Source organism: Campylobacterota bacterium (assembly GCA_040752835.1).
Classification (GTDB): Bacteria; Campylobacterota; Campylobacteria; order Campylobacterales; family Sulfurimonadaceae; genus Sulfuricurvum.
In genome coordinates, this window is record JBFMGG010000007.1 from 624,286 (window position 1) to 677,585 (window position 53,300).

Sequence of the window (53,300 nt, forward strand, 5' to 3'; positions counted from 1 at the left end):
ACCGCCATTTTGTCCGATTGAATCCGCCATTTTGTCGGTTTCGATTTTTCAGTTACCGCCATTTTGTCCGATTGAATCCGCCATTTTGTCGGTTTCGATTTTTCAGTTACCGCCATTTTGTCGGTTTCGCTCCGCGCCCCATTTGCGCAAAATTTTCCCATATCATTACCCCATCCAACCTCTTCGATCAGAGCAGTGGAACCACCCTAAAAATTTTTAGAAATTTTTTGTGGGTATAGTGCATTTGCACTGATGGGATGCTGGGGCGGGTCGGGGCTGGGGGATTGACCCCCCTCGAATCTCGAAAAAACCCACCCCCCTGCCGAGAGCCAAACCGACTCGAATCGGTAGTAAACCCCCGTGAAAATTGACACATTTTGGCACACTTGGCACACACTCAACACCAAAAGCCCTATATTGCACGGTTACATTGTCTATCTCGTCGGGCTGTATACCCGTGCAGTACCGATTTTGGCACACTTGGTCTGATCCGATCCGCCGGCGGATTTGCTCCGATGATGGTGATCGGTACGTTTTGGAATTTTGGACGAGTCGAATTTTTGGTGACCGTAGTGCATTTTCGTCCAAAAAAAGCCAAAAATCGCCGGAGGCTCTCATTCAAAGAGAAAAATAACGCCCTAAAAGGTACTAAAATCAGGAAAAAAAATCGCAAATGGGGCGCGTTTCGGAGGAGGACGAGAGGGGCATGTGGGCAATTTTGCACAAATGGGGCGGCGGGATGAGCATGGGAAAGTGTGGTAAAATATATCAAACAACTGCGTGAGGGAATGATGCAATACCTACATACGCTCGCCGTAATGTCCGCTGCTGTGCTGTTGGCCGGATGCGCTGCAACAAAGCCAACTACCCCGATCGAACAAACGATCCCGATACGCACCGGCGACACCTCGGTAACGATCATCGCCCCGCAGGAGCAGTATCTCCCGGCTCAAGCATTCTCTACGTTCACCGATTACGAATACTTCCTCGACTGCCCGGATGAGCGCTGCAAAATCGGGCGCATGCACATGCTCCAGTACATCACGATCTCCCCTGCCGCCGGCAAACATACTCTCTGGGTCAAGCTTGCCCCCGAAGGCGTGGTCAACACCATCGCTATCACCGGCACCGATCCGCTCTCCGTTGTATTTGAAGCCGTGCCAGATAAGCGCATTTTCATATCCCACGCATTCGAGGCATCACTTAGCTCTCTCCTGATCCCTATCGCGGCGCCTACCTCTTCGCTGTCGATCGTTGACGATACCGCTGGTCACGCAAAGGTTCAAAAAGTCCTCGATACCACATCGATCTTCGGGGATAAAATGGCGGGATTCGGTGAAAAGGGGATCGTATACGACAAATGACCCGCATAGCGATCTGTATCCTCATCCTCACTCTATCGGCATCAGCATCCGACAAAACCTACGTCGATACGACCGGATGGGAGATCGATGAAAAAGCACCGAGCGATGCAGCACTCCGAGAGTTTGTCGATCATGCAAAAAAGGCCTGCTTCAAAGGTCACGCCATGAGCTGCCAACTCGTAGGCGAATCGTTCTCCGTCTCCGATCAGCCCAAAGACTACCATGAAGCTCTCAAATACTTCTCGCAAGGATGCACCCTAAAACTCCCGATCTCATGCCTGCACGCAGGGTACCTATATGAAAACGGCTACGGAGTCCGCCAAGACATCGCCGAAGCATGGGAACTCTACGGAAAATCATGCGACTACGGCATGCAAGAGGGATGCGATCAATACGCTCGGATCAATAGGAGATACCAAAAGTAACTCCTACTTTCTTCTCTTCCATCGAATCCATAAAAATTCTGTAGTGCATATCATACACCTCCAGACACGTAGATCATAGATATAATCAGTTAAATCGCTCTATAACGCTATAATTCTTTTTATCGAAAATGATATTTTTATTTATATTGCTGAAAATATCGCTATGCTTATCGCTAAATGGAGCTACCACCCATGCCAACCAATGAATTATACCTAAGCGACAACGGGTTCGTGAACACAAAAGCAGAGGCCGTACCCATCCGCAACTTGGAGATGGTAGAGATGGTCGAAGAGTGGCTAAAAGAGAACGCAGTCCCCTCGAAGCGCAAATATAAACACTCATCCTACAAGCTTAAACACGACGCAGAAGCGGATCTGCACACCTATGTCACCAACGGAGCATTTATCCAAGCATGTCTAAATCTTGGGTATCGAGTAGACCGCATCGAGGGTGGGCCAAACGGTCACGTATACGCCGACTTTATCGGCACCAACCCAATCAAAAAGATTTGCAAAGATCTCGGCATCGGGTACGAAGAGCTCTCCGAGCTGATCGGATACGGTATCGACGCGATCAAAAAGTCAGCGGCATCCGGAGAGATCAGCCGACAGATGGAAGTGGCCATCTCCCTACTCAGAGAAAATGTGGAGCTAAAATCGCGGGAAAACAGCGATGATCAGCTCCGCCAACTTCTCAAAGACTTCATTTTCAAAAAACAGCACTAACTCTTCCCCTGTCCTCTCCGTAGAGGATCCTCATACTTCATAAATCCTACACCTCTACTCATACTAAAGTGCAATATCTACACCTATTTTTTAACTCTTATGTATTTTATACACTTTTACTATTGACAAATGCATATAAAATAAACTAAAATTGCTTTTGAAGTGTACTAAATACACCAAAAGGAGTTCAAATGGCAGACTCACGCAAACGTATCGAACGCTCTCTCACGCTCGTCGAATTCGTAGCGACATCTCTAGCGAATTATCGTCGGGGGGATTTGTTGTGTACCGATGGGATGTACACGGTATTGGAAGAAGTGATCACAGAGATCAACGAGGCAATGGACGGACTTGTAGAGAAGCCCGTCTTCACACCGCTGAACAAAACAGCATAAAGGAGAAGTTATGACACTAGAACCAGTTGCGGACACTTACGGGGTCTCTCACCACCCCGTAAAAAAACGCTATCACACATACACACGTAACGACATCGTAAAATCCGTAGTCCACAGTATCATCCTCCCGCTCATCATCGGTATATTCGCATCGAAGATTGCAGGAGCCTTATACCTTGTCCTCGCGGCGATTGCGTATTCTACCGTATTCAGAGATCGAAGTGCTTATTTTTGGGCGATTATGAAGGTCACCGGTGCAGTCATGGCAGTGCTATTGGCATACGTCGGGGCGATACTCTCACTCGGTGCGATTGGAGCGATGCTCTCTACCGGAGTATTCGCATGAGAGGTTCCAAAGGATCACCGGTGACCGCAAAGACCCAGCAACGCTTTGAGGAGCTATATGATCTGCTCACCGAACACATGAGCGAACACCGCTTGGCCGTTCTGATCTCAGAACAGATCGACAAGGCCAAAAATACCGTACTCATGTATATCCGGGAACGGCACTACGGCGGCAGCGAAGAGGTAAAACGCCCCTATGTCACAGCGATGGAGATCATCGCAGCACCATACCTACCGAAAGAAGAGGAAGTAGCATGAAACAGCAAACCGACCTGAAAACACTGGCAGCATACGCAAAACGTCACGGCTACACCGTAGAGATCAAACACGATCATATCGTAGCGGCAAACAACAACGGAGTGATCCGAACCGGATCGTTGGCGACATTGAAAAAAGTTGCGGGGGGTGTGAAGTGAAAACCATCACCATCGCCCACTCCAAAGGCGGAGTATCCAAATCCACCCTTGCATGGAATCTCGCCATCGCATTGCAGATGAGCGGGTTGCGCGTAGCCCTTGCCGACATCGACGGCCAACAGCTCACGATCAGCAAAACAGCTCAGGCGCGTATCGCTTCGGGGTACGCTCCGATCCATGTTTATACCGCTGTTACCATCGAGGAACTCACCGCGATCACGCAGAGCACCGATCATGACATCACCATCATCGATGCGGGAGGGTATGACTACGACCTCGGACGGGTTGCGATCAGCATCGCCGATCGCGTCGTTGTACCAATCTCCGAAGATCCCACGGAGCTGCTCGGATTCGCATCGTTTCTCGGTGCATTGCGCGACGTATCCGAATACGCCCCTATCCCTCCGGTGATGATCGTGATTACCCGCGCTCATGCTCGGTCGAAATCGTTTATCGGGATCCGACAGGTAGCATCACTTTGGCCATCAGCGATTATCGCCGATACGGTTATGAGACGGCGCGCGGTGTACTCCGCATCGATGGGGCACGGATTCGGAGTGACCGAACTCTCCGAACGACATCCGGATGCAGCAGATGAGATGTATCGACTCGCACGGGAGATTGTGGGTGGGGAGGTGGAGAGATGAAAACATCTTCACCCGATTATAAAAAGCTTTTTTACGAAGCTTGCAAAATACATACAGAGTTTTGGGTGCATCGGTATCTAATGTCTAATGCAGAGGGCAGATGGGATGGATCAGAGAAAGCGGAAAAACATATCGCACTATGTGAATTTTATTTATCTTGTTTCGGGATCGACAAAGTTGAGGAATACGAAATTTTTGAGGCGGTGCATGACGCTACTCAGGAGCTAACAGATAGCCTTGATGAGCAAATCGGATTTCCGCTTAAAGGTCGTCCCGATTACGACACCTTAGCGCCTAAGTTTTTCGATATTTTCCATGAGATAGCCATTAAAACTTTATTAAATATCAACACTGAGGAGCCACAATCATGAGCGATCCCAAAATCATCGAACGGATAAAAAAGTTACTGGCTCTCAGCCTGAGCGATAACCCCTATGAGGCTAAATTAGCAGCACAAAAAGCGGTAGAGTTGATGGCATCATACGGTATCTCTGAAACGGATCTCGATAATAACCCGTTTGTCAGCGAGACATTCTGCTCACGACACTACTATAAACTCCCCGTATGGGTATCGACTCTTTGGGGGCAGTTAGGATGGGCGAGTGGATGTTTCGTTGTATATCAGCACGGAGCCAAATGTCGGGGCAAAAAAGCATCCGTAACCGTTGCCGGAAGAAAAGCAGATGTGGAGATTATGCGATACATGGGCGAGTACTTCGAGGATGAAATATACAAAAAAAGCGAAGAGTTCAAAAAGCAGTATAAGCGGCTAAAACCATCCGTCTATAATGAATACAAGCAAGGGCTTGGTATTGGCATATCACATCTAATCAAAAAGAGTCAGGACGAATTTTTCAAACATCACTCTGAAACAATGGGTAAAAGTCTTGTGCCTGTTGACACAAAACATGAAGAGGCACGAGAATATTTTGAAGAGTCAAATATGAAACCCCGCACGATCAAAAGGGATATGGATTCTCCAGCTCTATTAAAAGGGGTGATCGATGCAAGTGAGATCAGCATCAATAAAGGCGTTACCGGATCAAACCATAATACTCTCGCGTTAGAGCATAAGGAGCCACAACCATGAACCTAAATCTAAACAACGCAAACAAAAAAATGCTATCAACGCTTAACTATCTAAAAATGGATATTCAATCTCTCAATGACATCGAGGATCTCAGCGAAAACGATCGCGAATCGATTACCCGAATTTTAGAGAACGTCGATTCCATTATCGATACGGCAACAGAGCAAAGAGTATTCACTAAAAGAGAGGTCGTAGAGATCCTCGTGGCGAATAATAACAAGGTATTGAAATTGGTAGATCCTGATAAATATTTTGTCATTGAAGAGGAAAATGTACTCTGCAAACGTAAAAGTTTATTTACACGGGACAAAGTTATCAACGAATATACCTTTGATTACGTGATAGAGGAGGCGATGTCATGAAAAAACCACCCATCAACCCCGACCTCCTCGCTTCCATAGCATCAGGAGCGGCACTGAAAACATCCGGTACTCAGTCCGGATCTTCTGATATCTCTTTAGATATCATTGATCCCAACCCGCATCAGCCCCGCATGGATTACGATCCTGAAAAGCTCAGAGCACTGGCCGACTCTATCGAACAGCATGGGCTGCTCCAGCCTATTGCTCTGCGACGAAACGGTGATCGATACACCATCATCGCCGGTCATACCCGCTTTGAGGCGCACAAGCTCCTCGGACGCGATACGATCCGCGCCAACATCATCGAAGCCTCCGACGATGATCTCGCCATCCTTGCCATGATCGAGAACGTACAGCGTACCGATCTTCACCCTATCGAGATCCAGATCGCTATATCGCGCGAACCGTTCACATCGATGAGTGACGAAGAGATCGCGCAGATCCTCGGATACTCCAACGTAACAAAGGTGCGGAATATCCGCTCCATCAGCCGACTCATTCCGGAGGTACGTGAGCACCTGATCGCCAACCGCCCAAAGATCGGAGTGGATCTCCTCGTCGAACTCCAAAAGTACCCTGAGCGGTTCCAGCTCGAAGTGTACCATGAGGTATTACGTGGGGAGAAAAACCGCTCCGATCTGCGTTCTACACTTTCGCAGTGGAATAAAATACAGCGGGATAAAGAGGCGCGGGAGCAATCCCAAAAACCGATCATGCCATTCAAGCGCGACGATGAGGGCTACCATATCGAATGCGGTAAACTGCCCAAAAAAACCGTTAATGCTTTTGAGAAAGACCTCCTTGATCTTATGGTGCGTCACGGTATCCGTCCCGCTAAAAACCCACCCTAAATTCGATTACGCATGTGCCGGTGATATTTTAGGGTTTACCTTTGCATCACCTCCGGAGATTCAGGAGATCCCATATCATTTTGATTGCGGAGCGGTGATGTGTCCGGGTGATTTTCTTTTAGAAATACGCTCTATAAATACATCGGCTATGTACTCTTTTGGGTACAAGATATATGCACCATCTGATCTTTGCTATCTCGGTATTGTAGAGATAGAAGGCAAACGGATCATACTGTTTGAAGCATACGTTGACGGAGTTAAAAAAGAACTCCCTTACCTTTGGTACTATGGTTATATCATCCATTCGTATGACGATGGAGATGAGTTTTTCTATCTTCTTGATAACCATACACCACGGGTAATTCGACATGACAAATCGGTGGTTATCCGCCGAAAAGATGAAAATACGTTAAAATAGCCGGTAGATAAAATCCGCCGGCGGATCGGAGACAAAATGACCCAAGATCAAAAAGACGAAGAACTCTACAAAGCATCACTGGAAGCTTTTTTCAATAATGAACTGGAAGCAGACAAAACGATCCTTGGACTATCGGTTGCGGCCATCGGATTCTTTATGGCACTCTTTCTTAATAAAGATTTTCAGATCACAGAAATCATGTTCATCACTATCATCATAGCACTCATCTCTTTCCTTGCCGTTTCTTCCATGATTATGTTGATTTTTATCCGAAATAAAAAGCAGATTCTACATATCATAGAAACCACAGGAGGGCTCAAAGAAGATCTTTTTCTTGACTTCTTGGATAAATGGAAATACTTGCCGTTTATCATAGGAATTATATGCAGTATAATTTTTACGCTATCATTGATATATGGAAAAATCAGCACAAAAGAGACCCCCATGGCAAAAGAAAAGATAGAGAGACCTTCTCCAAAAGTTGAACGTGTGATATCAAAAGCACAGGAAAACAATAGCAGCGCCGGCATAAGCGGCCTTCAAGAAGCGAACAAAACGCCTCCTCCACCAACAGACTCAAATAAATCAGGAGAAACCGATGGCAAGTGACAACAGTAATAAACCGACCAATATAAATGAAGGAGTAAGCGGTATCGGTAAATCCAACCGCCCTGATCCGCAAACAGGGTTTAGCGGCGTTGGAAGTGCTAACAAAGGCGGATCAGGCCAACAAACGACTAATCAATCAGGATCTAAAGATGGCAAATGATAACAGCAAAAAAGGCACAAATACCAATGACGGGATGAGTGGAATCACTAAAGCCAACCTCGAACGCGGTATGAGCGGAGTAACCAAATCAAACCAATCCGGAAATCAAAACCATTCCGGAGAAAAACCAAAATCATAGGAACCGGCATGAGCAGAGTCATCAGAACCATACGCTATCATAACGAGCTTGTTGTGGCCTATATTGTATCGATGATTACGGCTGTAAGCACATCCGCCTACTATGGTCTATTCCCTATCGACATTGATACGGTTACAGGGGTAATGAAAACATTTATGATTGGCGGAGTTTTTTTTATCCCGTTTATCATAACCGCTATTATTTCATCAGAAATGAGATCCCGAAATAGTCTTACCGACTATATGCAGGCATGGGCTGATATCTCGATGTTTTGGATTTTATTCTTGGGGCTCACCCAGACGATCCTGAGCAAGTCCCCCAATTTTTTTGCCATGCTGTCGTAGCCTATACGCTACGACTTTAATTATATGTCTAACAATTCAACACTTTGCCCTACAAGCTCATGAGAACAATCATGCAAAAATTCTACTTTGCCATCATTTACAAATGAATGGCATCTATGTATGGTTCGATCCTCCCCCCATGGAAACTCGGTTAGTATGCTTGGTTTAAGAGTCGGTTTTTCTGTATCTCCATTCCATGACCAATTATTCGTGTTTTGTCGTGATCCTGATAATTGAACAGGGATATACCGATCTTGTAACGCCTTAAATTCCAATGGAAATTTTAATCGCACATGGGTTGCATCATGGACTTCGCATTGAATAAACCCGATATCATTGGGATTTTTTTTAAGAGGTATTGCCTTCATGCTACGACCTCCCCCTGCACCGCCTGCCCCATCTCATCCCCTTGCTCCACAGCATTCCCATACTGCCCTAGGATGTTCTGAGTCTTAGCTGCGTTGATCATCGCTTTGGACTCCAGCTCTTTGATCTTCGCTTGCATCTGCTGCATCTGTAGCTGTACCGTCTGCTCTTGCATCTGCGCCTGAGGGCTATCCCCCATCCCTTCCAGATGCTTCGCCACCAGCTCCCGCATCTTCTCGGCACTCGGAGCATCCACATCGGCGAGCAGCTCAGGGAGAAACTCCAGCCCGATACGCCCAGTCGGATCGAGAGCACGCACCTCTTTCATCAGCTCGACGTTTTGTTTGTACCGCTCGGCGATTGCACCCTGATTGCGCGGAACCATCGTGAGCGTGATATCATAGCGCCCCGTTTGGAGGATGTTCTTGCGCTTCATCGACCCATCGCTATTTCGCACCGCCGCCGTATACTCGTCCCGCTCGATCTCGTTGATCGTCACGAGCCGGTCTTTCTCGTTCGGCTCCACGATCCGCAGCACCTGTTCCGCATCGAAAAAATCCTGAGCGATAGAGATCGCCATCTTGTAAAAATCTTTCTCCCCGTCCATCGACGCATCGAGATACTGAGCCAACCCGATCATCCCGACGTTTTGACGCTGCTCGATCGCATAGCCGCTGAGACGGTTGACCGCCGCACCCATCGCCTCATCATTCAGCCCGGCGATCTCTTTGGCACGACGGCGCGCATCGACGATCTGCTGCATCAGATACTGGATCTCCGCACCGTGTTTGATCTCTTTGATCTTGCCCCCGCTGATCGCTCCGGGGCGTACACCCACGACCGCGTCATCTTTGCTGTACTCATCCGCAAACGCATCGGGATCATCCACCGCATCAGATTCATAGAGGATCTTGACCGAACCGAGGAGATTCGCGATACGGAGCAGTTTAAAATTGATACTGTCTTGGATCGGCTTGATGTCATGGAACAGCCCGCGAAGTACCCCGTCTTTGTAGTAGAGCCGTCGCACGACAAACGGGATCCGCTTGAAACTGTACGGACTGTCCCCGTGACTGAGGATCGTATCGCCGCTCCAAATGTACCATCGGATCTTCATCTCCCGCTTCTCTTTGTCCCACTCACGCACCCATGAGACGGTGACAAGCACCCGATCGCGTCCGGGATCTTTCATCCCCGCTTTTTGACGGTACTCGTTGAGATTCCACGCATTCGTGTAGTTGTAATTCGCGGTGAGCCGATCGACTAATGCCGCATCAAAATACTGATACAGATCCTCCCGATCCATCCAGCGCGGACGGTGAAAATACCGTGCATCGCTATAATCGGGTGCTTTGGCATACGGATCGGTGAACGACTCTTCAAACGGTACATGATAGCCGAGGATCTCTTTCTCGGCTCTCCCCTCCAAATCTCTACCTTCGAGGACGTTGAGAGTGATCTCCATCACCCCCTGCCCCGTGATCATCAGGTCCTCATCACACAGCTTTTTGTGCGAATCGTATTCGGTACTGTCAGGGATACTCAGACAGATATCGGTGAGGAGGCGGGCGATGTCCGCATCGTTGCGCTGACGGCCTCCCACTTTGAGCTGTTTGCGCGCCGTCGCCTTGTATCCGAGGATCTTATTCCCGATCTCTTTGTAGGTGTTCTCCCACTGGATCGGCTGAGATCGCGATTGCAGTACCGCGAGCACATCGGGTGGGAGCTGATCCCCCTCATAGTATCGGCGATGCTCTGCGGCTTCGCGTCGGGCTTGGATTGATAGCTCATAGCTCTCTTGGAGCATCAGCCGTAATTCGTGGGGTGTTTTCATTGAAAGATCCTTTCCATTTTTCTCATTGCTTCATCCGTCTTTTTGTCCCATTTTTTATCGTTGCGCTTAGAGGTGGCCTTATCCTTTCGCATCCGCTCCCGATTATTGCTCACGTCATACGTTTGCAGATTGACGAAAAACGATGCCGCCTCCTGAGCGGGAGTGCGCGGCTCAAACACACGATCCCGTCTACGCGTCTCTTTGTCGAGGAGCTTGCTCTCCGCGAGGTTGTACGCCTTGTCGATCACGTCGGGGGATGGGAGGGCATTTTGCACCGCATCTTTCACCCGATGATACGCGCCCTCTCCCCCCTCTTTCGTCGTGATCGGTTTGCGGAAGTAGAAGTTATAGTTTGTCGCCTCCCCCAGCATCGTCTGAGGGATCCCGCTCGTGAGCGGTTCGAGAAACGTATTGGCAGGGTTTACGAGCTGGATATGCGGGATCATAGAACTGACCCGCAGCCCAGTCACCTTGTCCCCCTCTCTGCCTACCGCTACCCGTTGCTCCGCGAATCCTTTTGGCATACTCTCATCATCATACGGATCGACCCCGAACAACCGATCCAGCCCATACCACGCAGCCGCGATAGCCATGACCCGCGTCGGGTGCTCAGATAGCTGTTTGATGAGGATCGGAGTGGAGTAATACGTCCATGACATAAACGGCACCACCCCGCTATCGCGCAGCGTGAGGGCGAGCTGTGACATCGGCTTGGAGTAATCGGGTACGATGGTGTCGTTCACATGCTTCATCGCCTCTTCGATCTCCATCCGACGTTTTAGTATCTTGCCCTCAGCACTCTCCCATATCCCGTCGTTCATGAGCTGTTTCACCGCCGCGAACCGCATCACGTCATCTTCGGCCTGATAGAGCGCCTTTGCCCCATCTGCTACCTTATGCACCGCAGATCCCGCCGTTGTATCGACATGAGGAGACATATAGGTGCGGAGCATCTCATTGAGCTGTGAACGCCCGTGTGAGGGGTAGGATGAAATGACAGTGATCCAAAAAGAGCGCGAATCCCTAAAATAGGGAGTTTTAAGCGCGAATCACTGATGTTTCATTATCAAAACCACTCGCTCATTCTGCACTATTGCGCTTTTTTGCGAAAACTGCCGTCTATTTAACGAAAAAACCGCCGAAACGATACACGGTATTCCAATGACTAAAACTCGACGGTATAGGCGTTTATGGCCTGAATAACGCCATGAAAATTTACGCGAAAGCGCGATGCCGCACCCGACCTCATCACGTGTGGTCGAAAGTGTGGTAAAAGTGCGACTTAGGGACACGACAAAGGGACACTTAGGGACACAGACAAAGGGACAAAATAAAAGGACAAACTTTTATTTTAAAATCAAAAATCTATTTTGTGCCGTTTGTTTCATCTGCTTTCCATTCTCCATCTTTAAAAGAGAGTTTGTATGCTGATGCAACTGCCATTATTTGACCTACGGCTCCAATAATCGTCGATTGGGCGTTATTCGATTTTTCTTCCGCTTCTACTACTAATGATGGCTTTTGAGTATCTATGAATTCTTGTACGGTTTCACAATACCCTTTTTTAATATAGTAACCAAGAGATAAATCTTGAATAGCCTTTTCCAATTTATCAGTATTTTCCTCATTGTTAAGCTCGATTGGTTTTAGCTGATCTTTACTTGATAGATCAAGCTGAACAACATTGGCGGCATCAATACATTTTGACGCAGAGCTTGAAGCCAAATATACATCACCGTTCGTCAAATGGCGTCCCAAATCCTGGATAATAGAATCAACATATCCGGTTTCTCTGTTTACCGCGTTGAGATAAGTTTTTAATGCATTACGATCAGCTTCAAATTGCTGGGCTGGATTCACTTCTGCTTCTGTGGTTATTTCAGCAGATGAAGCAGTATTTTGATTAGGCTCAAATATCGCTACACCAATCAGCATAGCAAAAAACCAAACAGCGAATCCAGCTATAATCCCTGCCCCATGGGATACGTATTTATTATGACCCTTTTCAATATAGTTTTTTGAAAGCTTTTTCCATGCAAAAAAAGCTCCTACTAACCCAAGAATGAAAAACAATGCAACCATCTGAAACCCCTTTACTTTAAATTTAAATCAAAACGGCCTGATCTTCGCCCGGACGATCCCGATGATCGTGACGTGTTCCAGGTCTTTTCCTTTTAGCTCGATCTCGTCGTATTCGTTGTTGTCGCTGAGGAATTTTACCCATCGGTTGAGGGGGTCTTTTTTGATCCTCTTTATATAAATATCGCCGTTGATGTTTGCGATGACCGTCTCACCGTTGCGGGCGTCGTCGGTCCGTTCCAGGATAACCGTTTCGCCATTACTGACGAACGGCTCCATCGAATTTCCGAATACGGCGCTGATCGCCGAAACGGTTCTGGTCGTGATCATCGGGACGAACAACGTCTATACGACGAATGCGAACCGTGATCTGGAAAAACAGGCAGACACCAAAGAGGCCAAGGCCAAATACTGGGAAGGACGCTATCGGGACCTGACCGAAAGTGGGACGTGCCTGGAGCGTGATCCCGCGATGGAAACAACATGACAAAGGAGGAAATGTGAAGCCGATCAATATGAAATCAGAACCCATAAAGGAGGACAGCTGGGTATATGTGGGGCTGTTCAAAGGACGTGTGGTAAGGGTGCGGGAATTTCAGGGGGAGACGTGGTACGACGTCGAAATATCCGGAGTGATCAACCCATACAGGAGGTGCGAATTAGAAATCTGCGAATTCGAACCGGAGTGAGTGTTTCTCAAGATCGCCGACGGGCGGTCTGATGGAGGACTCCAATAACTTTTAGGTGGTTCCGATGGGACTTAGAATCAAGAAAAAAGCGCGTGTCGCGGTAGCTACGCGGTACGGCTTTGTATATTGGGAGAAATGCATGGCAAAACGAAGCAAACCTCAAACCGAAATCCAGAAAATCACGTCGCTTTCAGACGCGGACAGCGTACTGCACCAGATCGCCGACCTCAAAGCAAATGTCCGGAAAGCCCAGGCCGATGCCGATATCGAGGTCAATGCGGTCAAGGAGAAGCTTGCCGATCAGGTCCGTCCGATGCTGGAGCAGATCGAATCGCTCGAAAAATCGCTCAACGTCTACAGCGAGTACAACCGCTCCGAGCTCTTCGGAGACAAGAAGACGATCGAGCTTCAGTTCGGACTATTCGGGTATCGCCAAAGCACGAGCGTATCGGTGAAGAAAACGACGCTCGAGCTGCTGCAGAAACATGGATTCGATGAAGCGATATCGATCAAACCGACGGTCAACAAAGAGATCATGCGAAGCTGGAGCGCTGAACGTCTCGCACTGGTCGATGCGACGTTGGTGGTCGAGGACAAATTCTGGATCGAGACGAAAGAGAACGATCTCGAAGGGAGTGCGGCATGAGTGCCGTACCAGCCTATGCGCCGATCATCCGGCGGGTAAAAGATGGCGGCATCGAGTTCAATGGACAACGCTATACCCATGAATCACTGGATCGATACAGCGGAAGTGATGTGTTCTGCGATATGGAGGTGGATGTCGATACAGAAAAGAGCTGCTATCGCATTTATGATGCATGGGAAAACGAAATCTGCGTGATCGAGCTGGATCATGTCGAAACTATCGGGGAGGCGTCCAATGGCAAAGGATGAGAAAATCTGGATACCAGACAACTATTACAACGGGTTCCTCAAGGGATGCATGCCCAACGAAGCGATCGAGACGACCCCGTCGAAAACCGCACTCGAAAATGCCGGTTGTGAGATCAGCGCGCTGTGCTATCTGATCCTTCCAAACGGTGACCAGCATAATCCTCGCTTCATGAAACCGAACGAGTTTCCGTCATCGATCCGGGCGTTGTTCGAGATTGCTCCTGATGAGGGTGACCCGGATGAAGAACCAGCTCCTGTAGATACGGTCGGGCAAGAGATCAAAGACATGCTCCATGAGGCGACGTACCAGGTCTGTGATACGTGCGGCGAAAACAAGCCGATGGAGGCGTTCAAGAAAAAACCGGGTCGCGGAGTGCTGCGGAAAAGCACCTGCATCGAATGCGAAGCGAAGGCCAAAGAGCAGATGCCTCAGTTCAAAAAGGACGCCCCCCCTGCTCCGGAGCCTGATACAGTTCCAAAATCGGAAGCAGTAGAGGGTACCGTGGTGGTACCTTCACGACCGCCAGTTACGGTAACACTCGATTATCTGAAACGAATCGCAACCGAAGCGTTCGAGCGCGGTCGGGAGTACGAGCGTAACAACGTCGAAACGGTAGAGCTGTCGCTCGATGAGCTGCTGGGGATCGGGGCATGAGTACCTTTGAACGTATCGACGCGATCGTGCGTCAGAAACGGCATGAGGGCAGATGCATGATGAGGCTGGAGCGGGTGAAGTCGGACGAGAACATCCGGAAACTTCGCGAAGCAAGAGCGATCATTGAAGAGAAGATGAAAGGAGTGCTCGCGCTATGAAAATTACAGAACCAACACTGCGCGTGAGACATAAGGAGAAAAACATGGGATTTGACCCAAGAACCGTATCTGCCGGAGCGATTCGAATGTTCGGAGCAAAGCAAAGTCATCCGAACCTAAAAGAGCATAACGGCCAAGAGGTACTCGTCGATGCCACCCGCGATGAAAACGGACGAACCGTGATCGTCGTCATGACACAGTACTGTGGGAAACCGGAACGGCTGATCTGTGCGATGAGCCAAAGATGACGTGGATTTAACAGCCTCCAGTGAGCTGGGGGCGATTGAATCAACTTACATTTTATTTTCAAAAAGGTGATTACTATGAATCCGTTCAGAGGCAAAGGGCTCAAACCCGAACACTTCAACCATGACGTCCGCTACATCATCGACAACTTTCTGGTCGAGCAGGCGATCACAATCTACTTTGCGCCTCCAAAACACGGAAAGAGCCGGTTCAGTCTCGGTCTCACAAAGTACTTGCATGATAACACCGACAAGATCGTCCAGTATTTCGACTTCGACAACCCACTCTCTGCCCTGAAAGAGCGCGGGGCATCGGACGTGATCGAGCAACTGATCGATCGGCTCGATTACGTTCACCCGGAGACGGTGGCCATGATGTCGCACGAAGCGCTCAAACTGCTCGCAGACGGTGCGGTAGGCAATGCTTATCGCGATTACGTCATGATCTTCGACTCGATCACCGACTTTGTGCGCGACGTTCAGAACGAGGCGATGGCCAAAGGTTTCATGAACGTCATGAAGCGGCTGCGTAACGCCGGAGCGACGATCATACTACTGCATCACACCAATAAGAACGAGAAGAACTATCAGGGGTCAGGGGTGTTCAAGAGCGCAGCAGACAATATCTACTTCATGCGCTCCGGAAACGGTACTGAACAGCACGATATCTTTTTGCTCGACGTTGAAGCTGGACGGTTCCATGTGGATAACACAGCGTTCCGCCTGGACAAGATCAGCTACGACCTTCAGATCGTCGCCTACGATCAGGCGGTGATCCGACCGGAAGAGCAGAGTTTCATCGATGCGATCAAGGAAGTGCTCAAGAAGAACCCGGACGGGATCGGGCAAAGCCAGCTGCTCTCCGAGATCGGCAAAGCCAAGGACGATAAGCTCGCCCGCAATAACCTCGCCAAATATACGGGGCGGTTTTGGGAGATCAAAGATGGGAAAGGTAAACTAAAGCTCTACTTTCTCCTATAACCTACCACACGCACCACACGACCACTTACCACTTAAAAAGCCCATGAATGCGAACTTTATGAGATGTATGTGTGTGGTCGAGTGGTTAAGTGGTTTATGTGGTACATACCTGAAAAAAGGACCATACCATGACCAAAAAACAACGAGAAGCACACGCTTCGCTCGTCAAACAGGTGCATACGTCGATCCGATACCAGAACTACTACCGCGACAACCGGGAAGAGTACGTGAGGATGATCGAGGATGCGTTCGGCAAAAAATCATCGCGCGACCTGAGCGTGTCGGACCTGATCGCCCTGGTCGATTATCTGAATATGCGCAGGGACTGGCTCCCGACGTTCAAGCCCAGACAGGCGACGCCCGCGCAGGTATGGAAGATCATGCAAACGTGGGACGCCAAAGCGCGGGACAAAAGCGATACGGCGCTGCTGAATTTTTGCAGGCGGATCATCAAAAAAGAGTACGAATCTCCGGATCAGATGACGTTTAACGAAGCTCAGAAGGTGATTTTGGCGCTGGAGAACATGAAGTGAGAGTCGCGCCCCCTGCGAGAGAGAGACGCATAATTCGACCTAAGCAACCGAATTATACATCATCGCAGAGGGGTTTGCAATGGCTGTTACCAATTTTGATATTTTTACCGAGTTCTGCCGACGCATTCGCGAAGACGGAGCCACCAACGAAGAGCTGATGCAAGAGTACGGCGGGATGCCGATATATGTCCCGTCGTGGCAGCTCAACGGACGCAACGACGTCATCATCCACGACTACACCGAAAAAGGACTCTCGCCCAAAGAGCTGGCGATGAAGTACTCCCTCAGCCTGAGCCGGATCTACGAGATCATCGGCGACGTGCGCAACCCCTCCCTATTCTCCTAAAAACTCCATAATAATCTCCAGCACTTCCTCCCTCGCCCCATCAATCAACTCGCCATCATGCGTGATCGGAAAGAACGGTCGCGCCTTCAATCTTCCATCTTCGGTTCCAAACTGATGTGCGATCGGGTACGGGTACCCCTTTGCACTGTAGGCGTTTACTCCCACGATAACGCTCGCATCGGTAGCATCGTGCGTGATGCTCTCCCGCAGATTCCGGTCTTTTGACTGGAGGATTTTATGGCCTCCGTATTTGGCCTTATATGCCCGTGTGGACTCGGCCAGCGGATGCCATGCGTCGCCCTCTGGAGATCGCTCGTTATCGAAACTCTCCTCGGTGATGTTGGTCAGATATATCCCTATCCGTTCCATCGGCTGGGACATATCGCCGATCTTTCGGTGCAGCTGCTCGATCGCACCGAGGACGTCGGCGCTCTGAATCTCGATTTGTATCATCATTCGCTCCGTTTTATGGTATGATTTTGGAAAGAAGGGATTGGCCGACATAATAAGGTGAGCAGGCTCCACCCCGGTAAAAAGAAGGCTTCACTCCTGCCCCTTCTTGTAAATCAGTTTTTCGATCCGCTTTTTCTCAACTCCCCCCGAACTATCGATCACATGGGCACTGACCCCCTGAGTTTTATCCGGCAGATACTCGAACAGCACGATGATCGCACGCTTAGACCCCCCGTCCCCCTTGAAATACCGCAGCATTTTTTTAACGAGGCGCTTGGCCTTGTCGTCGAATTCGAGATAGATTTCGTCCGGATCGGATACGGTAGCGGCGATTTCGTCGATATAGTAATGCCGATCTCGTTTGGTCAGCTTGCTGTGACCGCTTCCGGCGGTGAAGAGGCTGTCATCGACGACCATCGGGTCGCCCACCCTGTCCACGTAGGTATCACCGGCTTTAACCCCCAGCGCTCCGTAGAACCGTTTTTTGAGCTGCTCTTCGCTGAGACCGGCGAATTCTTTGCGCCGGGCATCGGAGAGTTTCGGAAGCGACGACAGGCTTGCGTTCAGATCGATCTTCGAGAGTTTGGAGACGCGATTCCCGGCTCCGGGATTGTAGGACCAGTCCGGGGTCGCGATGTTGTCGCCCGGAGGTTCGGAGACTTTCCAGCCCCGACGCTCGATCTGGGCGCGGCTCCAGGCCCGTGCCTGGCATTGACACCCCCATGCGTTCGGCGGGTAGTTGGTCTGCCACCACGGATCGGTACGGGGCAATACGGTGCCGTTTTTGGCCAGATGGTTCATGCGCGGGTGTTCCGACAGTCCTCCGACGTACTGCAGATATTCCAGACCGCTGCGCGTCTGCTGCTCATAACGGGCGGTAGCATGGGCGACACGGGTATTGGTTTTGAAGATCGTTCGGAGCCGGTTGCCGTCGATGATCGTCTCCTTGACCTCTCCGGTTTTCGGATTGACGATCTCCTGACGTCCCCACCACCCTTTTTTCTCCAGTGTCGGGATGATCTGCTTCTTCCAGTCCTCAAAGCGGGTCCCGTTCGCCATCGCTTCGGTGATCGATGAGTGGATGTCGCTGAGCAGATCGAGACGGGTGACTTTGGCCACTGTGAAGGCTTTGTGGTGCGCGTCATGCATCATCTCGTTATAATCGAACGAGAGCTTGTACCCTTTGGAACGGAGGTACTCGATCGCTTCGCGCGGTTTCAGGCCGAATGCGAACGATGGTTTGGGGAGGCTCATTCCTCTTCCTCTTCAAACTCCGCTTCGGCGGTGCCGAGGATATAGGAGCTTTGGAGCGCAATGTCCATCGTCTCCTGGAGCTCGGAGATATCCATCTGCGGATAGGCGGCATGGAGGCGGTCGATAGCCTCTTCGAAACTTTCCGCGCCGTCTATGATTTCGGCGATTTGAGTTTGAAATGACAGTGCGATCGTTTTGAGATCGATCAGACCGGAAAGCGTATCGGTATCGGAGATCGGCCGGGTAGCACTGAGCGAGATCAGCTTTTGCGCGAATGACCGGTTGGCGAGCGGTGCAGGAGACGAAGCCTCTTCGACAGTGATGTTGTAGGTCTTTTCGATGTACTCTTTGGTCGGGCGGTATCCCATGTTCGCTATCTTCTCGTCGCGCTCGGCCAGCTTGTAATTCGGGTCGTCCTTGTCCTTGAGCGATACCTCTACGGTGTCAGGGAGGTGGTTTATCTCGACGAACATCTGAACGACTTTTTCGATCAGGGAGATGGTCATGTTTTCGTCCGCCATCGCAATGTCCTCGCGCACATCGTTATGCACCTCTGCGGCGGCGTAGCTCCCGCCTTTGACGTTGCCGGTCAGATTCCCGCCGAGGACCGCTTCGCGGATCTGGTCATCGAGGTATGCCGTGATCTTGTCGAAATCCCCCGTTTTATCCGCAGTCTTTATCTCGATCTCTTCGTCATGATCGATCACCGCAGCGTCTCCGGAAAGCATCGCGTAGATCTCGTCCGCCATCGTGTCCTTGTCACCGTCGGTCTTACCGATCGCCCAGGGGACGCCGTATTTTTCGAGAAATTTGACCCAGAACTCCAGCGAAGCGTTTTTGAACTTGACGTACCAGAAGAGCGATTCGGCCAAAGGTTTCCCCATCGGTCGATGGTATTTGTCCTCGTAGAGCGCCGCGACTGCTTTATACGGTGGAATATTCTCCGGGGCTCCGTGTGGGGCGAAGTAAAGGATCTGATTCTTAACAACGAACTGCTCGTAAGGGCGTTCAATGAGCCGTGGCAACAGTAGCGAGTCCTTCTCGATCCAGTTGATCTCGAAAACGCTTGCACCCTGGAACGGGGCATCGAGGATCTTTCTCATCGTACCGTGGTCGAACGTATCGTAAAGCAGATCGGCTTTCCCCTGATCCTTGCCTGTGAAAAAAATCTCCTTCTTCAGAGTAGCCGCCTTACGGCTTCCGAGCGCACTTATCACGGTGGCATCGCGTTCGATCCGGTCAAGCTCTTCGCGCTCCAGCCACTCCTTGCGAACCGGAAGATCATCCATGACGCTTTGGAGTAGGTCCACGGCCGGAGCGGCGGCGGAGGCTCTGGGCTTTGTCTGTTTTGCTGCAAAGAGGTTCTTAAATAGTCGTTTCATTATCATCTCCTTCGGGGTGCGTGCCGTGCCGCATGGTTGCGCCGGTTGGTTCGAGGCGCGGACACTTTCTGTTTTTTGGCGAGTTTGCTGAGACGGTAGGCTCCGATCAGTCCATCTGGCGCGTCATCGTTATTCCCTTCCGGGAACTCCTCGAGCTGGTCAATCAGCGTCACCTGATCCTCGTGCAGCAGGATCTGTCCGTTTTCGATCGGGAGTTCCAACTCCTCGATGCGAAGCTCCTTGTTGTCGCTGTTGTGAATACCGCGCAGCGGCATGTGGACCCCCTGCTCGAACGCCTCCTTGAGAATGAACGCCTTGAGGTGGAACTGTCCTCCGTTGGTTTCCACGCCGAACACGGCACATCGGTAGCGCTGCTGGTACTCGACGATTTTACGGACGATATCGAGCGATCCGATCACCTCGTTATACGACTCGATGACGTACCCTTTCATCGCTTGCTCGTCGACGCCGAAGATCGTGATATTCGTGAAATCGCTTTTTTTGCCGTTTCCGGCCGGATCGCACCATCCGAAAATACGCAGCTTTCTATGCGATGGCAGCGACCGGTAAAAGTGGATGGACTCGCGTTTGAATTTCTGGGTTTCCGAACTGGGGTTGTTTTGGAATTCTTTGGAAAACGATCTCGGCGCTTCGGAGCGCTTGCGCATCAGCGTCTCGATCGGCACCGCATCGGGCCACAGTACGCGTGCTCCGGCGTCCATATCGGGCTTGTTGGCCAGATAGTGGTCGTGCGCCGCTTCGAGGCCGTGGCGCTTGTAGATCACAGCGTACTGATCCCATAGATCCATCCGCTCTGGGAATGTGACGATCGCCCGGAACGTTTTGGGGTTCCAGAACCCCATTTTCAGTTTGCGCGCGAGAACCGAATCGCGATGGAGAACGGTGCCGATGTAGAGGATATCAAGGCTACCGTCGACCGCGCCCAGGTTGGCGACCGCCTCGTCCAGCCACGCTTCGAGCTTGTCCCGCTGATCCCGGCTTCGGACGTTTTCATCGTTTTCGAGATCGTCGATGATCGATAGATCCGGACGCCATACGCCGTGCTTGATACCCCGCACCCGTTTACCGGATCCGAAACCCTTGACCCGGATTCCGTTACAGGTAACGATATCTCCGACGCGCCATACCCGCCCTATTCCGGTCGCGTGCGGGAAGTCGGCTTTGAGGTTGTCGTTTTCGGTGAGCTCGGCCTTGATCGCTTCGATCAACGTCTCGGTCAGCTCGATCGCATCGGAGAAGATCGTGATGAAGTGCTTGAGGTCGTTGACGATACACCAGATAACGAATACAACGGAGACATCGGTCGATTTACCGTGACCGCGCGGTGCGGCAATGGCGAACTTTTCTCCGACCAGCGTACCGCCTCCGTTTGCAAGCGGAATGTCGACCGAAGCGGTGAGCCGTTTGTCACAAATACGGTGGTAGACTGATTCGAGCTGCTCCTGGAGCTCGGATTTGCCCGGAAGGTAGTAATAATGCGGAAAGTAGGTCGTCCGGAAATAGTGGAAGTCGCAGCGCTGACGCTGGATCCGCTCATCGCGCTGCTCGACCGGGAGAGTCGAGTTGGATCGTATCGTATCGCGCAGATCCTCGGTAAAACCGTTTAGCCATTTGATGTATTCACGGCGAGTAAGGCGCTGCGCCATCCGCTCGCTGTGGCCATCATCCAACAGCTCCGCCTTGGTATCGGCTAAGAGGCGGCGGAGTTCTTCTTTGTCAAATAGCGACATCGAGGCGCTCCCCTATCCGCTCGATAATCTCGATGAAACGCTCCAGCATCGCTTTATCCCCCGACGCCTTTACCTCTTCGGCAATGGTGTGGATAACATGTTTGATGATACCGTGCTTGTAGGCGATAGGGTCCTCGTGCCGGACGATCGCTTTCATCTTGGCGAACGCATCGGCGAGCTTGACGATCTTGTCTGCCTTCTCCTCCGGTTTGAGCGATTCGGAATCGCGCACTTCTTTGAGGGTGTCATGCATATAGCCTACGAAGTCGCTGTAAAGGTGCTCCCGGCGCGGCGAATCGGCGGCGATATGCTTTTCGGCGCGCAGAACGTCCCAGTCGTACCCGGCCCCGCCGTCGGCGGATTTGTAATTCTGGACGGTCCGTTTGGAGACCTCCATGATCGCGGCGATCTCCTCCTCGTTACGTCCGGCGATATAGAGGGCGCGGGCGATCTCGACTTTTTGTTCTTTAGTGGCCATCGCTGAATCCTTCGAAGCTGATGCGGCGTCTTCCGTGCCGGAACGATGCGGCCGAGGCATTTTGTTTTTGGGACGTATCGGTCGTGGTCGGGATCGAACCCTTGGCCATGCGTACCAGTTTGGCTTCCAGCTCCTTCATCACCTCCCGATCGTGGAGATCGTGCAATTTTCGCAGCTCGTATACCGCGATCTCCACGGCGATGCTTTTGAGGTAGGGAGTCGGATTGATCGGGATAGGGATGAATGAGGAGACGAATGCCAGCGCGTCGTCGATCGCGTCCTGGACGATGACGTTATCGATCGCTCCTGTGGCGTTCAGATCGCTTAGCTGTCTGAGCTCCGCGACGCTGAGTTCGTTTTCGATATCTGCGATTGTAATCATTGACCGTCCTGTGATAGTGTTTAATTGGTGTTTAAAATCGCGTAAAAACGATTTAAAACTTTTCCGCGATAAATGAGTAGGATTAAGTCTTAAATCGTTTTTAGAGCTGTTTTCGTGCCGTCCCCGAAAAGGGGAGCGGAATCAGGCGATAGCCTGAGCCTTGACCATCGCTTTGACAACTGGGATCGGAAGCGGCTTGGATTGCCCCATGATCTTCCAACCGGATGGATCGTCCACCTTTTTGGGATTGATGAAAATCGGCATCGCCTGAAGGCCGGCATCGAGATCGTCGATCGCAAGATATTTGAACCCGAACGCGGCGTCTTTGCCCACCGCCTGGACGAACTTGTCGTCGATCGCTTTTTTGTAGGTTTTCGTTTTCGGATCGTAGTACGTCGCTGCCATGCGGGTGATGGTGTATCCTCCCAGCTTGATGACGTTGCCGTCGACTTTGGCCTCGATTCGGGTGTCGTTGCCCAGGGCAATTACCAGCGCAGCTACTTTGGAAAACGCCGTTTTACCCGCATAGAACTCGACGTTGCTGCCGAATCCTGCCGTCTCGATCGTTTCGGCCATATCCATCAGGTGGGTCAAAATGTGATCAAGTTTTGTCGTACTGGCATCCCACTTCTCCGTAATCGTTGCGGTTGCGACGGCTCCGAAATCGACCTCATAGGTGTCCATCCCCGCTTCGGTTTTCATCGCGTAGCTGATCTTTCCGCTGAGCGACTGGGCACAGAGCGCTTCGCTTGTAGCGCGGACCGTTTTGCGGATGAAGTCGATTTTTGCATTGACATAGGCCTGTTGCCCAGCACTGTCGAGCAGCTTGAGATCGTTCAGGTCTTTGGCCCCTGCGAAACTGTTGACGTCGATCGGCTGCGGCTCGATATAGCTTTGGGAGCGTGATCCGCCCCCGACGCTGATACTGGCCGTTCCGCGTCGGACGACCGGCACCGCTTTGACCGTCTCGGAGATCTCGTCGATCCCGATCATCGAAAACGGGTGCGTCGTGCGCGACGCCGCCGGATAGAATGTGTCCATGACCGGGGACTTGATCTCCGGCAATGTTTTGATCGCATGGGCGATCGCCGTCTGGGTAAAAAGTTTTTTCAGCATGTTGCCCCCTTAAATGGCATAGATCGTGATGTCGGCAAGCGCCGAGATATCTGCAGCGGCGGCCGCAGCAGTGGCAGTGGCATCACCTACGAGAAGGTTTTCGGCCACGACGGTTCCATGCCGAACGACACCGGCGACGGTGGTTTCGGCGGTATCGATCTCCTCAACCAGAACCCCTTTGGGAACTTTGGTCGTATCCGTTGCGGCTGGATCATATGGAACATACGCCCCCGCGCCGTCAAGCGCTACGATTAGCCCCTTGGGAAGTAGGCCCTGAGCTGCGGCAAACGATCCCGCCACGACGACACCCGGATGGGTGCGGTCGATGATCGGTTTGTCGTCGAAAGTGTTGGTACCGAGATTTGCTTTGAACATCTCCTATCCTTTTTTTAGAATTTTGTCGGATCGATATAGGTATCGTTTCCGTTTGAACCGTGCTGCTTGTTATCGAACATGTCGTCTTCGGGCTTCTGGATCATCGGCTTTGCCGAAGCGATAAACGCGTCAAACCCCTCCGGGTCGCTTTTGCACATTTTCAGCGCGTGATCCTTTTGATCCGGGTGCAGTTTTTTGGCGGCGATCGCCGCTTCCACTTTTCCTTCCGCCTGAGCGTCAGCATGTTTTTCGTTTTCGGCTTTGAGCGCTTCGTTGTCGGCCTTGAGCTTTTCGTTCTCCGCCTTGAGCGCCTCCTCTTCTTCTTTTGTCATGGTCCCTTCCTCCTTTTCGTGGTTGGTCTGTGTGAGTTTGTTGAGCCGCACCTCTCCGAGCTCTTCGAGAAACGGCTTGTTCGTCAGCGCGATCGAATGGAGCGTCCACCCGATGTTGCTGCCGTCCGTCTGCGCGAGCGTGTTCGGAGCGAACACCGGGGAGAGGTAGCGGTATTCCTTGGCCGCGATGTGTGCGGCCGCTTTTTCGGTCCACTCGATCTTTGCCCAGAGCTCTCCGTTCTCGGCCTTGAGCGATACGGGGTCTTTTTTGACCCATCCGGATGCCGGAGCGGTAACGCCACAGAGGGTCTGGTGTTCGTAGTCGACGACGATATCGATCGCCGCACGTTCGTAGTTGGAGACCATCTGCTCGAAAATGTTCTGGTTCATCTCGAACGTTCCGCTGCTGTGGCCGTCCCATTTTCCGGTCACGCCGATTTTAATCCACGGCGAATCGGAGGTAATTTCCAGTGATTTTTTCAGGACGACCAGGTTTTCGGTCGGACCCGACAGTACGATCAGCACGGGGGTGTTCATGCAATCTCCTCGTTTATGGTTTGGTTGTACAGGGTGGCGGTGATCGTCATGAGGTAGACGTTCAGGTAGGCGGAATCTTTGGCGGCATCGAATATTTTTTTGTACTTGATCACGTTAATGGGATCGGAGCCCCCTACCGACACGCGCATCAGCGACTGGCGGATCCCGAAGATGTAGTCCAGGAGCGAGACGTTCGTTTCGCTGCGCAGCTGCTCCTGCGCCGAATAGGTGACGTGCGCTATATATAAAGAAAAAGTGACGTTTTCGCGGTAAAGCTCATCGGGTTTGGCCTCGACGAAATCGACCATGACTCCGGGCAGGAACGTTTTGAATATCTTGGCCTGTTCGGGACGGTCGAATTCTCCGAAGTACTCTTTGACATTAAGACCGGTGGCCTGCAGATGTTCAATCAGTGCCGACTGGAACGTAGCGATCACGTGCGCCCTTTTTCTGAAATGATGGCGTATCGTACCTCCTGTGCGTCACGCTGCGCGACTCACGTACCGGAGCACGGTTCCTGAAAAAAGGAGTTGAATAGAAAAGCGGAAAGGTTTAGGGGCATCATTGCAGCGACCATAAAAAAAGGTGCGTGAATGGAACTCCTGAGTCAGATGATGCCGTTGCTCAATTTCGCGATGGTATTCATCGTGATCCCTCTTTATAAAACGATCCGAAATCAGGAGACCCAGATCGGGCAGCTCAAGACGATCATCACTGACCAGCAAAAACAGATCGAGCTGCTCGAAGCGATCGTATTCGAATCGGCCAGCGCCGAAGTCGTCCGGAAGCACCTGCTCAGACGGGGGAACCATGTCCAACGAGACTGAAAACCTGATCCAATACGGAACCATCGTATCGGTAGATCCGCAAGGCCGTGCGCTTGTACGTGTCGAGATCGACGAGCGCATTACCGACTGGATCCCTTACAAGATGAAGGCATCGTCTTACATCAAAATATGGATCCCGCCGCAGATCGGCGAGCAGGTCGAGGTCGTTTCTCCTTTCGGTGAGGGAGACAGCGGCCATGCCGAGGGATCGATCTACAACAAATCGTGCAAAGAACCCGACGGTGCCAACTCCCATACGACGATCATCGAGTGGCACAACGGAGCACGGGTGGCGGTCGATACCCAAGCAGGGACGATGGACATATCGAACCCGGGGGATGTTTCGATCACGGCTCCTATTGTAAAAATTAACGGCAACCTCGCCGTCAGCGGCATGATCACCGACTCCAGAGGTGATTTGACCAACTTCACTACAACAGATGGGGCGGCACGAGCATGAATCTCGCACAGCGCATCACCCGTATTTTGACGACACGGCTCGGCGAACGGGTAGGTATGCCGACGTATGGATCGGAACTCTACCGGCTGCGCGATCGCGGTCTCACTCAGGAAACGCGGCTGCTGTTTGCAAAATACTGCAAAGAGGCGATCGAGAAGTGGGAAAACGTCAAAGTTACGAAAGCAGAGCTGACATCTCTCGATGCGGTCAACGGGGTATTCGGATTTACACTGACGCTATCAAACGGTGACGCGCTCACCGGGGAGGCTGTGGCATGAACATCCCTCCGATGTGTGAGATCAAAACTTTCGATCAGATCAAAAGCGAGCTGGTGGCAATCCACCAGACAAACGTGCCAGAGTACATTCCGAACGAATCGGATGACACGATGCCGCTCATCGGTACGTTCAGCTACCGGGAACTGCAGCTTCGCACCCATGTAAACGAACTGGTGCGCCAGAGTTTCTGGCAGACGGCGACGGGAGAGTACCTGGACTTCCACGCTGCCGAATTTTTTATTAAGCGGGACAAAGGGGCCAAGCCTACCGCTACGGTCAAGTTCACGCTGAACACGACGCTTCCATCCGCCTATGTGTTCGAAGCCGGTCTTGTCCTGGTCAATACCGACGGGTCCACGGCCGAACTACTCGCGGATGTCACGATCGGCGCCGGGATGACTGAGGCAGACGGGATTGTCGAACTGCAGATCTATACGGCAGGATCGGATGCGACCGTGGTGTCTACGATGGTGCCGAAGGCGTATTTGTCATCGACCACACAGCTCACCCCCTACGCCAACGGTTCAAACCCTATGGAAGATGAAGCGCTAAGAGCCCTGATCGCCCTGGCGGACGAGCAGTTTACTACGGCAGGAAGCATTCAGAGCTACAAGTACTGGGCGCGCCAGTCCGATGCGCGAATCGACGACGTCCATGTCTACCGGATCACGCCCGGAGAGGTCGAAGTCGTAGTCCATAGTCTTGTCGGTGTGGATGCGGCGATGCTCAGTAGGGTCGAATCGTCAGTTTCTGCAGAAATCCACAGACCGCTGAACGATACGGTCAATGTCCGTGCGGCTACGATCATCAACTACACGGTGGCTGTGGTGATTTCCGTATCGCCGGATGTCGACGCCGCAACAACTCTGGCCGAGGCGAAATCCAGACTCGAAGAGCGGCTATCGGCGATCGGGATCGGCAAGAGTGTCACGATCGGGATGATTATCGCGGCCCTTTCGGTGGACGGGGTCGAGGATGTCAGCGTAAGCTCACCGGCGGCAACCGTCGGATGCGGAGAGGACGAGGTCGCCATCCCGACCACCGTGGAGGTGTCCGTTGGCTAATCTGATCCCCCAACACTACACCGACCGGGAGAGAAAGCTCGACCTGATATGCGAGGCGGTATTTGAGCGGATCATGGGCAGTCTATGGACCGGACGTCTGCACGATCCCATGACATGCGACGCTCGGTTCTTGTTTGCGGTCGGGAAATACTACGGCGTAGAGTACTGGTGGCAGAACATCACCGAAGAAGAACACCGAGCGATCATCGCGGCATTCCCGATGATCAAACGCAGACGCGGAACGCTGTGGTCTGTCAAGCAGGCACTCAACGTTATCGACAAATATGGCCGTATCACAGAAGGGGATTTCCAATATAAACATGACGGTATTGTATTCAGAGACGGGAGTGTGCAGCGCGGCTATGCTTCACACTGGGCCGAGTTTGTCATTGTTGCAAGCCGGGCAATATCCAATGCCCAGGGGCTTCAGCTTCGCAAACTGATGGAGAGTGTAGCCCCTGCCAGATCGAGATTGATCCGTATCGACTATACGATCGCAGCGCTTACACGCAACGGAACTTTTTTCCGTAATGGAACTTATAACAGAGGAGCTGCATAAATGGCCTATTTAGATGAAGCAGAAGTATGGGAAGAAGGCATTTACCAATGGGAAACAACCGATCCGCTAATCGGAGGCCCGAATGGTATCGATAACGTTCCGACGAAACAACTGGCAAATCGTACCGCATGGCTGAAAAAACTATTCACAGACCTGTTCAACGGGGAGGTATCTGCCTTGAAGGCAGACACGCTTACCACAGCGCGGAAGATCAATGGGGTCAACTTCGACGGATCATCTGATATTACGATCACAGCTGAACCAACTGAGCATACTCACAATGAGATTGTGCCTGCCGGTACTGTTTGCTATTTTGCTCAGAGCACTCCTCCTGGCGGTTGGATCAAAGCCAATGGAGCGTTGGTATCGAGAACTGCTTATGCGGCTTTGTTTGCTGCTATCGGTACTACATTCGGTGCTGGAGATGGGTCGACTACATTCAAACTGCCTGATTTGCGTGGAGAGTTTCTGCGCGGATGGGATGATGGCAGAGGCGTGGATAGCGGTCGTGCATTTGGTAGTTCACAATCAGGAGATATCCAGTCGCACTCACACAACCTTGGGCTATACGGTAACGTACCAGCTGTTACCAGTGTAGCTGCTTCATCTGGATCATCATTGGGTGCGTGGGCTACAACTACATCATCAGGCGGTTCAGAAACGCGCCCACGCAATATCGCCATGCTTGCATGCATCAAATATTAAGGAGTTCCTATGGAAATCTACAATTATGAAGAAAACGGAAAATTCGCAGGGATCTCAAAAGCTGATCCATCCCCACTCGAACCAGATACGTACCTGATCCCGGCCCTAGCGACGGATAAGGCACCGCCTATCGCCAAGGACGGCTTTGAAATCTACTGGAACGGAACAGCATGGGAGTACCGTGAGGCTCCCAAAGAAAAACCGGAACAGCCAAACGAATACAGCTTATGGAATGAAGCTTCGTGGGTGTGGGTCGAGGATGCCGAACTGAAAGCCGCATTTGATCGGAATGTGTTTAAATCCGCCCGTCAGGCATTGGTTGATGCGATCAAAGTCACTACGGCATCCGGCAACACGTTCGATGGCGACGAAACCAGCCAGACACGGATGAGCCGTGCGATCCTTGGCATGACAGACACCGATACGATCCCGTGGATACTCGCCGACAATAGCGTCATCGAGGCCACCCGCGCAGAACTGACTGAAGCGATGCGGCTTGCCGGGATGGAGCAGGCCCGGATCTGGGTGATGCCGTCATGATCCGCCCACTTTTTCTGATGTTGTTGTCACTGTCCGTCGTAGGGATTGTAACTCTGCCCGCGATCGCGGCCAACACGGTCCGGAAACTCTACCGCCGCGAATCCATCCGGGAGTACTTCCATACGATCGCGATCGGGTTTGACCAGGCGGGAGGATCGATACTGTACGCTAAAGAAGACTGGACCGTGAGCAGCTGGACGTATGTATTGCACACGACCGGCAACCGGCACGCCACGGTGTTCATGCGATTTATCGATCTTTTGTTCGGGAAGAACCACTGCAAACAAAGCTGGGAGTGGGAATCGCAAAAACACCGATCGGAAGCATGTGAAGAAAAAAATTACCAAATCAAAGGGGGTAACAAACAATGAGTCTCAACTATGGAATTAACGGGGATATCAGCGTCGCTGCGGCACGTGCGATCACGGTCGCTTCGTCGACTCCGATCGCGATCGTAGCGACTACCGATTCCGGACCGCAGGGGATGAACTTTTACGGCTCTGCCGAAACGGCCATTACGGCGTATGCGGGTGCAACGGAGGGAACGCTTCTGGACGCCCTCAAAGATATCGATGCGCAGGCTACCACCTGCCCGATCATCGTCTACGCGATCGATTCGGTGACGGCTGATGCCGCTGCCATGATCGCTGGGGTGGATGCACTCAGAAATGCCTACAGTGTGACGGGATACCGCCCCGATCTGATCGTATGCCCGGAATGGTCCGGCACCCTCACCGTTGCGACGGCTATGGATGCGATGGCTACTCGCCTTTGGGCGACGGCGATCGTGGATGTAACTGCGGCCAACGAAACCGAAGCTTTGGCGTTCAAGGCCAACTTCGGGACCCGGTTCGTGTTGCTGGTCGGTCCCGAAGAGGTCACCATCAACGGCAGATCGGTGGCAGGTTCTGCCGGATGGGCCGGTCTGATCGCCTACTATGACGGCGCGAGTGCTTTCGGGTGGGCAGAGTCGCATTCAAACCGCGTCATGAAAGGGGTCAGCTCCACGACCCGCCTGATCGATTACGCGGACGGACAGGATTGTGAGGCTCGCCGGTTGCGCCAAGCGGGTATCGCCTCGGTCGTGCGCGACGAGGGATGGCGAACCTACGGATTCGAAACGACCGATATCGACCCAATCTGGCAGCCGCTCAACCGCGTCCGGACGTTCTACAAAATGCTCCGGGCCATGATGCAGGCTGCCAAATGGGCACGCGACCGTCAGGCTGACGAGCTGCTGTATGTCAAAAAATCGATCGAAGAGTTCATGCGCGGCCTCAAAGGTGCAGGTGTCGCTCTGGGATTCGAGGTTTTCTTCGATACCGAGAAGAACACGAAAGCCACCGTTACAAACGGTCAGTTTTTTCTCACGGTCCGGTTCCAGGATATGCCAACGATCCGCGAACTCAACATCGAGCTGGTCTACGTCGACGATTACAGCGACGTCCTGCTCACCATCATCAACGGGTAAGGAGTAAAGTATGGCATCAGTCAAAGAGCGCCAGGTATGGCGTGACATGAACATCCTGATCGAAGGGATCGGGAATCTCGGAGTCAGCAAAACGATGGAAGAACCAAAAATCGAGTTTCTGACCAATGAACGCGACGGAGCGATCGCTATGGAAGAAGTCGTTCCGCTGATCAAGGCGATGAGCTCGAAAATTACGCTGAACGAGTACAACTCCGAAGCGTATGCCGCCGCCGCGAAACAGTTCGGGAGTGCCCCGACATTCTTTTGCAAAGGTTCCATCGTACAGGGCTCGGAAAAGATCCCTGTGCTGATCACCATCAAAGGCAAAGTCAAAGTCCTGGAGGACAAGATCCCCGATCGCGGCAAAGAGGTGGAGCAAACGCTCGAAATCGCAGTCGAAGCCTACAGCAAAGAAATCGGCGGCAAAAAAGTGGTTGATATCGATGTCAAAAACCTGATGTGCGAAATCGACGGAGTAGATCTTTTCGCAGAGCTTCGCGCTCATATTCAGTAAAGGGGTGATCAATGTTTAATGAAGAGCATTTCAAAAAATACGATGAGTTTATCGAAACGCTTCCGGACGGGGGCAAAGAGGTAACTCTTTCAGGCGGAGAAAAAGTAGTCATGCGTGAGCCGACGGTTCAGGATCAAATCACTGCAAGCAAGATGGGTAGTGCTGCCGAGAACGAGATCACGTTCATTGCGAATCTGAGCATGAAAACGCCTGCCGAAATCAAAGGGATGAAGCTCAAAGATTACAGTCGACTGCAGGCGGCGCTGAACCATTTTTTGTTCTAAGCCGGGAAGAGTGCATCTCTGGCATGGCGACACTTGGCCATTGGCTTCATTTTGGCTATGCAGATATGCTTGGGATGGACATGACGACGTTCATGTCTTTTCTGGAAGAAACCGAACGTTTATCGAAACATAGCCTGTAAATAAACAGAAAGGAGAATATATCATGGAAAGAATGCTGTCACTGGGGCTGGTCCTTACTGCAAAAGATATGTTCTCCCCCATGTTCTCGAAATTAAATTCGGGTGTTGGACAAGTCACTTCGAAGCTCGAATCATTCAATACAACTACCTCTAAATGGGGAACAGGGCTAACTGCGATCAGTGCCTCCACGCGTGGAATGAGTGAAACCGTCATCAGCTCGTTTGCCGATCTCGAAAACGCTCGGACGCAGCTCGAAAACACCCTTATGAAATCAGACGGGAGCGTCGGCTCCTATTTCAAACAGATCGATGCACAGGCCATGCAACTCGGAAATGCACTTCCCGGAACCACTGCCGATTTCTATCAGATGGCTTCCTCGCTTAAAGCGCTCGGAGTCGAAGAAAAAAGTATCATCGGGGGTGCCTTGCAATCAGCAGCATATCTCGGTGTCGTTCTGAAAATCCCCTATGAAGAAGCCGCAACAGCAACCGCAAAATTCAAAGAGGCCCTAGGTATCGCCGATCAGGAGTTGCTCCCTTTTATCGATGATATCCAGCGCCTCTCGCACATGGGAGTTCAGGTAGGCGAAATGAGCTTCGCATTCTCGAAGATCGGGGCCACGATGAAAGGGCTCGGGATGACAGGGCTCAAAGCGGCTCGCGACGTCGAGCCTCTGATCGGGATGCTGATCAAGTCCGGTTTCTCTGGAGAGACGGTAGGTACCAACCTGGGGAACATCATCAAAAGCGCCGTTTCCTACGAAGGAAATAAAGATCTCGATGCATTGGGCATAAAACTCAATTTTACCGATGCATCCGGAAATTTCAAAGGGACGGCCAATATGATCAAAGAGCTCGAGAAACTCAAAGCAATCAAAAGCGATACTGCTCGGCTGAACATTATCGAATCCATTTTCGGTAAAGGTGAAGCATCAGGGATGGCCAATGTTCTTATCCAAAACGGAACATCGGGGTTGCAGGCATTCAATAAAAAGATGCAGGAGCAGGCAGACCTAAATACGCGTGTAGCCAATTCGTCAAAAACGCTCGGGAATATGTGGGAAGCGTTCCAAGGTACGATGAGCAACCTCTTTGCAATCATGGGAGAGAGCGTTGCTCCAGGCTTAAAGAGTATGACCGGTTGGCTCAATAACGCCACCTCATCAATATCCGACTTTTCAAAAGAACACCCCATATTGACACAGGGTCTGTCATGGATCGTCGTAGGGCTTACTGCAGTTACATTCGCAGCAGGTAGTACGCTGATCGCGGTAAGCGTTTTGGGTAGATCCTTTGCCATGACAAAAGCATTGTTTCTTACTACAGCTGGTGAAGCGACCCTGTTGAGTAAAGCGATTTTATTTGTAGGAGGAGCCGTAAAAACAGTAGGGCTTTTTTTGCTCACTAACCCAATAGGCTTGGCAATCACCGGGATTGCAACGGCAGCATTCCTGATTTACAAATACTGGGGCCCTATCAAAGCGTTCTTTGCGGATATGATCAACTCGATCGGAAGTTGGTTCAATAATCTGTTTGCGTGGTTTGACAAAAAGATCCAAACCGTCGGATCAACGATTCAAAAAGTTAAAAGTTTTTTCGGAGAAAATGACGCTGCCCCCATTCAAAGAACACCGAATCCAAGGGTAGCAGCGGTGCGTGGAGTGGCACAAAAAGCCGGAACAAGCAACACGGTGAACGTCAATATCACAAACCCGAATTTTACTTCCAAAGAACACGCCGCAGCCACCCAGAAGCAGATCGATGAGCAGGTGCGCAAAGCGATGGCCCGACAAGCGAATGACAAAAAAGACCGGAGCTACTCATGATGGCAATGATCGGCGATTTCGCCTTTGATATCCGGACGAATGATTTCGACCGGCTGAGCCGCTCTCTCAGCTATAGCTTCGCGGAGATCCCGAAGGCGCAGAACTATGAAGGATCGCAGAGCGTCGGTAAGGATACGGAGGAGATCAGCCTATCGGGAAGCCATATCACCCTCCGAAGCGGACTCAAGCCGCTGGCCGCTCTCGAAGCGATCGCCAATAAAAAACAGGCGGTTCCCTTTATCATGGGGTACGGCGACGTTCTTGGAGACTTCAAGATCACAAAGATCAGCGAAGACCGATCGGTATTCCTCGAAGACGGAAAATCTCTGCGCGTCGAATTTTCGATCGATCTCAAAAGGGTCCGGTCATGAAACACACCGTAGCGACTCATGGCGACCGTCTCGACCGCATCATTTACGCTTACTACGGTACTTTGGATGTGATGAACGAAGTGATGATGGCCAATGTACATCTCATGAAAAAAACGATCCTGGATGATGGAGACAAAGTCTATCTGCCGGATATCGAAACGGCCACCCCGGAAGAGAAAGGGGTAAGTCTATGGTAAAAATCCCCGATTTTCGCATTACGGCCAACGGCAAAGATGTGACCGAACAGCTGAGGAAGTATCTGATCGGTATCGACTATACCGATGACATCGACAACGAGGCAGACGGATTTTCGATCAAATTCCAGGGAGAAAGTTTCACCCCCCCATCATTCAAAGACGTGCTGAAGGTGTGGCTCGGGTATGCCCACGACCTCTGGTATATCGGGTCATTCAGCGTCCTCAAGTCCCGCCTCGATTACGAGACGATGGAGATAGAGGTGACGGCGACTCCGGTCGATTTCGGAAGCGATATCAAAGAGAAACGCACGACCGCATACGACAACGCCACGCTCCAGCAGATACTCGGGAAAATCGCGGCCAGACACGGCCTGAGCGTAAAGAACAGCTTCCCGAAACACACCTATACCCACAAGGCTCAGACGAACGAAAGCGATCTGGTATTCATGCGCCGCCTTGCACGTGAGCTGGGGGCAACGTTCGCGATCAAAAACAACACGATTCTCTTCCGACCGAAAAAAGGGGGAGATCAGGAATCGGAGCTTCCGGTGCTCACTATCGATGCCAAACAGACCAAAGGGCTCTGGCTCGAGACGCTGGACAAGACCGTTTACCGATCGGCGGTAGCGTCGTGGCACAGTACGAAGGAAAACAAGACCAAGCGGGTCACTGTGGGCTCCGGGAAACCGGTATTGAAGGTTCGGGGGTCGTTCAAAGATGAGGCGGATGCACGGATTAAGGCAAAAGCCAAACTCGAAGGTTCCAACCGTGGCAACGTTCGCGGGGGGTTCGAGCATGAAGGGATCAACGTGATCGCCGGGGCGAAGATCGATCTGCCCAACCTGCCACCGGGGTGGCCGACGTCGTTCGGGGTCAAGCAGGTGCGCCACTCATGGGGGGATGGCGGGTACACGGTCAACGTGGAATTTGAAAATTAAGGAGAAACAATGAAACAAATCAAACGAATCGCCCCGGAGATACTGATCTCGATCGCACTGCTCTGGGTATTTTTCAGCGGGGTCTATATGGCCATGCCTCCGGCGATGCAGCTGCTCGGAGTAAAAATCGTCCTGGTATCTGTCGGTATCCTGCACGCGCATGCCGCCGGAAAGATCCTTTTTAAACCGGTGGACTGGAAAGATCCGTTTCGTCCGGAACACATCGTGAGAATCGTCCTCTATGCGGTCATTCCTCTTTGTTACGCTTTTGGCGGTTGAGCTGTTCGCCGGGGGTTCGATCTCTCGGTGCCAGTCCTACGTCCAGGAAGTGCGCCGGGCGCACTGGACTCAGTTCGGAGTCGACTACCCGTACCAGTACGGCGTCGGCCAACTGGTGCAGGAGTCCGGGTGCCGCAACGTCCTGAGCTATGACGGGGTTGGGTCGCATGGTCTGCCCCAGATCACATGGCGGTGGCATAAGGCCACCCTGCAAAAGCACGGCATCCGCTCACTCGATGCAATCGGCGATCAGCTCAAAGCGCAGGCGATCCTGATGCGGCAGATGTGGGTTCCGAAGTATGGGCTGTGGGTGACATACCAGGTCTACAACGGCGGCGGTCTGGTGCTCAAAGAGATTAACCGCGCCGGGGGCGAGAACTGGGAAAAAGCAAAGGCAAGTTGCAAACGCGGCCAGAGCTGCTTCACCTATCCGTCCGGTAAAAAAGAATGTGTCTCGAACTGCGAGATCAACTACGACTATTCGGTCAAAATTTGGAAATACGGAGGACAATATGGGGGCGTTAAATCAGCTGGCCGGTACCGCTATTGGTAAAGCCGTTTTATGGCTATGTGCGTTTCTGGCGATCGCCGTGGCGGTCATGGCGGTGTTGGTGTTTCTGCTCAAAGCGGAACTGCGTCTGAAGGATGCGGAGATGGCCACGGAGGTGGAGACCCGCAAAGGGATCGAAACGGCCCTGTCGTTTCAGTCTCAAATGATCGATACAAACCGTGTCGACCATGAAAACAATCTCAAGATCGCCCAGGACAAAAACAGCCGGGTGCAGATCCGGTACCACGACCGGGTGATGGCGATCTACCAATGGAAACAAGGAGAAAGCAATGTTACGTGTGACGATCTTGTCGATGCTCTTGATAGCTATCAGTATTAGCGGGTGTGCCGATCCAAAGCCGATCGTTCCAGTTCCGCAGCGGTGCGTACCTCCCTATACACCGGAGCCGGTGATGGACAACGCCCCATGCCCGAAAGACGATAAAGCAAAGCGGTACAAATGCGTACATAACAAGGTACTCAAAAACATCGAAGCGAAAAACAAGTATGCGGAAGAGCTGAAGAATAACGGCGAAGTCTGCAGATAAAAAAGACCGCCCCTACCCCCTCAAGATAGCTGCGGTACCGGAATTATGTCCGGTATCTTAGATTGGCCGTGAAAATATGACACGGCGCAAAGGAATCTTATGCAGCGTCTCAAAGCCCCGTTCGCTTGGATTGGGGGCAAATCCAAACTTGCCGACGATATCGTGGCCATGTTCCCAGAGCATCGCCTCTACGTCGAAGTGTTCGGAGGAGCCCTCAACGTCCTCTACCGAAAACCCTCCCCCGCCTCATCCCGCATAGCCGAAGTGGTCAACGACATCAACGGCGAGCTGATCAATCTCCATCGGATCATACGGACAAATCCGCAATCCTTGTCGACGTGTCTCAACCGGCTGCTGATCAGCCGAGAGGTCTTCGCCGATATTCTCTCCGGGCGCATGAAACCGACCAACAACATCGAGCGCGCAGCATTCTACTATTACCTGCTCACCCAGAGCTTCGGAGCCAAAGGGACGACGTTCGCCATGAGCGCCAAGAGCAGACGTCCCAAAGACATCTACAAGGACTTCGGCCAATGGTCGCGCCGGTTGAAATTTGTCACGATCGAGCACATGAGCTTCGACCGGCTGGTCCGGACGTATGATGCCGATGATGCCTTCTTCTACTGCGACCCTCCCTACGTGTCGACCGAGAGCTACTATCAGCATACCGGAGGGTTCGGCGAAGCGGAACACCGGCAACTGTCCGAGCTGCTTCACGGTATCAAAGGTAAGTTTCTCTTGAGCTACAACGACTGCGATCTGGTGCTGGGACTCTATGCTGACATGAACATCCGATCGAGCAAGCCGATCGATTACACCCTTCGAGGAGCACATCAGAAGAAAGAGGTTCGGGAGGTGTTTATTTCGAATTATTAGGGGGAACGCCCTCTAATAATTTACGATTTGAATTTGAAATGAAAGTGTTTTGATCTCAAAAGGCTGTCATTATAGTTTTTGTTATTTGAATTTGAAATGACAGTAAAAATAGTCTAAAAAGCGGTTTTATGTGCGCGTACTTTCATTTTAAATTCAAATTACTATCATTTTAAAATCGGTTGTACAGGTTGTACAAAAAATCGAGGAAAAATATGATCCGTTTGGGCTCGATTTGGGCACAAGGAAAAAAGAAGTTGTTCGGGAAGCCCACAAAATAGGCTGAATCAGTGGTACCAGTGGGCGGACTCGAACCGCCACGACATCGCTGCCAACGGATTTTGAATCCGTCGTGTCTACCATTTCACCACACTGGCATGCTGTGAAGAGGTGGAATTATAGGTTTGCTTTGCTTAAACCTGAGTAAAAAACTATTTGGGACACTCCCTAATCCGATTTGCGTTTTTGCCGATATTGGTAAATGGAACTTTTGTTGCTTAAGGGCAGAAGCAGATCCAATCAAGGAGTATTCAAATGCGCGTTACATCTTCTTCGTTCTACAATAATATTTACGGTGAGCACAATAAAGCCAATCGTCAGATGTTCGATGTAACGAAACAGATTTCCTCCGGTCTGAAAATTCAATACGCGCATGAAGATCCTACGATATTCGTCGATACATTACGTCTGGACAGTGAAATCACGACGTTGGTCCAGGTTCAAAAGAGTGTCGATAACGGTTATAAATTTTCGAGCCAGACCGACTCGACGATCGGGCAGATCGTCGAAAAACTCGAACAAGTAAAAGTAAAGATGCTTCACGCGGCCAATGAAATCCATTCCGACATCAGTTTGCAGGCTATTGCCAAAGAGCTTCGGGGGCTCCAGACCAATCTGATTTCGCTGGCGAACAGTTCTATCGGTGGTCAGTTTCTCTTTTCCGGAAGCGCGACGACGACTCAGCCTATCAGTCAGGACGGAACGTATCAGGGTAATGACGAGAATCTTGAATCGTTTATGGGAACCGGTTTGACACAAAAATACAACTTGACCGGGGCACAGCTGTTTCTCGGAGAAGAGAAATACGTCAACCGGACGGTTGTGACCAACATGGAACAGCTGCTCGCCGCGGATCAAAGTGCGATCACTCCTTCCAGTACCATTGCCGATTTAATGGGAGATACCACCGGGGCGATGAGCCAACCCTCTTATTTTTACATCAACGGAACACGAAGCGACGGAACCGCATTCAAGTCGGCGATCGAAATGGATGCGAACGAAACGGTCGATGACCTGCTGAAACGAATTGCTCTCGCATACGATCCCAATCAGACCAACCCGCAGGGTGACCAGGTAGAGATAACTCTCAATTCCGGTGGACAGATCCAAATCGTCGACCGTTTCAAAGGTTCCAGCCAACTCGATTTTCACATGGTCGGGGCGGTCGATTTAAGCGGAAGCGGTGCCGCCGATGTTACCGATATCGACGCATTGCAGCTTGGAACGACCGATTTCGCTGCTGCGGCAGCCGCAGGTGGACCGCCAAACAGTATTTTTGTAAAAGAATTTACCCGCAGCGGTTTTTCCACCCCTACCGGAACGGCCAACACCATCGAAGGGATTAATTACGACCGTACCAACTTTGTCAAAGACGGTGCGAGCCTGATTTCCAACGTCCCGCAAATCGTCAAATCGGATAATTCCGTAGCGCAGCCGACGACCAAGCTACTCGATGTCGCCGGGGTCGATTCCGCTACGAATACGCTTATCGGAACGACGCTGAACCTGCAGGGGAAAAATATCTACGGCGTAGCATACGACCTTCAAATCAATCTAACCGCCGCCTCTTCGGTAAGCGGAACGGTTGGAGGGGTTCCCATCACCGGATTCAATATTTACAACGCGGATACGGCACGAACGGCGGCAGACGCCGATACGATGAGTTATCAGCAGCTTCTCGATGTTGTCAATATGGCCGTCAGCGGCTCGTTACCCGCTGCCAATACCGCAGCAGCCTACGATGCGGCGATCACTACCGCAAACTTACGATCATCGACCACTCTCGACTATGCCGGACGGATGGTGGTCAAGGATAAAATCTATACCGATACGCAGGCGGCAGTTTCGCTGTACGACAATACTTCCGACACCTATCCCGCCACCGACACCACAACCAACAGTGGTTCTTCTTTGGTTTTTAACGCCAACAGCGCCCTGACGGTACGTGATCCGAGAACCGATTTTTTTGCCCGCTTAGAAGAGATCATCCAGTCTGTCGAACAGGGCAAATACCGATCGGACGGCACGGACGGCCTTGATCCCCGAAACGTAGGGATCGAGGAAGCGATCGCCATGCTTGATGACATTACCGAACATACGACCCGGATGCAAACGGAGGCAGGAACTTACTCGCAAACCTTGCTCGGAGCGTCTGAACGGACCGAAATTCTGATCATGAGCGCGACAACGCTCCGTTCCGATGTCATCGATACCGACATCGCCGAAGCGCATCTGCGGATGCAACAGTTGCAGCTCAATTACCAGGCGATGCTCTCGAGTATCTCGAAAGTCTCCGAACTCTCGCTCGTCAACTATCTCTAAACTATGTCAAAAAAGCGGGGTTTCTCCCCTTTTTTGCTATAATCAGCCTACTTTTCAGATCCTCGGTAAGGAACATCCCATTTTACGCGATACGTTATTTATTGCCGGATTCGGCATCCTTTTTTATCTCGGCATCGCCACGATTATCGGCAGCGCATCGATCATCGGTGCATACGGGGCATCGTTTGCGGCCTACAATATCCATATTTTCGGCTACGTCGCCTATACCTATCTCCTTCTCCTGATGGTCCCCCTCTTTTACTGGCACAAATACGACGGCGGGCTTCATCGTCGGCTTGAAATGGCGGGGATTTTCGCGCTGCTTTTCTTCGCCCTCGTTTTTTTTCAGGCGCTCGTGGTCGAGGGACCTTACCGCGGTGCCTTCGGAGGCAGCATCGTCGATTTCCTGGGCGTTTACATCGGAACGTTCGGATTGTGGGTCCTGTGGCTGATGATTGTCGCCGTCTCGGTCATCGTCGTCATGGAGCAGAGCCTCGCGGAACTGGCCGAACCGCTCAAAGAATACATGGAAAAACCGCTTACCTCTCCCAAATCTCTCGATAAAAAAGCAGCCGGCGGCTTTACGGTTTCCCCTTCCTTCGACGACGTATCGGATGACGTTCCGACAATCCCGGTATTTCAGGAGCCTCTAGTCGAAAATGCCGTTTGGCCTGCAGCGGAGCCGTCGCCTCAGCCGACCGTTGCCGAAAAAAGTGCGGAGCGCCTCGCAACCGTAGCTGAGGAGGTTCCCTCCCAGCCGCTCCTGCAGGCCGTACCCGAAGCGGCGGCGGAACGTCCGAAAGAATCGACGATCCTGACCATGGCCAAAAAAGTCAAAGAGTCCAAACAGCAGGCTATCGTCGTCGATGAACTCGAAGAAAACAAAATGCTGCTCGAACAGATCGACCGGGGAGTGACCGAAAAACCCAAGAATTTCAAGCTCCCGCCCATCGATATTTTCCAGAATCCCCCCAAAAAGCAAAGCGGCATCGACGAAGCGGAACTCGACGACAAGATCAAAGACCTGATCGAGAAGCTCAAACATTTCAATATCGACGGCGACGTCGTACGCACCTACGCCGGCCCCGTGGTATCGACGTTCGAGTTCAAACCGGCCGCCAACATCAAAGTCTCGAAAATACTGGGGCTTCAGGATGACCTGGCAATGGCGTTGCGGGCACAGACGATCCGCATCCAGGCCCCGATTCCGGGTAAAGACGTCGTCGGGATCGAAATCCCCAACAAAAGCGTCGAGACCATTTACATCCGCGAACTCTTCGAAAGCCAGCTGTTCAAAGAGGCGGCCTCCCCGCTGACGCTGGTACTGGGCAAAGACATTGTCGGAAAACCCTTTATCACCGATCTCAAAAAGCTTCCCCATCTTCTCATCGCCGGAACGACGGGAAGCGGCAAAAGCGTCGGGATCAACGCCATGATCCTGAGCCTCCTGTACAAAAATTCCCCCGACCAGCTCAAACTGATGATGATCGATCCGAAAATGCTCGAATTTTCGATCTACAACGACATCCCCCATCTCTTGACGCCGGTCATCACCAAGCCCAAAGAAGCGATCGCGGCGCTGAGCAATATGGTGTACGAAATGGAGCGGCGCTACAAACTCATGAGCGAAACGCGCACCAAAAACATCGAGAACTTCAACGAAAAAGCGAAAAAAGAAGGGTACGAGCCGCTCCCCTACATCGTCGTCATCATCGACGAACTCGCCGATTTGATGATGACCAGCGGCAAGGATGTCGAATACTCGATCGCCCGCCTCGCGCAAATGGCCCGTGCCAGCGGTATCCACCTGATCGTTGCGACCCAACGTCCGAGCGTCGACGTCGTCACGGGGCTTATCAAAGCCAACCTCCCCTCCCGCATCAGCTACAAGGTGGGCCAGAAAATCGACAGTAAGATCATCCTTGACGGACAGGGGGCCGAATCGTTGCTGGGGCGCGGGGACATGCTCTTCACCCCTCCGGGAATGAGCGGTCTGGTCCGCCTGCACGCACCGTGGAGTACCGAAACCGAAATCGAAAAAGTGGTCGAGTTCCTCAAAGCCCAGCGCGAACCCGATTACGACCGCCGCTTCCTGCGCGAGAGCGACGATGCCTCCTCTCCCGGTGCAGGCGGAGGAAACGACGAAGAACTCGACGAACTTTACGAAGAGGCGAAAAGCATTGTCCTCTCCGAGCAAAAAACCTCGATCAGCTATCTCCAGCGCCGGTTGCAGATCGGCTACAACCGTTCTGCCCGCCTGATCGAGCAGCTCGAGAACAACGGCATCCTCTCCGCTCCCAATGCCAAAGGCAACCGCGACATCATCACCGACGATCCTTTCTGATCCCTTGCGGGATCGCTTCCTGCTCTCTTACTCTCCACATCAGATGTAACTTTTTTACCTACTTTCAACGAATCGTTTTATAGGCCGACCTTTTTTGTCGAATCAATGTGTTACCTAAATAAACACAATAAAGAGCATTTTTCAAAATAAATGGGTATATTTGTAACATTTGCAAAAAACCGATTTTTTTTCCTGATATAATGACTCAAAATTAACAGACACAGGAGTCACCATGGCTTTTATGGACGAATACAAAGCGCACGTTGCGGAGCGTGCCGCACAGGGTATCCCCCCTCTTCCACTCACAAAAGAGCAGGTAACCGCACTGATCGAACTGATCAAAGCGGAAACATCAAAAAACGCCGAGCTGGTCGATATGCTGGCCAACCGTGTCAATCCCGGCGTTGACGACGGTGCTCACGTCAAAGCGGCGTTCCTCCACCAGGTCGTTCAGGGGCAGGAAAAAGCGTTTCTTGCCGATTCGGGCGACATCGACAGCGTAGATCATAAAATCGCCGCCATCCGTATCCTTGGGAAAATGGTGGGCGGATACAACGTCAAACCTCTGATCGATGCCCTTTCCATCGACGCCCTGGCACAGGAAGCGGCCGACCAGCTCAAACACACGCTCCTCGTGTACGATGCGTTCAACGACGTCGTCGAACTTTCCAAAACGAACAAATACGCCAAAGAAGTTCTCCAGTCATGGGCGGATGCCGAGTGGTTCACCAGCAAAAAACCGCTGGCCGAAAAATTCAGCGTCGTCGTCTTCAAATTCCCGGGCGAAACCAATACCGATGACCTCTCACCGGCAAGCGCGGCATTCACCCGTTCCGACATCCCGCTTCACGCGACAACGATGCTCTCGGCCAAAATGCCTGAAGGTATCGCCAAAATCGCCGAACTGAAACAAAAAGGGATGCAAATCGCTTACGTCGGTGACGTCGTCGGAACCGGATCAAGCCGTAAATCGGCAGCCAACTCGGTCCAGTGGCACATGGGTGACGATATCCCGGGTATCCCGAACAAACGTACCGGGGGCGTCGTCATCGGCGGCATCATCGCACCGATCTTCTTTGCAACCTGTGAAGACTCCGGCGCATTGCCGATCGAAGCCGATGTAACCCAAATGGAGACGGGAGATGTCCTCGACATCGACACCAAAGCGGGAACCATTACGAAAAACGGTACCCAAATCGCTACGTTCAGCCTCCGTCCGAACACCATCGAAGACGAAGTGCGTGCAGGGGGACGTATCCCGCTCATCATCGGTCGCGGACTGACCGCTAAAGCACGTGCGGCGCTGGGCCTTGCACCCGCTACCATTTTCGCTCAACCGATCCAACCGGCCGATACCGGCAAAGGGTATACCCTTGCTCAGAAAATGGTGGGTAAAGCGTGCGGCATGGAGGGTGTACGCCCGGGTATGTACTGTGAGCCGATCACCAGCACCGTAGGGAGCCAAGACACCACCGGACCGATGACGCGCGACGAGATCAAAGAGCTCTCGGCTCTCGGGTTCTCAGCCGATTTCGTGTTGCAGTCTTTCTGTCACACGGCAGCCTATCCGAAACCATCCGACGTGAAACTTCACGCTACCCTTCCGGCGTTCATCTCTACCCGCAGCGGTGTAGCACTGCGTCCGGGTGATGGGGTTATCCACAGCTGGTTGAACCGTATGGTTCTCCCTGACACGGTCGGGACGGGCGGTGACTCTCACACCCGTTTCCCGATCGGTGTGAGCTTCCCCGCGGGTTCAGGTCTCGTTGCGTTTGCAGCGGTTACCGGCTCTATGCCGCTTGAAATGCCTGAGTCTGTTTTGGTCCGCTTCAAAGGGGAGATGCAGCCGGGTATCACCCTGCGCGACCTTGTTAATGCGATCCCGTACTACGCGATCAAGCAAGGGCTCTTGACCGTCGAGAAAAAAGGGAAGAAAAACATTTTCAACGGACGTGTTCTGGAGATCGAAGGTCTGCCCAATATGAAAGTCGAACAGGCGTTCGAGCTCTCCGACGCATCGGCGGAGCGTTCGGCGGCGGCATGTACCGTCCGTTTGAACAAAGAGCCGGTAATCGAGTACCTAAAATCAAACGTCACCCTCATCGAAGCGATGATCAAAGACGGATACGAAGATGCGCGCACCCTGCAGCGCCGTGCGGACAAAATGAAAGAGTGGCTCGCCAATCCGACATTGATGGAACCGGATGCCGATGCGGAATACGCGGCGATCATCGAAATCGATCTGAACGAAGTGAAAGAGCCGATTTTGGCATGCCCGAACGATCCGGACAACGTCAAATTGCTCTCTGAAGTAGCGGGTGAAGCAATTCATGAAGTATTCCTCGGAAGCTGTATGACCAACATCGGTCACTACCGCGCGGCGGGTGAAGTGATGCGCGGCGAAAGCAAAATCGCCGTTGAAAAATTCTGGATCGTACCGCCGACCCGTATGGATGAGCAACAGCTGATCAACGAAGGATACTACGATGTCTATAAAGCGGTAGCGGCTACTACGGAAGTTCCGGGATGTTCACTCTGTATGGGTAACCAAGCATCCAGCCGTGAGGGATCGACCGTATTCTCGACCTCTACCCGTAACTTTGACAACCGCCTTGGAAAAGGGACACAGGTTTACCTCGGTTCGGCAGAGCTGGCAGCCGTTTGTGCCGCTCTTGGACGTATCCCGACCGTAGCGGAGTACATGAGCATCGTTCCTCAAAAATTGGCTGGAAAAGCAGACGATGTCTACAAATATCTCAACTTCAACGAGATCAACAACTACCACCTCGAAGCGCGTAACGTTGCTGAGGAAAAATACGGCGTCACCATCAAAGCCGTTTAATCCTCGTGTTTCCTCTCCCGAAAGGGGAGGCCGCATGTGCTATAATGGCGTATCTAGTACGCAAAGCACACCTATGTCCCCTTTTGATTCCCTTCCCTTACGCCCCCAGCTCTTCAAAGCCCTTGCACGTCTCGGTTTTACCGCCATGACACCGATCCAGAACGATGCCCTTCCCCCCATCCTGGCAGGAAAAAACGTTATCGCCCGTTCCGCGACCGGAAGCGGAAAAACCCTTGCGTTCTCTTTGGGGGTGCTGGAGAAAATCGATCCCAAACGGTTCGAAATCCAGTCCCTTTTACTCTGTCCTACCCGCGAACTCGCCGAACAGGTCGCCAAAACCGTCCGCTCCCTCGCCAGTGAAATCGGTAACGTCAAAGTCCTGAGTCTCTGCGGCGGGGTGCCGATGCGGGGCCAGATCCATTCTCTCAAGCACGGTGCCCATATTATCGTGGGAACGCCGGGTCGGGTTTTGAAGCTGTTGCAGATCGACGCCCTCTCGCTGTCGGCGGTCAAGACGACAGTACTGGATGAAGCCGACCACATGATCGACATGGGATTTATCGAGGATATCGGCGCGATTTTGGAATACGTTCCGCGCAATGCGCAGCATCTTCTTTTTTCGGCGACCTATCCGGACGAAATCCTCTCGCTGGCCTCGTCGATCATCAGCGATCCCGTTTTTATCCGTTCCGAAAGCCCCGTTCAGGTTCCCAGAATCGAAGAGATCGCCTACCGCTGTACCGACAAGCCCACTGCGATCGCTTCGATCATGGCGACCCACGATCTGGACGGCGTCATGATTTTTTGCAACACGAAAATCCAGACCGATGCGCTGTGTACGGCGCTGAACGCGATGGGAATCCACGCGCTCGCCCTGCACGGAGACATGGAACAGTTCGACCGTAACGAAGCGATCATCCAGTTTCGCAACGGCAGCGCGACCGCCCTCGTGGCGACCGATGTAGCCGGGCGCGGCATCGACATCGACGGCCTCGACGCCATTATCAATTACGACGTACCGACCCAGAAAGAACGTTACCTTCACCGCATCGGACGTACGGGACGCGCTGGGAAAAGCGGCCTTGCGATCACCCTCTGCGACGACGAAACCCCTTTGAGGGCGATCGATGTCGATCTCCCGCTCCGTCCCCTGATCGATGCGTCGCCCAAACGGCTCCTACGTACCTCCTTGCAAACCCTCTGCATCGATGCCGGACGCAAAGAAAAACTCCGTCCCGGCGACATCGTCGGAGCTCTCATCCACGAATGCGGCCTCACCAAAGATCAGATTGGAAAGATCGATCAGCTCGATCACCTGAGCTACGTCGCCCTTCCCCGCTCCCTCGGGGAAAAAATTTACCAAAATCTCAAAAATCGTCCCATAAAAGGGAGAAATTTCAGGTTATGGCTGTTAGACTGATAAAGACAATTATGATAATTTATAATGCTTAAGAAGGATTTTTATGGCCAATCAAGAGCTAACGTTCGGGGAAGACGAATTCATCGTTTCCAAGACCGATCTTAAAGGCAAAATTACCTACGGTAATGCCCTGTTCATCAAAATGTCGGGCTATACGGAGCATGAGCTCATGCACAAGCCCCATAACATCCTCCGCCACGAAGAGATGCCCGCCGTCGTCTTCAAACTGCTCTGGAGCCGTATCCAGGCGGGGAAAGAGATTTTCGCCTACGTCAAAAACAAAACGAAAAACGGCGATTACTACTGGGTTTTCGCCCACGTCACCCCTTCGTTCGACGCCGGCCGCCAAATCAGCAATTACCACTCTGTACGCCGCAAACCGACCCAAAAAGCGCTTGACGCGATCAAACCTCTTTACGCGGCTCTTCTTCAAAAGGAAAAAAGCGGAGGGATCGCCGCATCCGAAGCGGCACTGAACCAAATCCTCAAAGACAAAGGAATGTCGTATGACGAATTTATCCTCTCTCTCTAAAGTCCAGTACGCCAATATCGCGTCGATCGCCCTCTTTATCGTCGCGCTGGTATTGGAAATGGTATTGTACGGCTGGAGCTGGGTCCGCCTGCTCAACTTTTTCAACTTTGCCCTCGCCTGGTTCGTCTTCATCAATATCCGCAAAGCGCAGGAAACCATCCATGAAGTAGCGGCCGTCATCAAAAGCGCCGAGAAAGGAGACCTCGAAAACCGGATCACGGGTATCCACGACCAGGGCGAACTTAACGACCTGTGCTGGAACACCAACAACATGCTCGACCAGACCGAAGTATTCATCCGTGAAATCCGCGCCAGCGTCGAAGCCTCCAGCCGCGACGAGTTCCACCGCCGTATCCTCGTCCAGGGATTGCAGGGCGAGTTCAAAGAGGCGAGCGCCTTCGTCAACAAAGCGATCGACGCGATGCACAGCAACTACCTCCACGTCCAGAAATCGATCCTCAACAGCGCGCTGGGCAAAATCGGCTCCGGCGTCGGCGGCGGGCTCGAAGTGATTCAGCACGATTTGCAAAACACGATTTTGCGCCTCCACAAAATCACCGAGATCAGTCAGGCTACCTCAAACAACTCATCGCAGACGGTGCATGAACTCGAAGAGATCATCAGCAAACTCAGCCGTCTGATCGAACTGGTCCAGACCTCTGCCGACGCGATCCACTCGCTGAACGAAAAAACGAGCGAAATCAGCTCGGTCGTCAACCTGATCAAAGACATCGCCGACCAGACCAACCTACTCGCCCTCAATGCCGCCATCGAAGCGGCACGCGCCGGGGAACACGGACGCGGATTCGCCGTCGTCGCCGACGAAGTGCGCAAACTGGCCGAACGGACCCAGAAAGCGACCGGAGAGATTGCCATCGCCGTTCAGACCCTACAGCAGGATACCACCGAGATCTATTCGAACTCCGAAGACATGAACGAAATCGCCAACGAATCCAGCCACGCGATCGAATCGTTCCGCCAGACGCTCCACACGTTCAACCGCGACGCCCAAAGCACGGCGATTCAGGCCACCGCGATCGAAAATACGACGTTCGTCACGCTTGCCAAAATCGACCACATCATCTTCAAATCCAACGCCTACAAATCGATCGTCAACGGAGTTGCGGAAACGGAGTTCGCCGATCATCACAATTGCCGGCTGGGGCAATGGTACGACGGCGGCGTAGGACACGACCGTTTCGGGCATCTGGGCAGCTTCAAGCCGATGGAAAAGCCGCATGAAGTGGTACACACAATGGTTCATACGAACATGGTTTTCATCGAAGGCGAAGACCGCTCGATCGAGCATCAAGAAGAAGTACTGAACAATTTCAAAACAATGGAAGTGGCAAGCCACGAGCTTTTCGACCTGCTGGACAATCTGATCAAAGAATCCGAAGACGACCTGATGAAACACGCGAATCTGGCCTAAGGCCTCTTCGCGTCACCCCCTGAAATATCCTTCCAGAATCTGTTTCCCCAACTCCACTCCGGGCTGATCGTACGTGTTGATCTCCAGCAGCGCTCCACTGGCGGACGTGAGCAGTTCGTAATAGATGATCATCCCGCCGACAGAATGTTCATCGATTTTTTTCCACTCGATGTCATCGACGCTGACGTCGCTTTCGATGACGCTTTTCATCGTCGCCATGCACTGCGCGTTGATCAGTTCGTTAAACGAATGGCCGTTGACGAAATCGCTTTTCTCCAAATAGCGCAGCGAAAGTTCGGGAATCATCAGCGATTCTTCGGATTCGGCGATGTGCATGAAGGTGACCGTTTTGTTCAGCGGCCCCTGCACGATCAGCTGTAAAAACGAATGCTGATCGACCGAACCGATCAGAGCGATCGGCGTCAACCCTACCCGTTCGCCGCGACGATTCCGTTTTCCGAGCGATTCGCCCCACAGTTGCACCATCCATTTTCCGAACTCCTCGAAGGTGTCGGAATAGGCGAAAAGGACGTTCATCGGAAAGCGCTGCGCATGGGTGACGTAATAAGCCGCCTTTTGCAGCAGGTGATCCTCTTTGCGTTCCCAGAAACGCTCCAGGAACGCCTCGGCTCCCTTGAGGACTTCGAGGGTGTCGAACCCCGCGAGGGTCAGGGGGACGATCCCGACCGCGCTGAGGACCGAAAAACGCCCTCCGACGTTGGAAGGGATCACGAAACGGCGCAATCCGTTTTCGTCCGCATAGCGCGAAAGGACCGATCCCTCATCGCTGATCACCATTACCTGGTCGGAATGTTCCACTTTCAGATCGAATGCGACAATGACCCGCTTGAAAATCGAGAGGGTCTCGACGGTGCTGCCCGATTTGGAGATAACGATGAAAAGGGTGCGGGGTTTGTCGATCTGCGAAATTACCTGGCTGACGCTGATCGGATCGGAGTTTTCGAGGTAAACGATTTTTTTGGCGTTCGGGGTGCCGGGACGCAATAGACGTTCGATCGCTTTGATCCCCAGCGACGATCCCCCGATCCCGATGACGGCGATCGTGTTGTATTTTTTGTCGATTGCGGGGCGAAGAGCCTCCACTTCTGCTACCAGCGGTTGCGAAGCGCGCGGAAGATCATAATACCCTACTTCGCCGCTTTGGGCTTCAAAACGCAGAGCTTCGTACCCTTTTTCGATGGTGAAAGGGTCGATGTTCTTCGTGCTGAAGTGGTTGACGAAGCGGAGCATCAGCGGTTACCGATGAGAACCGTCATGTCCACAAGCCGGCTGCTGTACCCCCATTCGTTATCGTACCATGCCAGTACTTTGACGGTATTGCCGTCCACGACGCTCGTCATGTCCGGAACGTAGGTCGAGCTGTAGGTGCTTCCGATAAAATCGGAGGAGACCCGTTTGTCGTTGTCGATCTCGATCAACCCTTTGAAAGCCCCTTCCGCCGCCGCGTTGAACGCCGCATGGACTTCCTCTTTGGTCACCTCTTTTTTCAGGTTGACGGTCAGGTCGACGACCGAAACGTCCGGTGTCGGAACCCGCATCGCGTATCCGTTGAGTTTTCCCTGCAGATGCGGCATGACTTTGCCGATCGCCTTGGCCGCCCCGGTAGAGGTCGGGATCATGTTCATCGCCGCTGCGCGCGCGCGGCGGGGATCTTTGGAGTGTTTGACGTCGAGGATGTTCTGATCGTTCGTGTACGAATGGATCGTCGTCATCAGACCGTTTTCGATTCCGAACGCGTCGTCGAGAACTTTCGTGATCGGTCCAAGACAGTTGGTCGTACAGCTGGCGTTGGAGATGATGGCTTCCCCTTTGTACTGATCCGAATTGACCCCGAAAACGTACGTCGGGCTGTCGTCTTTGGCCGGTGCCGACATGATTACTTTCTTGACACCGTTTTTGAGGTGTTTGGCACAGCTTTCCTGATCCAGGAATTTACCCGTACATTCGATGACCACTTCGGCGCCCGCACCGCCGAAATCGACGTTGTCGATATTGCGGTCGTTGAACATGCGGACGTTTTTCCCGCCGATTTGGATCGTCTGTTCGTCGATCACTTTCGCGTCGATACCGCGGTGGACGCTGTCGAATTTCAACAGATACTCAAGCATTTCGGGTTTTGCGGTCGTATTAAGCGCGACCAGCTCGATGTCACTGCGTTCTGCGATGATTTTAGCTACGATAATTCCGATTCTTCCTGTGCCGTTAATCGCCACTTTGAGTGCCATAGAGACTCCTGATTTCAAAGAAAATAATGCTTTATTGTAACAAAAAAAGTTTAAAGAGAGCGTTAGAAGGGGGTCGAAGCCCCCGGTAAAGGGGAAAAGTCAGTAACTGTAGGTGACCGTCACGGGAATCTCTTTGAGAGGTTGATCGCTCTCCACGCTGATCGATTTTCCTTTGAACACGGCAGTGTTGGTGTAGCCGCTGAGCACCTGGCGCGATTTGTAGGTTTTTTGGGTCTCGCATTTGCGTACCGTGCGATAAGATGGGGTATTTCCCCCGCCGTAGCTTCCGGCCACTTTCTGTCCCGCCAGCGTCCCCAGAACGGCGCCCCCGACGGTCGCAACGGTTTTCCCTGTTCCGCCGCCGATCTGGTGGCCCAAAACGCCGCCCAGTGCGCCGCCGGCAACGGCACCGACTACATTGTTCATCCCGCCGCCGGTTTCGACCGCTTCCTGGACGTCGTAGCACCGTTCTTCGGGAATCTCTTCCTGGATCGTCGCATAGACCGGAGAAGAACGCGTCACCTTGACGTATTCGACGGTCGAAAAACTCTCCGCGCTAAGCAACGTTCCGCAAAAAAGGATCGGAAAAGAGAATTTAGAAAGGGGTGTGATGGACATGCATAATTCCTTCGGTTCGATTTGTCGGGCAATTGTACGGCCCGATTGTTAACCGATAGTGAATTTACCGACTGCCGTAAAGGAGCGTATTGATTTTTTCGTAGATGTCGAGGATTTCGTCTTTTTTCTCGAAAAAACTGTTTTTGTTGGCGATCAGGTGGGTGGAAGATTCCATGATCGTTTCCACCACTTCCAGGCCGTTTTGTTTCATCGTACTTCCCGTTTCGACAACGTCGACGATCATGTCGGCCAATCCGACAAGCGGGGCGAGTTCGATCGAACCGTAGAGTTTGATGATGTCCGCAGCGACGGCCCGTTCGGCAAAGTAGCGTTTCGTGATGTTGACCATTTTGGTCGCGACTTTGATCTCGCTCTTGGTGAAATCGGGCTTTTCACCCGCCCGCATCCCGATGGCGATGCGGCATTTCCCTTTTTGAAGATCAAGCAGACGGATGACGTCCAGCCCCTGCTCTTCGAGCGTATCGAGTCCGACGACGCCGATATCGGCGGCCTGGTGATAGACGTACGTCGCGACGTCCTGGTTGCGCACCAGCAAGAACTTGAAATTCTCGGTCTGGAGAATCAGTTTTCGATCGTCGAATTTGAACCCGCTGCCGAAAATCGATTCAAAAATCTCCAGCGTTTCATCGGCGATCCGCCCTTTGGGGAGTGCGACACTTAGCATACTCTACCTTTTTCGATTAACTTTTTCATTCCCTTGAAGATCAGCTCTTCGTCCACGACCGAATCGGGGAGAAAACGGCTTAAGACCGGTGCGTCGCCGCCACACAGATAGATCGGTTTTCCGATCTTGCCGATCTGCGCGACCAGAGGGGCCAGAAACCCGGCCGTGACGGCGTCTTGGGTATTTTTCGCCATTTTAGCCAAATCAACCTCAAAGTTCCATGACACGTCCAGCGCGGGAGAGAGGCGCGCGTATGCATCGCCGGCGGCACGAAGCCCCAAAGCGATGAATCCCCCCCGATAGACTCCATCGTCCATAATATCGACGGTGATCGCGCTCCCCGCATCGACGACGACCCCGTCTTCGATCGCTTCGCACGCCATAATCCGGTCGATTCCCATCGTCGGGTAATATTTTTCCCACTCGACCTGCCCGCGAAGATCGTACCAGTTCGCCAGACCCGCAACGCGCTGACTGAACCGGGCATTGACGCTGATAAAACAGACCGTCCCGGTGATGGAAGCGGGATCAAAATCCCCGGCACCGATTTTGGTCCGTTTCCCTTCCTTGTACAAATCAACCGATGTGTTGCCGACGTCGCATAAAATCATGCCGACATTATAACTTAAGTACGGAATTGACCCTCGCGACACTGTCGCCTTTGTGCAGGCTCAATCGGACAACCGAATCTTCCAGTGCGTTCAGGTCATGCATGACGTTTCCTTCCAGCGCGATCACATCCCCCGTGTTGAGCGTAAAACGTTCCTCGCCCACCCCGAAATCGATACTGCCCGATACGATCATTACCGTAATCGGAAACGACGTTTTATGGGCTTTCATCGATTGACCCGTACGAAAAACGATCCGGATCTCTTTGGTAAAGCCGCTATCGATGAGAGGGGTAATGACGGGTTGGGCGTCGCCGTAAACGATGTCGGACGTAAATGAAGCCTGATGCATGGAAACTCCTTTTTAACGAAGATCATACCGGAGCCGCTGCGATTTTCTCTTGATGAAAATCAATC

The 53,300-nt window shown here is 52.1% G+C and carries 74 protein-coding genes, 1 tRNA gene and 1 pseudogene (1 of these 76 running past the window's edge); 52 read left to right on the forward strand and 24 right to left on the reverse strand.

Annotated features, from left to right (window positions below):
• The first annotated feature begins 791 nt into the window (after positions 1–791).
• From AB1763_09245 to AB1763_09320, 16 genes are all read left to right on the forward strand, one after another.
• On the forward strand, positions 792–1,364 hold the full coding sequence (locus AB1763_09245) for a hypothetical protein (protein ID MEW5833006.1): 573 nt from the start codon (positions 792–794) through the stop codon (positions 1,362–1,364).
• Entirely contained in the window at positions 1,361–1,789 is a 429-nt protein-coding gene (locus tag AB1763_09250) for a tetratricopeptide repeat protein (protein MEW5833007.1), read from the forward strand. The genes AB1763_09245 and AB1763_09250 overlap by 4 nt, the downstream gene beginning before the upstream one ends.
• Positions 1,790–2,020: 231 nt before the next feature.
• A complete protein-coding gene (locus tag AB1763_09255) occupies positions 2,021–2,515 on the forward strand; it encodes a hypothetical protein (protein MEW5833008.1) in 495 nt (164 codons plus the stop codon).
• A gap of 191 nt (positions 2,516–2,706) precedes the next feature.
• Complete coding sequence (locus AB1763_09260) at positions 2,707–2,910, forward strand: hypothetical protein (GenBank protein ID MEW5833009.1); 204 nt, start codon at positions 2,707–2,709, stop codon at positions 2,908–2,910.
• A gap of 10 nt (positions 2,911–2,920) precedes the next feature.
• On the forward strand, positions 2,921–3,256 hold the full coding sequence (locus AB1763_09265) for a hypothetical protein (protein MEW5833010.1): 336 nt from the start codon (positions 2,921–2,923) through the stop codon (positions 3,254–3,256).
• A gap of 20 nt (positions 3,257–3,276) precedes the next feature.
• Positions 3,277–3,513, forward strand: a complete 237-nt coding sequence (locus AB1763_09270; protein MEW5833011.1) for a hypothetical protein — start codon at positions 3,277–3,279, stop codon at positions 3,511–3,513.
• Positions 3,510–3,671, forward strand: coding sequence for a hypothetical protein (locus tag AB1763_09275; protein ID MEW5833012.1), 162 nt, complete (start codon positions 3,510–3,512; stop codon positions 3,669–3,671). The genes AB1763_09270 and AB1763_09275 overlap by 4 nt, the downstream gene beginning before the upstream one ends.
• The gene (locus AB1763_09280; protein ID MEW5833013.1) at positions 3,668–4,318 is read left to right on the forward strand and encodes a ParA family protein; all 651 of its coding nucleotides are present in this window, start codon (positions 3,668–3,670) and stop codon (positions 4,316–4,318) included. Before AB1763_09275 ends, AB1763_09280 begins: the two co-directional genes overlap by 4 nt.
• Positions 4,315–4,689 (forward strand): hypothetical protein, encoded by a 375-nt coding sequence (locus tag AB1763_09285; protein ID MEW5833014.1) that lies wholly within the window; start codon positions 4,315–4,317, stop codon positions 4,687–4,689. The genes AB1763_09280 and AB1763_09285 overlap by 4 nt, the downstream gene beginning before the upstream one ends.
• Complete coding sequence (locus AB1763_09290; GenBank protein MEW5833015.1) at positions 4,686–5,408, forward strand: DUF2786 domain-containing protein; 723 nt, start codon at positions 4,686–4,688, stop codon at positions 5,406–5,408. Before AB1763_09285 ends, AB1763_09290 begins: the two co-directional genes overlap by 4 nt.
• Positions 5,405–5,770: a hypothetical protein gene (locus AB1763_09295; GenBank protein MEW5833016.1), complete on the forward strand. Its 366-nt coding sequence runs from the start codon at positions 5,405–5,407 to the stop codon at positions 5,768–5,770. Before AB1763_09290 ends, AB1763_09295 begins: the two co-directional genes overlap by 4 nt.
• Positions 5,767–6,621: a ParB/RepB/Spo0J family partition protein gene (locus AB1763_09300; GenBank protein MEW5833017.1), complete on the forward strand. Its 855-nt coding sequence runs from the start codon at positions 5,767–5,769 to the stop codon at positions 6,619–6,621. Before AB1763_09295 ends, AB1763_09300 begins: the two co-directional genes overlap by 4 nt.
• Before the next feature lie 454 nt (positions 6,622–7,075).
• Positions 7,076–7,648, forward strand: a complete 573-nt coding sequence (locus AB1763_09305; protein MEW5833018.1) for a hypothetical protein — start codon at positions 7,076–7,078, stop codon at positions 7,646–7,648.
• Positions 7,638–7,808 (forward strand): hypothetical protein, encoded by a 171-nt coding sequence (locus AB1763_09310; GenBank protein MEW5833019.1) that lies wholly within the window; start codon positions 7,638–7,640, stop codon positions 7,806–7,808. Before AB1763_09305 ends, AB1763_09310 begins: the two co-directional genes overlap by 11 nt.
• Positions 7,798–7,947: a hypothetical protein gene (locus AB1763_09315; protein MEW5833020.1), complete on the forward strand. Its 150-nt coding sequence runs from the start codon at positions 7,798–7,800 to the stop codon at positions 7,945–7,947. The genes AB1763_09310 and AB1763_09315 overlap by 11 nt, the downstream gene beginning before the upstream one ends.
• Before the next feature lie 8 nt (positions 7,948–7,955).
• Positions 7,956–8,291, forward strand: coding sequence for a hypothetical protein (locus AB1763_09320; GenBank protein ID MEW5833021.1), 336 nt, complete (start codon positions 7,956–7,958; stop codon positions 8,289–8,291).
• A 20-nt stretch (positions 8,292–8,311) separates the two neighbouring features.
• On the opposite strand, the gene AB1763_09325 is transcribed toward AB1763_09320, so the two are convergent.
• The 5 genes from AB1763_09325 to AB1763_09345 form a co-directional block, all read right to left on the reverse strand.
• Positions 8,312–8,659, reverse strand: coding sequence for a DUF6527 family protein (locus tag AB1763_09325; protein ID MEW5833022.1), 348 nt, complete (start codon positions 8,657–8,659; stop codon positions 8,312–8,314).
• Entirely contained in the window at positions 8,656–10,491 is a 1,836-nt protein-coding gene (locus AB1763_09330) for a hypothetical protein (GenBank protein MEW5833023.1), read from the reverse strand. The genes AB1763_09325 and AB1763_09330 overlap by 4 nt, the downstream gene beginning before the upstream one ends.
• The gene (locus tag AB1763_09335) at positions 10,488–11,393 is read right to left on the reverse strand and encodes a hypothetical protein (protein ID MEW5833024.1); all 906 of its coding nucleotides are present in this window, start codon (positions 11,391–11,393) and stop codon (positions 10,488–10,490) included. Before AB1763_09335 ends, AB1763_09330 begins: the two co-directional genes overlap by 4 nt.
• A 463-nt stretch (positions 11,394–11,856) precedes the next feature.
• Complete coding sequence (locus AB1763_09340) at positions 11,857–12,573, reverse strand: hypothetical protein (GenBank protein ID MEW5833025.1); 717 nt, start codon at positions 12,571–12,573, stop codon at positions 11,857–11,859.
• Positions 12,574–12,600: 27 nt separating this feature from the next.
• Positions 12,601–12,900, reverse strand: a complete 300-nt coding sequence (locus AB1763_09345) for a S24 family peptidase (GenBank protein MEW5833026.1) — start codon at positions 12,898–12,900, stop codon at positions 12,601–12,603.
• Between AB1763_09345 and AB1763_09350 the strand changes: the two genes are divergently transcribed.
• From AB1763_09350 to AB1763_09395, 10 genes are all read left to right on the forward strand, one after another.
• A complete protein-coding gene (locus AB1763_09350; protein ID MEW5833027.1) occupies positions 12,893–13,057 on the forward strand; it encodes a hypothetical protein in 165 nt (54 codons plus the stop codon). The genes AB1763_09345 and AB1763_09350 overlap by 8 nt on opposite strands.
• A gap of 13 nt (positions 13,058–13,070) precedes the next feature.
• Positions 13,071–13,259, forward strand: a complete 189-nt coding sequence (locus AB1763_09355; protein ID MEW5833028.1) for a hypothetical protein — start codon at positions 13,071–13,073, stop codon at positions 13,257–13,259.
• 139 nt (positions 13,260–13,398) lie between these two features.
• The gene (locus AB1763_09360; protein ID MEW5833029.1) at positions 13,399–13,905 is read left to right on the forward strand and encodes a host-nuclease inhibitor Gam family protein; all 507 of its coding nucleotides are present in this window, start codon (positions 13,399–13,401) and stop codon (positions 13,903–13,905) included.
• Positions 13,902–14,153, forward strand: a complete 252-nt coding sequence (locus tag AB1763_09365) for a Mu transposase C-terminal domain-containing protein (GenBank protein MEW5833030.1) — start codon at positions 13,902–13,904, stop codon at positions 14,151–14,153. The genes AB1763_09360 and AB1763_09365 overlap by 4 nt, the downstream gene beginning before the upstream one ends.
• On the forward strand, positions 14,140–14,808 hold the full coding sequence (locus tag AB1763_09370) for a hypothetical protein (protein MEW5833031.1): 669 nt from the start codon (positions 14,140–14,142) through the stop codon (positions 14,806–14,808). The genes AB1763_09365 and AB1763_09370 overlap by 14 nt, the downstream gene beginning before the upstream one ends.
• The gene (locus AB1763_09375; GenBank protein ID MEW5833032.1) at positions 14,805–14,966 is read left to right on the forward strand and encodes a hypothetical protein; all 162 of its coding nucleotides are present in this window, start codon (positions 14,805–14,807) and stop codon (positions 14,964–14,966) included. Before AB1763_09370 ends, AB1763_09375 begins: the two co-directional genes overlap by 4 nt.
• Before the next feature lie 44 nt (positions 14,967–15,010).
• Positions 15,011–15,214: a hypothetical protein gene (locus AB1763_09380; protein ID MEW5833033.1), complete on the forward strand. Its 204-nt coding sequence runs from the start codon at positions 15,011–15,013 to the stop codon at positions 15,212–15,214.
• Between the two features lie 75 nt (positions 15,215–15,289).
• Positions 15,290–16,192: an AAA family ATPase gene (locus tag AB1763_09385; GenBank protein ID MEW5833034.1), complete on the forward strand. Its 903-nt coding sequence runs from the start codon at positions 15,290–15,292 to the stop codon at positions 16,190–16,192.
• A gap of 128 nt (positions 16,193–16,320) precedes the next feature.
• Positions 16,321–16,725, forward strand: coding sequence for a phage protein GemA/Gp16 family protein (locus AB1763_09390; GenBank protein MEW5833035.1), 405 nt, complete (start codon positions 16,321–16,323; stop codon positions 16,723–16,725).
• A gap of 79 nt (positions 16,726–16,804) precedes the next feature.
• Positions 16,805–17,071, forward strand: a complete 267-nt coding sequence (locus AB1763_09395) for a Mor transcription activator family protein (GenBank protein ID MEW5833036.1) — start codon at positions 16,805–16,807, stop codon at positions 17,069–17,071.
• Here the strand turns inward: AB1763_09395 and AB1763_09400 are convergent.
• The 10 genes from AB1763_09400 to AB1763_09445 all read right to left on the reverse strand — a co-directional run bounded on the left by AB1763_09400 (position 17,060) and on the right by AB1763_09445 (position 25,568).
• Entirely contained in the window at positions 17,060–17,524 is a 465-nt protein-coding gene (locus AB1763_09400) for a phage virion morphogenesis protein (GenBank protein MEW5833037.1), read from the reverse strand. The genes AB1763_09395 and AB1763_09400 overlap by 12 nt on opposite strands.
• Positions 17,525–17,614: 90 nt before the next feature.
• Positions 17,615–18,778, reverse strand: a complete 1,164-nt coding sequence (locus tag AB1763_09405; GenBank protein MEW5833038.1) for a phage minor head protein — start codon at positions 18,776–18,778, stop codon at positions 17,615–17,617.
• Positions 18,775–20,160, reverse strand: a complete 1,386-nt coding sequence (locus AB1763_09410; protein MEW5833039.1) for a DUF935 family protein — start codon at positions 20,158–20,160, stop codon at positions 18,775–18,777. The genes AB1763_09405 and AB1763_09410 overlap by 4 nt, the downstream gene beginning before the upstream one ends.
• A 2-nt stretch (positions 20,161–20,162) precedes the next feature.
• Positions 20,163–21,911, reverse strand: coding sequence for a phage terminase large subunit (terL, locus tag AB1763_09415; protein MEW5833040.1), 1,749 nt, complete (start codon positions 21,909–21,911; stop codon positions 20,163–20,165).
• Positions 21,898–22,389, reverse strand: coding sequence for a DUF1804 family protein (locus AB1763_09420; protein ID MEW5833041.1), 492 nt, complete (start codon positions 22,387–22,389; stop codon positions 21,898–21,900). Before AB1763_09420 ends, terL begins: the two co-directional genes overlap by 14 nt.
• Positions 22,379–22,771 carry a phage protein Gp36 family protein gene (locus AB1763_09425; GenBank protein ID MEW5833042.1) on the reverse strand — a complete coding sequence of 131 codons (393 nt, stop codon included), beginning with the start codon at positions 22,769–22,771 and terminating at the stop codon, positions 22,379–22,381. The genes AB1763_09420 and AB1763_09425 overlap by 11 nt, the downstream gene beginning before the upstream one ends.
• Before the next feature lie 141 nt (positions 22,772–22,912).
• Complete coding sequence (locus AB1763_09430; protein MEW5833043.1) at positions 22,913–23,887, reverse strand: major capsid protein; 975 nt, start codon at positions 23,885–23,887, stop codon at positions 22,913–22,915.
• A gap of 9 nt (positions 23,888–23,896) precedes the next feature.
• On the reverse strand, positions 23,897–24,262 hold the full coding sequence (locus AB1763_09435) for a head decoration protein (GenBank protein MEW5833044.1): 366 nt from the start codon (positions 24,260–24,262) through the stop codon (positions 23,897–23,899).
• Between the two features lie 14 nt (positions 24,263–24,276).
• Positions 24,277–25,131: a phage protease gene (locus tag AB1763_09440; protein MEW5833045.1), complete on the reverse strand. Its 855-nt coding sequence runs from the start codon at positions 25,129–25,131 to the stop codon at positions 24,277–24,279.
• Positions 25,128–25,568: a hypothetical protein gene (locus AB1763_09445; protein ID MEW5833046.1), complete on the reverse strand. Its 441-nt coding sequence runs from the start codon at positions 25,566–25,568 to the stop codon at positions 25,128–25,130. Before AB1763_09445 ends, AB1763_09440 begins: the two co-directional genes overlap by 4 nt.
• A gap of 156 nt (positions 25,569–25,724) precedes the next feature.
• On the opposite strand from AB1763_09445, the gene AB1763_09450 reads away from it, so the two are divergent.
• From AB1763_09450 to AB1763_09525, 16 genes are all read left to right on the forward strand, one after another.
• Positions 25,725–25,958, forward strand: a complete 234-nt coding sequence (locus AB1763_09450) for a hypothetical protein (protein ID MEW5833047.1) — start codon at positions 25,725–25,727, stop codon at positions 25,956–25,958.
• Positions 25,942–26,418 (forward strand): phage baseplate assembly protein V, encoded by a 477-nt coding sequence (locus tag AB1763_09455; protein ID MEW5833048.1) that lies wholly within the window; start codon positions 25,942–25,944, stop codon positions 26,416–26,418. The genes AB1763_09450 and AB1763_09455 overlap by 17 nt, the downstream gene beginning before the upstream one ends.
• On the forward strand, positions 26,415–26,696 hold the full coding sequence (locus AB1763_09460) for a GPW/gp25 family protein (GenBank protein ID MEW5833049.1): 282 nt from the start codon (positions 26,415–26,417) through the stop codon (positions 26,694–26,696). Before AB1763_09455 ends, AB1763_09460 begins: the two co-directional genes overlap by 4 nt.
• Positions 26,693–27,760, forward strand: coding sequence for a baseplate J/gp47 family protein (locus tag AB1763_09465; GenBank protein MEW5833050.1), 1,068 nt, complete (start codon positions 26,693–26,695; stop codon positions 27,758–27,760). Before AB1763_09460 ends, AB1763_09465 begins: the two co-directional genes overlap by 4 nt.
• On the forward strand, positions 27,753–28,319 hold the full coding sequence (locus tag AB1763_09470; protein MEW5833051.1) for a phage tail protein: 567 nt from the start codon (positions 27,753–27,755) through the stop codon (positions 28,317–28,319). The genes AB1763_09465 and AB1763_09470 overlap by 8 nt, the downstream gene beginning before the upstream one ends.
• Complete coding sequence (locus AB1763_09475; GenBank protein ID MEW5833052.1) at positions 28,320–29,024, forward strand: phage tail protein; 705 nt, start codon at positions 28,320–28,322, stop codon at positions 29,022–29,024.
• 9 nt (positions 29,025–29,033) lie between these two features.
• Positions 29,034–29,564, forward strand: a complete 531-nt coding sequence (locus tag AB1763_09480) for a hypothetical protein (protein ID MEW5833053.1) — start codon at positions 29,034–29,036, stop codon at positions 29,562–29,564.
• A complete protein-coding gene (locus AB1763_09485; GenBank protein MEW5833054.1) occupies positions 29,561–29,935 on the forward strand; it encodes a hypothetical protein in 375 nt (124 codons plus the stop codon). The genes AB1763_09480 and AB1763_09485 overlap by 4 nt, the downstream gene beginning before the upstream one ends.
• Positions 29,932–31,035 (forward strand): phage tail protein, encoded by a 1,104-nt coding sequence (locus tag AB1763_09490; protein ID MEW5833055.1) that lies wholly within the window; start codon positions 29,932–29,934, stop codon positions 31,033–31,035. Before AB1763_09485 ends, AB1763_09490 begins: the two co-directional genes overlap by 4 nt.
• A 10-nt stretch (positions 31,036–31,045) precedes the next feature.
• The gene (locus AB1763_09495) at positions 31,046–31,549 is read left to right on the forward strand and encodes a phage major tail tube protein (GenBank protein MEW5833056.1); all 504 of its coding nucleotides are present in this window, start codon (positions 31,046–31,048) and stop codon (positions 31,547–31,549) included.
• Positions 31,550–31,560: 11 nt separating this feature from the next.
• Positions 31,561–31,833: a phage tail assembly protein gene (locus AB1763_09500; GenBank protein ID MEW5833057.1), complete on the forward strand. Its 273-nt coding sequence runs from the start codon at positions 31,561–31,563 to the stop codon at positions 31,831–31,833.
• A gap of 163 nt (positions 31,834–31,996) precedes the next feature.
• The gene (locus AB1763_09505; GenBank protein ID MEW5833058.1) at positions 31,997–33,799 is read left to right on the forward strand and encodes a phage tail tape measure protein; all 1,803 of its coding nucleotides are present in this window, start codon (positions 31,997–31,999) and stop codon (positions 33,797–33,799) included.
• Positions 33,796–34,170: a phage tail protein gene (locus tag AB1763_09510; protein ID MEW5833059.1), complete on the forward strand. Its 375-nt coding sequence runs from the start codon at positions 33,796–33,798 to the stop codon at positions 34,168–34,170. Before AB1763_09505 ends, AB1763_09510 begins: the two co-directional genes overlap by 4 nt.
• Positions 34,167–34,367, forward strand: a complete 201-nt coding sequence (locus AB1763_09515; protein ID MEW5833060.1) for a tail protein X — start codon at positions 34,167–34,169, stop codon at positions 34,365–34,367. Before AB1763_09510 ends, AB1763_09515 begins: the two co-directional genes overlap by 4 nt.
• Entirely contained in the window at positions 34,361–35,305 is a 945-nt protein-coding gene (locus AB1763_09520; protein ID MEW5833061.1) for a contractile injection system protein, VgrG/Pvc8 family, read from the forward strand. Before AB1763_09515 ends, AB1763_09520 begins: the two co-directional genes overlap by 7 nt.
• 9 nt (positions 35,306–35,314) lie before the next feature.
• Entirely contained in the window at positions 35,315–35,584 is a 270-nt protein-coding gene (locus tag AB1763_09525; protein ID MEW5833062.1) for a hypothetical protein, read from the forward strand.
• Here the strand turns inward: AB1763_09525 and AB1763_09530 are convergent.
• Complete coding sequence (locus AB1763_09530; GenBank protein ID MEW5833063.1) at positions 35,553–35,783, reverse strand: hypothetical protein; 231 nt, start codon at positions 35,781–35,783, stop codon at positions 35,553–35,555. The genes AB1763_09525 and AB1763_09530 overlap by 32 nt on opposite strands.
• Before the next feature lie 75 nt (positions 35,784–35,858).
• On the opposite strand from AB1763_09530, the gene AB1763_09535 reads away from it, so the two are divergent.
• The 3 genes from AB1763_09535 to AB1763_09545 all read left to right on the forward strand — a co-directional run bounded on the left by AB1763_09535 (position 35,859) and on the right by AB1763_09545 (position 37,558).
• A complete protein-coding gene (locus AB1763_09535) occupies positions 35,859–36,137 on the forward strand; it encodes a hypothetical protein (protein MEW5833064.1) in 279 nt (92 codons plus the stop codon).
• On the forward strand, positions 36,097–36,474 hold the full coding sequence (locus tag AB1763_09540; protein MEW5833065.1) for a hypothetical protein: 378 nt from the start codon (positions 36,097–36,099) through the stop codon (positions 36,472–36,474). Before AB1763_09535 ends, AB1763_09540 begins: the two co-directional genes overlap by 41 nt.
• 307 nt (positions 36,475–36,781) lie before the next feature.
• The gene (locus tag AB1763_09545; protein MEW5833066.1) at positions 36,782–37,558 is read left to right on the forward strand and encodes a DNA adenine methylase; all 777 of its coding nucleotides are present in this window, start codon (positions 36,782–36,784) and stop codon (positions 37,556–37,558) included.
• Between the two features lie 288 nt (positions 37,559–37,846).
• Here the strand turns inward: AB1763_09545 and AB1763_09550 are convergent.
• A tRNA-Leu gene (locus AB1763_09550) sits at positions 37,847–37,932 on the reverse strand.
• A 157-nt stretch (positions 37,933–38,089) separates the two neighbouring features.
• On the opposite strand from AB1763_09550, the gene flgL reads away from it, so the two are divergent.
• From flgL to AB1763_09585, 7 genes and pseudogenes are all read left to right on the forward strand, one after another.
• Positions 38,090–40,156 (forward strand): flagellar hook-associated protein FlgL, encoded by a 2,067-nt coding sequence (gene flgL, locus AB1763_09555; GenBank protein ID MEW5833067.1) that lies wholly within the window; start codon positions 38,090–38,092, stop codon positions 40,154–40,156.
• Positions 40,044–42,500 (forward strand): DNA translocase FtsK, encoded by a 2,457-nt coding sequence (locus AB1763_09560; GenBank protein ID MEW5833068.1) that lies wholly within the window; start codon positions 40,044–40,046, stop codon positions 42,498–42,500. The genes flgL and AB1763_09560 overlap by 113 nt, the downstream gene beginning before the upstream one ends.
• A 232-nt stretch (positions 42,501–42,732) precedes the next feature.
• On the forward strand, positions 42,733–45,342 hold the full coding sequence (gene acnB / locus AB1763_09565) for a bifunctional aconitate hydratase 2/2-methylisocitrate dehydratase (protein MEW5833069.1): 2,610 nt from the start codon (positions 42,733–42,735) through the stop codon (positions 45,340–45,342).
• Positions 45,343–45,415: 73 nt separating this feature from the next.
• Positions 45,416–46,762, forward strand: a complete 1,347-nt coding sequence (gene dbpA, locus AB1763_09570) for an ATP-dependent RNA helicase DbpA (GenBank protein ID MEW5833070.1) — start codon at positions 45,416–45,418, stop codon at positions 46,760–46,762.
• A 43-nt stretch (positions 46,763–46,805) separates the two neighbouring features.
• Positions 46,806–47,294 (forward strand): PAS domain-containing protein, encoded by a 489-nt coding sequence (locus tag AB1763_09575; protein ID MEW5833071.1) that lies wholly within the window; start codon positions 46,806–46,808, stop codon positions 47,292–47,294.
• Between the two features lie 421 nt (positions 47,295–47,715).
• Positions 47,716–48,327, forward strand: a pseudogene (locus tag AB1763_09580) (methyl-accepting chemotaxis protein).
• Positions 48,328–48,375: 48 nt separating this feature from the next.
• Positions 48,376–48,726 (forward strand): CZB domain-containing protein, encoded by a 351-nt coding sequence (locus AB1763_09585; GenBank protein MEW5833072.1) that lies wholly within the window; start codon positions 48,376–48,378, stop codon positions 48,724–48,726.
• Between the two features lie 12 nt (positions 48,727–48,738).
• On the opposite strand, the gene AB1763_09590 is transcribed toward AB1763_09585, so the two are convergent.
• From AB1763_09590 to AB1763_09620, 7 genes are all read right to left on the reverse strand, one after another.
• Positions 48,739–49,977 carry a glucose-6-phosphate isomerase gene (locus tag AB1763_09590; GenBank protein ID MEW5833073.1) on the reverse strand — a complete coding sequence of 413 codons (1,239 nt, stop codon included), beginning with the start codon at positions 49,975–49,977 and terminating at the stop codon, positions 48,739–48,741.
• The gene (gene gap / locus AB1763_09595) at positions 49,977–50,972 is read right to left on the reverse strand and encodes a type I glyceraldehyde-3-phosphate dehydrogenase (protein ID MEW5833074.1); all 996 of its coding nucleotides are present in this window, start codon (positions 50,970–50,972) and stop codon (positions 49,977–49,979) included. Before gap ends, AB1763_09590 begins: the two co-directional genes overlap by 1 nt.
• Positions 50,973–51,071: 99 nt before the next feature.
• Positions 51,072–51,590: a glycine zipper 2TM domain-containing protein gene (locus AB1763_09600; GenBank protein ID MEW5833075.1), complete on the reverse strand. Its 519-nt coding sequence runs from the start codon at positions 51,588–51,590 to the stop codon at positions 51,072–51,074.
• 64 nt (positions 51,591–51,654) lie between these two features.
• Entirely contained in the window at positions 51,655–52,275 is a 621-nt protein-coding gene (hisG, locus tag AB1763_09605) for an ATP phosphoribosyltransferase (GenBank protein ID MEW5833076.1), read from the reverse strand.
• Positions 52,269–52,886: a type III pantothenate kinase gene (locus AB1763_09610; protein ID MEW5833077.1), complete on the reverse strand. Its 618-nt coding sequence runs from the start codon at positions 52,884–52,886 to the stop codon at positions 52,269–52,271. The genes hisG and AB1763_09610 overlap by 7 nt, the downstream gene beginning before the upstream one ends.
• A 7-nt stretch (positions 52,887–52,893) precedes the next feature.
• Positions 52,894–53,235: a cupin gene (locus AB1763_09615; GenBank protein ID MEW5833078.1), complete on the reverse strand. Its 342-nt coding sequence runs from the start codon at positions 53,233–53,235 to the stop codon at positions 52,894–52,896.
• Positions 53,236–53,294: 59 nt separating this feature from the next.
• Positions 53,295–53,300, reverse strand: partial view of a tyrosine-type recombinase/integrase gene (locus tag AB1763_09620; GenBank protein ID MEW5833079.1) — the 3' end only. The gene runs 816 nt beyond the window's last position; 6 of the gene's 822 nt are visible here — the last part of the coding sequence; its start codon lies off the right edge, out of view; the stop codon is at positions 53,295–53,297.

What these genes read in the sequence shown, in the direction of transcription:
- AB1763_09315 (MEW5833020.1), top strand. Translation starts at nt 7,798, where the DNA reads ATGGCAAATGATAACAGCAAAAAAGGCACAAATACCAATGACGGGATG.
- AB1763_09610 (MEW5833077.1), bottom strand. Translation starts at nt 52,886, where the DNA reads ATGATTTTATGCGACGTCGGCAACACATCGGTTGATTTGTACAAGGAA.
- AB1763_09300 (MEW5833017.1), top strand. Translation starts at nt 5,767, where the DNA reads ATGAAAAAACCACCCATCAACCCCGACCTCCTCGCTTCCATAGCATCA.
- AB1763_09450 (MEW5833047.1), top strand. Translation starts at nt 25,725, where the DNA reads ATGGAACTCCTGAGTCAGATGATGCCGTTGCTCAATTTCGCGATGGTA.
- AB1763_09430 (MEW5833043.1), bottom strand. Translation starts at nt 23,887, where the DNA reads ATGCTGAAAAAACTTTTTACCCAGACGGCGATCGCCCATGCGATCAAA.
- AB1763_09505 (MEW5833058.1), top strand. Translation starts at nt 31,997, where the DNA reads ATGGAAAGAATGCTGTCACTGGGGCTGGTCCTTACTGCAAAAGATATG.
- AB1763_09420 (MEW5833041.1), bottom strand. Translation starts at nt 22,389, where the DNA reads ATGGCCACTAAAGAACAAAAAGTCGAGATCGCCCGCGCCCTCTATATC.
- AB1763_09405 (MEW5833038.1), bottom strand. Translation starts at nt 18,778, where the DNA reads ATGAGCCTCCCCAAACCATCGTTCGCATTCGGCCTGAAACCGCGCGAA.
- AB1763_09325 (MEW5833022.1), bottom strand. Translation starts at nt 8,659, where the DNA reads ATGAAGGCAATACCTCTTAAAAAAAATCCCAATGATATCGGGTTTATT.
- AB1763_09340 (MEW5833025.1), bottom strand. Translation starts at nt 12,573, where the DNA reads ATGGTTGCATTGTTTTTCATTCTTGGGTTAGTAGGAGCTTTTTTTGCA.
- AB1763_09575 (MEW5833071.1), top strand. Translation starts at nt 46,806, where the DNA reads ATGGCCAATCAAGAGCTAACGTTCGGGGAAGACGAATTCATCGTTTCC.
- AB1763_09370 (MEW5833031.1), top strand. Translation starts at nt 14,140, where the DNA reads ATGGCAAAGGATGAGAAAATCTGGATACCAGACAACTATTACAACGGG.
- AB1763_09510 (MEW5833059.1), top strand. Translation starts at nt 33,796, where the DNA reads ATGATGGCAATGATCGGCGATTTCGCCTTTGATATCCGGACGAATGAT.
- AB1763_09295 (MEW5833016.1), top strand. Translation starts at nt 5,405, where the DNA reads ATGAACCTAAATCTAAACAACGCAAACAAAAAAATGCTATCAACGCTT.
- AB1763_09495 (MEW5833056.1), top strand. Translation starts at nt 31,046, where the DNA reads ATGGCATCAGTCAAAGAGCGCCAGGTATGGCGTGACATGAACATCCTG.
- AB1763_09330 (MEW5833023.1), bottom strand. Translation starts at nt 10,491, where the DNA reads ATGAAAACACCCCACGAATTACGGCTGATGCTCCAAGAGAGCTATGAG.
- AB1763_09520 (MEW5833061.1), top strand. Translation starts at nt 34,361, where the DNA reads ATGGTAAAAATCCCCGATTTTCGCATTACGGCCAACGGCAAAGATGTG.
- AB1763_09530 (MEW5833063.1), bottom strand. Translation starts at nt 35,783, where the DNA reads ATGCCACCGCCATGTGATCTGGGGCAGACCATGCGACCCAACCCCGTC.
- AB1763_09425 (MEW5833042.1), bottom strand. Translation starts at nt 22,771, where the DNA reads ATGATTACAATCGCAGATATCGAAAACGAACTCAGCGTCGCGGAGCTC.
- AB1763_09245 (MEW5833006.1), top strand. Translation starts at nt 792, where the DNA reads ATGCAATACCTACATACGCTCGCCGTAATGTCCGCTGCTGTGCTGTTG.
- AB1763_09535 (MEW5833064.1), top strand. Translation starts at nt 35,859, where the DNA reads ATGCGGCAGATGTGGGTTCCGAAGTATGGGCTGTGGGTGACATACCAG.
- AB1763_09345 (MEW5833026.1), bottom strand. Translation starts at nt 12,900, where the DNA reads ATGATCACGACCAGAACCGTTTCGGCGATCAGCGCCGTATTCGGAAAT.
- AB1763_09375 (MEW5833032.1), top strand. Translation starts at nt 14,805, where the DNA reads ATGAGTACCTTTGAACGTATCGACGCGATCGTGCGTCAGAAACGGCAT.
- acnB (MEW5833069.1), top strand. Translation starts at nt 42,733, where the DNA reads ATGGCTTTTATGGACGAATACAAAGCGCACGTTGCGGAGCGTGCCGCA.
- AB1763_09465 (MEW5833050.1), top strand. Translation starts at nt 26,693, where the DNA reads ATGAACATCCCTCCGATGTGTGAGATCAAAACTTTCGATCAGATCAAA.
- AB1763_09615 (MEW5833078.1), bottom strand. Translation starts at nt 53,235, where the DNA reads ATGCATCAGGCTTCATTTACGTCCGACATCGTTTACGGCGACGCCCAA.
- AB1763_09320 (MEW5833021.1), top strand. Translation starts at nt 7,956, where the DNA reads ATGAGCAGAGTCATCAGAACCATACGCTATCATAACGAGCTTGTTGTG.
- flgL (MEW5833067.1), top strand. Translation starts at nt 38,090, where the DNA reads ATGCGCGTTACATCTTCTTCGTTCTACAATAATATTTACGGTGAGCAC.
- AB1763_09455 (MEW5833048.1), top strand. Translation starts at nt 25,942, where the DNA reads ATGTCCAACGAGACTGAAAACCTGATCCAATACGGAACCATCGTATCG.
- AB1763_09410 (MEW5833039.1), bottom strand. Translation starts at nt 20,160, where the DNA reads ATGAAACGACTATTTAAGAACCTCTTTGCAGCAAAACAGACAAAGCCC.
- AB1763_09395 (MEW5833036.1), top strand. Translation starts at nt 16,805, where the DNA reads ATGGCTGTTACCAATTTTGATATTTTTACCGAGTTCTGCCGACGCATT.
- AB1763_09400 (MEW5833037.1), bottom strand. Translation starts at nt 17,524, where the DNA reads ATGATACAAATCGAGATTCAGAGCGCCGACGTCCTCGGTGCGATCGAG.
- AB1763_09380 (MEW5833033.1), top strand. Translation starts at nt 15,011, where the DNA reads ATGGGATTTGACCCAAGAACCGTATCTGCCGGAGCGATTCGAATGTTC.
- AB1763_09310 (MEW5833019.1), top strand. Translation starts at nt 7,638, where the DNA reads ATGGCAAGTGACAACAGTAATAAACCGACCAATATAAATGAAGGAGTA.
- AB1763_09260 (MEW5833009.1), top strand. Translation starts at nt 2,707, where the DNA reads ATGGCAGACTCACGCAAACGTATCGAACGCTCTCTCACGCTCGTCGAA.
- AB1763_09475 (MEW5833052.1), top strand. Translation starts at nt 28,320, where the DNA reads ATGGCCTATTTAGATGAAGCAGAAGTATGGGAAGAAGGCATTTACCAA.
- AB1763_09440 (MEW5833045.1), bottom strand. Translation starts at nt 25,131, where the DNA reads ATGAACACCCCCGTGCTGATCGTACTGTCGGGTCCGACCGAAAACCTG.
- terL (MEW5833040.1), bottom strand. Translation starts at nt 21,911, where the DNA reads ATGTCGCTATTTGACAAAGAAGAACTCCGCCGCCTCTTAGCCGATACC.
- AB1763_09525 (MEW5833062.1), top strand. Translation starts at nt 35,315, where the DNA reads ATGAAACAAATCAAACGAATCGCCCCGGAGATACTGATCTCGATCGCA.
- AB1763_09390 (MEW5833035.1), top strand. Translation starts at nt 16,321, where the DNA reads ATGACCAAAAAACAACGAGAAGCACACGCTTCGCTCGTCAAACAGGTG.
- hisG (MEW5833076.1), bottom strand. Translation starts at nt 52,275, where the DNA reads ATGCTAAGTGTCGCACTCCCCAAAGGGCGGATCGCCGATGAAACGCTG.
- AB1763_09485 (MEW5833054.1), top strand. Translation starts at nt 29,561, where the DNA reads ATGATCCGCCCACTTTTTCTGATGTTGTTGTCACTGTCCGTCGTAGGG.
- AB1763_09490 (MEW5833055.1), top strand. Translation starts at nt 29,932, where the DNA reads ATGAGTCTCAACTATGGAATTAACGGGGATATCAGCGTCGCTGCGGCA.
- AB1763_09250 (MEW5833007.1), top strand. Translation starts at nt 1,361, where the DNA reads ATGACCCGCATAGCGATCTGTATCCTCATCCTCACTCTATCGGCATCA.
- AB1763_09545 (MEW5833066.1), top strand. Translation starts at nt 36,782, where the DNA reads ATGCAGCGTCTCAAAGCCCCGTTCGCTTGGATTGGGGGCAAATCCAAA.
- AB1763_09435 (MEW5833044.1), bottom strand. Translation starts at nt 24,262, where the DNA reads ATGTTCAAAGCAAATCTCGGTACCAACACTTTCGACGACAAACCGATC.
- AB1763_09305 (MEW5833018.1), top strand. Translation starts at nt 7,076, where the DNA reads ATGACCCAAGATCAAAAAGACGAAGAACTCTACAAAGCATCACTGGAA.
- AB1763_09265 (MEW5833010.1), top strand. Translation starts at nt 2,921, where the DNA reads ATGACACTAGAACCAGTTGCGGACACTTACGGGGTCTCTCACCACCCC.
- AB1763_09385 (MEW5833034.1), top strand. Translation starts at nt 15,290, where the DNA reads ATGAATCCGTTCAGAGGCAAAGGGCTCAAACCCGAACACTTCAACCAT.
- AB1763_09480 (MEW5833053.1), top strand. Translation starts at nt 29,034, where the DNA reads ATGGAAATCTACAATTATGAAGAAAACGGAAAATTCGCAGGGATCTCA.
- AB1763_09460 (MEW5833049.1), top strand. Translation starts at nt 26,415, where the DNA reads ATGAATCTCGCACAGCGCATCACCCGTATTTTGACGACACGGCTCGGC.
- AB1763_09285 (MEW5833014.1), top strand. Translation starts at nt 4,315, where the DNA reads ATGAAAACATCTTCACCCGATTATAAAAAGCTTTTTTACGAAGCTTGC.
- AB1763_09290 (MEW5833015.1), top strand. Translation starts at nt 4,686, where the DNA reads ATGAGCGATCCCAAAATCATCGAACGGATAAAAAAGTTACTGGCTCTC.
- dbpA (MEW5833070.1), top strand. Translation starts at nt 45,416, where the DNA reads ATGTCCCCTTTTGATTCCCTTCCCTTACGCCCCCAGCTCTTCAAAGCC.
- AB1763_09515 (MEW5833060.1), top strand. Translation starts at nt 34,167, where the DNA reads ATGAAACACACCGTAGCGACTCATGGCGACCGTCTCGACCGCATCATT.
- AB1763_09275 (MEW5833012.1), top strand. Translation starts at nt 3,510, where the DNA reads ATGAAACAGCAAACCGACCTGAAAACACTGGCAGCATACGCAAAACGT.
- AB1763_09600 (MEW5833075.1), bottom strand. Translation starts at nt 51,590, where the DNA reads ATGTCCATCACACCCCTTTCTAAATTCTCTTTTCCGATCCTTTTTTGC.
- AB1763_09360 (MEW5833029.1), top strand. Translation starts at nt 13,399, where the DNA reads ATGGCAAAACGAAGCAAACCTCAAACCGAAATCCAGAAAATCACGTCG.
- gap (MEW5833074.1), bottom strand. Translation starts at nt 50,972, where the DNA reads ATGGCACTCAAAGTGGCGATTAACGGCACAGGAAGAATCGGAATTATC.
- AB1763_09540 (MEW5833065.1), top strand. Translation starts at nt 36,097, where the DNA reads ATGGGGGCGTTAAATCAGCTGGCCGGTACCGCTATTGGTAAAGCCGTT.
- AB1763_09500 (MEW5833057.1), top strand. Translation starts at nt 31,561, where the DNA reads ATGTTTAATGAAGAGCATTTCAAAAAATACGATGAGTTTATCGAAACG.
- AB1763_09590 (MEW5833073.1), bottom strand. Translation starts at nt 49,977, where the DNA reads ATGCTCCGCTTCGTCAACCACTTCAGCACGAAGAACATCGACCCTTTC.
- AB1763_09365 (MEW5833030.1), top strand. Translation starts at nt 13,902, where the DNA reads ATGAGTGCCGTACCAGCCTATGCGCCGATCATCCGGCGGGTAAAAGAT.